Here is a 57,671-nt window from a genome sequence, read left to right as displayed (position 1 = left end):
ACAAAAACAGGCTTACGATACCGCGTATAACCATCGGCGTTAGTTGTTAACGGCGAACTGATTAAGGTAGCATTTTCCCGGTCTACTTCATAGCCGAGCGTTTCCAGCAGGTTGCATAGCTCATCATAGCAGCCATGTACGTCGCCGATGATATCGAATGGTCCGTGTTCGTCTTTTTTATTGTTGTAAAGCGGCGAGCGCGTAATTGTTTCCAGTGCGGCCACCTCGTCCGGTGAGCGCAATTCAAATACCTGGCGGAAGCCTTCTTCCCGCAGGTTGCGGAGCCCACGCTTCAGCTGACTAATTTGCTGCGGGATCACATGCCTGCCGAAATTGCGATCGCTGCGCAAGTCATTCCGTTCCTGGCATACTTCTTCCGGCATATTTAATATAATAGCCACCGGCAGCACGTGATACTCGCGTGCCAGCTGTACCCAGTGTTTGCGGGATTCAGGCTGTACGTTGGTAGCATCAATAACAGTGAGCAACCCCAACTTTAAACGCTTGGCGGCGATAAAGCGCACCAGCTCAAATGCATCAGCAGATACATTTTGGTTATTTTCATCATCGCTGATAAGCCCACGGCATACATCGGATGAAATAATTTCTGTCGGTTTAAAAAACTTGCGGGCAAACGTGGATTTACCAGCCCCGGAAGGGCCGATTAATAATACCAATGATAATTCCGGTATAGAGATATGTGATAATTTATTATTTCTTCGAGTCATAATATGCTTCTCTTATTCTAACCAACAGCCCTTCTGCCAGTGCCGGGTCTGGATGATCCGGAAGATCTGACGCCGCATAGAGCTGTTGCATGTGATCTAATTTTTGGGTAGCCATTTCCACCAGCGCATCGTAAGTGAATTCGCCATTGCGGATACGCAGGAGAAAATCGCGGTCGTGTCTGAATACACGTACTTCTTTATATTGAGCAATTTCTTCTGCCATGGTTAACAAACGAAAAGTATGCATCATGTGCTTACTGTCATAATCAGCGCCCAGCTCCTTATTATGACGGTACCGCTCCTGGTTACGAAGCGCTTCCCATTGATGATAAGCCGCGAAATCCTTACAGTACACCGTATAACCATCTTTATTAAACTGCATGATGGCCACTGGATCCGGTCCCATTGGAATGGCACTCAGTTGCACATCGTTGGCGTCTGCACCAGGAAAAACACCCCTGAAAGTAACGCCGGTATCAAACTGACTGGTGTGATACAACGCGTATACATCGCGGAAATGATGAATACGGGCGAGTCCGCAGTCTTCAGATTGTAACCCGTTTTCGTTTAGCCATTCCTGTAGCAACACACTCTGACCACCAACGATAACGTAACAAAACTCAAACACAGATTTCCTTTCGGCAGGATACGACTGGTTGATCTTCTTATTCAGTCCTTTGGCCTTTTTCATCTGTGTATTAGCGTAACCGGCAAATGTTTCCAGGCATAAGCGGGACAAAAAATCAGCCGGCTTTATCAGGTCCATCAAAGGATGCCGGTATAGCTGGTTGTCTGTACCGGTGCTTAACAGCTCCAGTATATTGGGGTTATTCTTCTCCAGTAATTCCAGGAAACGTTTTATTTCAAAATATACTTCATCGTTGCTTTGATTAGACACCTGCGGGGTGTAAGTCATTCCATACAACTCCTGTTGCGGTAATATGAAGATGCCTTTAATATCCCGGTCGGATGTGGGCAACTGCAGGTTATAAGCGCGGCTACCACTGATACACTCCAGCAGCATGCATTCCCGTTGGTGTTGTAATGTTTCAAAAGTCATAAGAAATATATTTCCGGAAAAGCACGTCTAACTCCGCGGTATTGTTCTTTACCGCAGGTATTTCCCTCGACATTTCCTTACATTGATCCAATACGCCAGCTATCCACTGATGCAATGCCGGTATGGGCGCAATAGTGGTTTGCTCATCTGCCTTTATTTTCACTTCCAATAAACGATCTATTTCGGATTGTATGGAGGCATCCGTAATTAAAGTTCGTAAGGTAGCAAACTCCATTGGCGGCACGCCTTTACCGGCCAGTATCCATTGACAGGCCAGCATTGGACGCAGCACATAGAAGTACTTCTTCACCTTTACCTGTGTTCCTTCCAGTTCGTTAGTAAACGTATTATAGGCCATTGACAGGTAGTGATGACAACCAGACCGCGGCGAAAAATACTTATCCATTAAGCCGGTTAATTCCTGCTTAAATTCCGTTACTTCCTGGTATACGATGGGCGATTGCAGCCATTCATACAAAGGAGCATTGGATTTTAAAAAGAGCTGCAGTCCTTTACGAATATCCCATCCGCTCAAATCCAATACGTCGTCTATTTCCGGCTCAATCACATCCGGCTGTTCCGTGATGCTCAGATAGGTGTCTTTATGCCGGGTGTAAATAAAACGGACGTCATAGTCGCTGTCCGGCGATGGAAAGCCCCAGGCACGGCTTCCGGATTCGCAGGCGTATAATATTTTTACCTGGTGAAATTGTTCCAGTTCTTTTATCTTCTTTAATATTTCTTCTCTCATAAATTATCTTTTAAACAGGGCCAGTTGGCTGGGACCTCCCAATACTTCATCTACTTCTCCCAAAGGTCTGTAGGTGACAATATAGCCAAATTGTTCGGCTATGCGGTTACCCCATTCCTCAAACTCCGCCCGGGTCCATTCAAAGCGGTGGTCTGAATGCCGGAAAGCACCCGCCTCCAATTTCTCGTACAATACGTTGTATTCTGCATTCACGGTGGTAATGATCACGTACTGTGGACGGGCATATTCAAACACCACCTTTTCCAGGGCCTGTAAACGCGGCAGGTCCAGGTGTTCGATCACTTCCACCAATACGCCGGCATCGAATCCCGACAAGCGTTTATCCCTATACGTTAGAGAGCCGTGAATGAGTTGTATCCTCGCTTTCTGTTGCTCCGGCAGGCGATCTATCTTTAATTTGGATTGGGCAATTTCCAGCGCATGATAGCTGACATCCATCCCCAGTATACGTTTAAAGGCGGATTTCTCCATGAGTAAACGAAGCAGCTTACCTTCGCCACAACCCATATCCGCTACAGCACTCACGCCAAGTTCCAGGAGCAGGTCGCGCACTGCTTGCAGGCGAACATCGTGCAACCGTACTTTTTCTTTGGGTTCTTTGACTTCCACGGGGAGTACATCATCCCTCATGATCAGGCCCAGGGCCTCTTTGGCCAGCGGCCCGATATTCCGGAGATAGCGACGGGTAATGAGTTCCTTACTGGGATGACTATCCAGCCACCCCTGCCCCTTTTCCATGAGTTTCTCTATTTCATGTCCCCCCACAAAATAATGCTTATCATTATCGCAAACCGGGATCAGGATATACAACTGGCTCAGGATGGTTTTCAGTGGCAATGTATGGCGCAGCGTCACATTAAAGTAGCGGCTCTGCCCCCATTCGGGAAACTGTTCATCAAGGATGTAAGACTGCACGGATACTTCATAGCCCAGTGGCTCAAAAAACTGCCGTAATAAATACTCTCCACCCTTTACCGGTAAAACGGATAACGTAACTTCAAAGGGCATGGCTTCATCCACCAGGTGGGGCTTGTCTTTGCAACGTCCATTCATTGCTGAAGAATATGCATGCGCAATGGCGGCACTCATAAAAGAGGAGGCCACATAAGGGCGGTCATTCACATACTGTTCCAGTGAAAAATCGTGGCCACTGCTACCGCGGCGAACCAGTTTTACCGGATCTATGTCCAGTAATAATGCGGCGGTACAGGATTGGTCTGTAGCTTCCGGATAAAAAATGTGTGCACTACCTGCTGTCAATTCTACTGTTTGTACTTTAGCGGGATGCTTGTGCAGAAGATAGCCAAGGTCAGTGGCGGGGTAACGTTTAGTCGTAATAGTTAATAACATCGGTCAACTGTGCTTCTTCACGGAAACACGATTTTTAATTAGCTATAAGCTGAAAGCGTAAAGCAAAAAGCTATTTAGCGATTGATAAGAGCAAATATAGCTTTCGAAGATATTATTTTTTATTGTATGCTGCAAATTGTGGTAGATAAAATTGCTGAAAAATTTATGCGGGGCGGCACAGGAAAGTCAATGCCACCTGTGGTGCAGAAGCGATGTTATTTTAATTTAAACAACAAAAGCCCATTTAATATTTAATATCTATCATGATTATCTCACAAAAAGTTTTGTTATTTAAATTAGTCTACTATATTTGTAGACTTTTATTCCCCACCTTAAAATTTTACAGGTTATGTCCACTAAGCCATTACATTTTGACACGCTCCAGGTACATGCCGGTTATCAACCGGAAGGCACTACACATGCAGCCGCCGTACCTATTTATCAAACCACTTCTTATACTTTCGACAGTGCAGAACATGCAGCAGATCTTTTTCAGCTGAAGCAGTTTGGTAATATCTACACCCGTATCATGAACCCCACTACGGATGTATTTGAAAAAAGAGTGGCTGCATTGGAAGGCGGTGTTGGCGCACTGGCAGTGGCTTCCGGGCAGGCAGCGCAATTTATTGCCTTGCATAATATCCTGTTGCCAGGCGATAACTTCGTCACGTCTTCTTACCTGTATGGAGGCACTTTTAACCAGTTTAAGGTAAGCTTCAAACGCATAGGTGTAGAAGCCCGCTTCGCGGATCTTGATAACCCGGCCAGCTTTGAAGCATTGATAGACGAAAATACCAAAGCCATATATGTGGAAACCATTGGTAATCCCGGGTTTGCCATTCCTGACTTTGAAAAAATAAGTGCCATTGCACGCAAACATGATCTTCCATTGGTGGTAGACAATACCTTCGGTGCAGCCGGCTACCTGGCCCGCCCACTGGAACATGGCGCCAACGTAGTAGTAGAAGCTGCTACCAAATGGATTGGTGGCCACGGTACCAGCATTGGTGGTATCATTGTAGATGGCGGCAACTACAATTGGGGCAACGGCAAGTTCAAACAATTCAGCGAACCAGATGAAGCTTACCACGGCATGAAATTCTGGGAAGTATTCGGGGATCATAGTCCATTCGGCAACATCGCTTACATAATCCGCGCACGTGTGGCCGGCTTACGTAGCTGGGGTCCGGCATTAGCGCCACAAAACTCCTTCCTGTTTATACAAGGACTGGAAACATTATCGCTGCGCGTACAACGCACCGTCGATAATGCACTGGCACTGGCCCAATGGCTGGAGCAACACCCACAGGTAGCCTCCGTGAACTATCCCGGACTGCCTGGTAATAAATATCATGCATTGGCACAGAAGTACCTGAAAAATGGCTTTGGCGGTGTATTAAGCTTCCAGATTAAAGGAGGAAAAGAAGCAGCGGACAAATTCGTACAGTCGTTGAAGTTAATTTATCACCTGGCAAATGTCGGCGATTCCAAAACGCTGATCATTCATCCGGCAACTACTACCCACCAGCAATTAAGTGAAGAAGAACAAAGGAAAGCGGGTGTAGCACCAGGCGTACTGCGTGTGTCACTGGGTATAGAACATATCAGCGATATCCAGGGCGATATGGCGCAAGCGTTTGAAGCGGTTAGCCACTAGCTTTTAGCTTTTAGCTTTTAGCAAAATGCAGCGGAGATATAAGTGTAAATATTATTTTACATTGCTAATATCTCCGCTGCATTTTGCTAAAAGCTAATAGCTAAAAGCTAATGACTAATACCCTGTATCAATATCCGTCGCACTCCCCGTTACCTCTTTGTCTCCTTTCCCCAGCTTAATTTTCACCTTTCCATCTTTTTCCGATACTGCCCGCAAATGGATTACAATGCCGCGGCGGCTACGACGGCGTTTTTCTTCTTTATCTGTGATATCTGCGTCCTTGGCAGGGTTACGGAGTGGAATGGCAAGGTTAATATCTGTACCTCCATCAATACCATATACCCCGTTTACATCAATATTAATGGCGCTGGACGCAATCTGCATAGGTGGAATCATGATTTTGTTGCCGGCCACCTGGAAGGTGTTACTCAGGTTTTCAAACATGATACTATCCAGGTGTCGTTTGCGAAATGCAAAATTACCGATATCTGCCAGCGGTCCAAAGTTAATCAGGGCACCATTCTTCAGGTTAAAGTTGATGGTACCGTATAAGGAATTCTTTGCCAGGGTACCGTTGTCGAGTATGTTTCCTTTCAAATTTACTTTGGCTGATACGTTCCCCTTCAGGTTATCCGATCTGAGGCCCGTACCAAAATTATTAAAGGCGTAAAAGAGCTGACTGATCTGTACATTACTTACAGTGGCATCCATCTTAAAATTGTTATTATTCCCCTGCTGCCGTACTATCCCGGCCATCTGTATACTACCTCCGGCATGTTGTAAGGCAATTTGTTTAAGGAGGATATCTTCATTGGTAAGCTCCAGGCCGGCTTTTACATTTTGGGCGGCAAATCGTTGATAGATGATCTTATCCAGTTGTACATTCATCTTTACATTGCTGGAAGCCAGCACCACATCCAGTTGCCGCGATACCCGTCCCATTTTGGCCCGCTGCTGACTTTTAGTTGGCTTCGACTTTTGCCGTACGCCCAGGAAGCTCTTGAATTCATTGAGATCGACCAGCTGGCTGCGGATATTCCAGATCAATTCTATTTTCTCCGGCGTTGTAAAGTACAGGTTCATCAGGTTTTTGATGGCGCCATCCATTTGCAGACTACTCTTTTCTGTTTGCACCTGTATGTTTTCCAACTGCAGGTCTTGCCCGGTGAAACGCAGCGTGGCGTTAGTATTGTGGAAAGATAAATTACGGGGCCCGTAAGTAAATGCCCCCTGCTTTATGGCCACTACTCCCTGCAACGAAGAAGGGGTATTATCGTCTTTCAATACCGGCCCTGTATAAAACAAGTCGGCACTTGCATTCCCGGATTTGAACAAAATAGGGCCGTCTGCCGCTGCGTCGTTGAGTGCAGTCAATGGGAAATCAGACCGGAAATGTCCGCGTAGCAATGGCTGCTTTAAATTCACTACCCTGATCGTATCTACTTTGATGGGAATACCCGCCAGTGTGGCATTTAACTGAAAAATATTGACAGCAGAGTTTTCGTCGGTATGTCCTTGCCCTGGCAACACTTCATTATTAAATCTACCGGTGAAATTACAATTGGTCCACTCTCCCATTGTTGTGACCAACACATTGTTCGTAGTTTTCCAGTTGATGACCACCTTTGGGGTGTCCCGGAATTTCATATGCCCGTTGAGGTTAGCCTCGGCATCCAGCGGTTTTGTGAGCGTGATGTTACTTAATTTGGTGCTGATATTGGGTGGTAGCCAGGTGGCGGCATCCTGCAATAATACCTGGTTGGCATTGATCTTTAACTGGAAAGGCGGCGGCTTTTCGCCAAATCCAAATTGTCCGGCAATCTGCACCGGATGCTCATCTATCCTGATTTCCTGGGAAGGAACAGTGAGAATTTTAGTATGCTTATTGAAGATGACCGACAGGTTCAATTGCATTTTCTTGTCTTTCAGATAGCTGCCTTTGTTGGTATTAAAGGCGAAGCTTTTAGACAGGATATCCGACAGCATGGTAAATTGTATGGTACTATCGGTCGATTTCATTTTCCCGTCCAGGCGGCTGATATCCAGGTAAAACAGCTTAAACTTTTGCTGGTTATCGATGATGAAACTCACATTCCGCAGGGTCAACTGTTCAATATTGGCATCTTTTGACGCTGTGTTTTTCTTTTTCTCCCCGTTTGGGTTTTGCAATACATAAGTATTGGAATACCCTGTGGTATCTGTGTAGAGATATATTTTACCATCCTGTAAGGTGATCTCATTTATGGCTACGTGCTTGCGTAGCAGTGATAACGTATTTACCCGTACGAAAATATAGTTAACGTCCAGCAGGGCGTGGTGGTGCTGTTGCCACAAGCTATCCTGCAATACCACTTTTTTGAGGCCGATAGAAACATTGGGGAAGCTTTTCCACACGGAAGGTTCCATGTCTTCAATAGTAATGGTACCATTCAGCCGGTCGTTGAGCTGTCCTGTAATTTGTTTGAGGAAGGTCGCTTTGTTGGCATGAATGTACCAGGTCATACCGAGGATTAACAACAACAGCAGGGTTATCAATACGCCGGAGGTAATAAGGGTGATCCTGAGCCATTTTCGCATACGGTAAAGGTTTAAATGGTATAACAGATGATCTGTTAAACAGTTCACCTATAAAACCATACGCGTGCCACAAATTTTCCCGGCTGTAAAAAAACGACGATTAAACGTGCAAAATGGCATGGGGGTTGGCTTCCGGCAGCAGGCAGGTACCTAAAGTAACACATCTCCCTATAGTATTACCTGCCTGCTGTAGATGATGATTAATGGGCAGCTTGTGGCGCTATCTTAGCAAACCGGGTACGTACTGCTTCCAGTTCTCCACGTTTCATTTTAGAGGTTTTTTCGAGCAGTCCTACGAAGTAATCTACCTCCTCTTTTTGTGCCGGACAACCTACATTCTGTAGTTTACCACTGGCATCAGCCACGCGGCTGTCTGCAATAAAAGAGCCGTCTGCATTAAGGATAACCCAGAAAGGAATCCCCTGCTGATCGCCATGATACTTTGCCAGTAACTCGGCGCCACCCGGATTTTCCAGTACTTTCTTCGGCCCGTTTTCCAATACTGTGATATGGCGGATTTCGTAGTTATCTGTGAAAGCTTTTTTAACAGATACATCATTCATCGCCGTATCCATTTTGTGACACCATCCGCACCAGGAAGCATGAAAGAGCACAAATACTTTTTTATGATTTTTGGTAGCCGCAGTACAGGCTTCTTTTACTACCTGTTCCGCTGCCGGAGGCGTTTTTGATTTCTGGGCTTTTGCTGAAAACGATAAAGCGGCAACGGTTAACGTCAATACTAAGGAACGCATGGGTAATTGGTTTTTGATCAATGAAATAAAAAAAATTAGCGAAGATGAAAGCAAAATTTACGCTTTCTTCTTCGCTAATTAAAAATATAATGAAGAACGGTATTAATCGTCCAGCTTCAATACTGCGAGGAATGCTTCCTGTGGTATTTCTACGTTACCGATCTGGCGCATACGTTTCTTACCTTCTTTCTGTTTCTCGAGGAGCTTACGTTTACGGGAGATGTCACCACCATAACATTTAGCGGTTACGTCTTTACGCATTGCACTGATGTTTTCACGTGCCACAATCTTAGCACCGATAGCGGCCTGGATGGCGATCAGGAATTGCTGACGTGGCAACAGTTCTTTCAGCTTCTCAGTGAGCTTACGGCCGAAGTCCTGCGCACGGCTTCTGTGAATCAGCGCACTTAACGCATCCACTTTATCGCTGTTGAGGAGGATGTCCATTTTCACGATATCACTGTCTCGGAAGCCAATCGGCGTATAGTCGAACGAAGCATAGCCACGGGTCTGGCTTTTCAGCTTATCATAGAAGTCGAATACGATTTCTGTAAGCGGAATTTCAAACATGAGTTCTACACGGGTGGTGGTGAGGTAGCTCTGGTTAAGGAGGTTACCACGTTTACCCAGGCAGAGGGTCATGATGTTACCGATATACTCAGGTTTGGTGATGATTTGTGCGCGGATGAAAGGCTCTTCGATTCTATCCAGTTTGGTTGGATCGGGCATTTCACTCGGGTTATTTACGGTGATAACGCCGTCCCGGGTGGTATGTGCAATGAAGCTTACGTTGGGAACGGTGGTGATCACAGTTTGATTAAATTCTCTTTCCAGCCTTTCCTGGATAATTTCCATGTGCAGCATGCCGAGGAATCCGCAACGGAAGCCGAAGCCCAATGCCTGTGAGGTTTCCAGCTCATAGGTCAGGGAGGCGTCATTCAGTTGCAGTTTATCCATACACTCACGCAACTCTTCGAAGTCCTCGGTGTTTACCGGATAAATACCCGCAAATACCATTGGTTTTACTTCCTGGAAGCCGTTGATTCCTTCTACGCAGGGGTTGTTGGATAAGGTGATGGTATCCCCTACTTTTACTTCTTTGGCGCTTTTGATACCGGTAATAATATATCCTACGTCGCCGGTGGTCACTTCTTTCTGAGGTGATAGCCCCAGTTTCAGGATGCCCACTTCATCAGCGAAGTATTCTTCCCCGGAGTTAACGAATTTAATTTTATCACCTTTCCTGATGGTACCGTTGAAAACGCGGAAGTAAGCGATGATACCGCGGAAAGAGTTGAATACGCTGTCGAAGATCAAAGCCTGCAAAGGTGCATCGTTGCTGCCTTTAGGCGCCGGGATACGGTGTACAATGCCTTCGAGGATATCTTCAATACCGATACCGGATTTACCGGATGCCAGCAGGATATCTTCTCCTTTAACGCCAATGAGTTCGATGATCTGGTCTTTTACTTCCTCGATCATGGCGCCCTGCATATCAATTTTGTTGATCACAGGAATAATTTCGAGGTCGTTCTCCAGTGCCAGGTACAGGTTGGAGATGGTTTGTGCCTGGATACCCTGGGCGGCGTCAACCAGCAACAGCGCACCTTCACAGGCGGCCAGTGCGCGGGATACCTCATAAGAGAAATCCACGTGACCGGGAGTATCAATCAGGTTAAAAATATATTGTTCCCCGTCCTTAGCGGTGTAGTTCATCTGGATAGCGTGGCTCTTGATGGTGATTCCTTTTTCACGCTCAAGATCCATGTCGTCCAGTACCTGCGCCTGCATATCACGGTCGGAGATAGTCTTTGTAAATTCCAGTAAACGGTCTGCCAGGGTACTTTTACCATGGTCAATATGGGCAATGATACAAAAATTGCGAATATTCTTCATATGATGTTTTGCTGTTCCTTAGGCCTGATGCAAATTTACTACACGAAACCTTTTCAGCCGGCAAAGGTATTGAAATTAGTTCATTAGTTAATGGGTTTAGTGATTATGTTTTGTTGTTTGGTTTTTAGGAAGATAGGAAGAAGACCAGTGGCTTTTTTTGATATATTAGGTTTTAATGCTCAACTTTATAGACATAAGAGAAAAATGAAGGCATGAACCTGTATTGTTAAATTTTAAATAAAGCGGAATATGGAACTCACTCAACAGTTTGAGCAAGCACTGGCAGACAGTAAAACATTGACGGAAAAACCTTCCAATGAGATTTTGCTGCAATTGTACAGTTTGTATAAACAAGGCAGCACCGGTGATGTGGATATTGATCCTCCGGCTAACCCATTTGATTTTGTAGCCAGAGCCAAATATGAAGCCTGGGCAGCGCTGAAAGGCACCAGTAAGGATGCGGCTATGCAGCAGTATATCGACCTGGTAAAAAAGCTGAAAGGATAAAGCAGAAAGCAAAAAGCTATTGCAGCGGGTGATCACTGCGGATATAAAACGCCTGGTTCACTCGCTGCAATAGCTTTTTGCTTTCTGCTTTCCGCTTTCTGCTTTCTATAAATTTCCCGTACTTTTGGCTTATTATGATACCATCCTACACGATAAGCGAAAAGTCTCAACATTACCTGGCGCTGGAAGAACAGTATGGTGCCCACAACTATCACCCGTTACCGGTTGTACTGGACCGGGGCGAAGGCGTTTTTTTATGGGATGTGGACGGCAAACGTTACTACGATTTTTTATCCGGATATTCTGCGGTGAATCAGGGACATTGCCATCCTAAAATCATTGCCACCCTGATTGCACAGGCGCAAAAGCTCACCCTGACCTCCCGTGCATTTCACAACGATTTACTGGGGGAATATGCGCAATACATTACCGCCTACTTCGGATACGATAAAGTATTACCGATGAACACCGGCGTGGAAGCGGTGGAAACAGCGCTGAAGCTGTGCCGGCACTGGGCTTATATGGTAAAAGGCATTCCGGAAAACAAAGCCAGAATTATTGTCTGCACCAATAACTTCCACGGACGTACGCTGAACGTAATTTCATTTAGCAGCGATCCTACTGCCCGTAATAACTTTGGTCCGTTTATGCCAGGTTATGAGGTAATTCCATACAATAGCTTAACCGCGCTGGAACAGGCGTTACAGGATAAAAACGTAGCTGGTTTCCTGGTAGAACCTATACAGGGAGAAGCAGGTGTGATGGTGCCGGATGAAGGCTACCTCGCCAAAGCGAAACAATATTGCCAGGATGCCAACGTATTATTTATTGCAGATGAAATCCAGACAGGACTTGCCCGTACCGGCAAAATGCTGGCCTGCGATCATGAAAATGTGCGTCCGGATATCCTCATTCTCGGGAAAGCCTTATCTGGCGGTACATTACCGGTAAGCGCCGTACTGGCAGATGATGAAATCATGCTCACCATTAAACCGGGTGAACATGGTTCTACTTATGGCGGCAACCCGCTGGCCTGTAAAGTAGCCATCACTTCCCTGCAAATACTGAAAGACGAGAAAATGGCGGAAAATGCAGCCGCGATGGGCTTATTGCTGCGCAAAGGCCTGCAGGACCTGCAATCTCCTTATATTACTACCATACGGGGTAAAGGATTACTGAATGCGATCATCATTAAGCATGAAGATCCGGAAGCCGCATGGGACCTGTGCTTAACGTTAAAAGAGAACGGCCTGCTGGCCAAGCCAACACACGGAGATAAAATACGATTTGCACCACCACTTACCATCAATGAAAGCCAGGTAGCTGAGTGCGTGCAGATCATCAAAAGAAGCCTGGAACAGGCTTTCAGCTAGTTTATTGTAGTATGATAGCATCCCAAAAAGCCATCCGGAGCTCCGGATGGAAAACAGACTTTTTAATCGGTTTTCCCGATGGGCTTTTCCTGTTGTTCTTTGCTACACAGGTGATCCAGGTATTTCCCATTGAAGTACAAAGCTTTTATACGCTGCATCTTTTCATCTGGGCGATAGGCGGTGTACTGGTAATGATTGGCGCTTTCCAGGCCAATAAAGGAGATGCACAACACGACAGTGCCCTGCTATCTGACAAGGAAAGATCCAAGCTGCAACGACTCGATATTAACGCAGGCACCATTGCCCAGATAGAACAGGAAATGGAGAAAGATGCCCAAACCTGGGAACAGATACTGGAGCAAGAAAAGGTAGTGGAAACTACGTTTAAGCGTTCCCGTGCGATACGGCATGCGCTGCTGACCGGCTTCTTTTTTTGGGTAGGTGGTGTGTTGTCTTTGGGCCCTTATTTTTCCAACGAAAATTTCCCCGCAGCGTCACAAACCAGTATCATGCTGGTTTTCCTGGGCTTAACAGCTTTTAGTTTTATTAAAGCCAGGATCACTGCCCAACGTCCTTTACCCATCGTATTGCGTTATTGGATCATGGGCGCCGGTGTGCTGGCAGGCGCATGGATACTGCACAAGACCGTCTTCTGAAAATAAAAAATGGTGTCAGGAATTTCCTGACACCATCTCAATAATATTCTCTTCTATTATCTGTCTCATTTAGGCGAACGTGTAAACAACACGCAGGCAAATGCCACCAAAGCAGCGCCCAGTGATACATACAACGCTATCCCCGGCTGAGGACACTCCCCTATCTCACAACGCGAATACAACAACATATTTCTAAATGTCCACGCTACCAGGAATCCTACAATAAACAGGTTAATCCGGGATACCCATTTATTCTTTATTACAAAAATAACGATCGCCAACACAGATAAAATGATACTCAACCGGCCCGGTTCTCCGTAATTGGAGCCTGTTCCATTCATACCAGTAAATGTCAAATGCCTGCTCTCTACATAAGACCATGGCAAAAATGTGCATGCAATTACCAGCAATACTGCCAGTATACCTATAATACCCGTCCTGGACATATTTTTCTATTTAGGGAGGCAAAGGTAAGCTTTTAACAATTAGCTTTTAGCTTTTAGCAAAATGCCGCGGAGACCAACATATAATGATCTTCACGGCATTTTGCTAAAAGCTAAAAGCTGATGGCTAAAAGCTTATTTCGCTCCCGGCTCACAATGTGTGCGCAGGTAATTGGTGTATAAAGTAGACAGGTGCTGGAACGTACCTGGTCCTTCAGAGATACTGTGCGTACGGTTTGGATACGCCATGAACTGGAACTGTTTATTGTATTTGATCAGTTCATTCAGTAACATTTCGGCATTCTGATAATGTACGTTGTCATCACCGGTACCATGGATGTACAGCAGGTTGCCTTTCAGATTACGCGCATAAGTGATTGGAGACCCTTTTACAAAGTCTTCGCGGTTTTCTTCCGGCAGCCCCATATAGCGCTCCTGGTAGATGTTATCATACGTAAGCTGGTTGCCTACTGCAGCAATCGCAATACCTGTTTTATAAATCTCCGGATACTGGAACATCAGGTTCAGGGTCATAGAACCACCTCCGCTCCAGCCCCATACTGCCGTACGTTCAGCATCTATGAAAGCATATTTCTGCATCAGCGCTTTTGCCGCCATGGCCTGATCTCTGGCGTTGATCAATCCTACTTTGCGGTAAACACATTTGCGCCATTTGCTGCCCTTTGGCAATGGCGTACCGCGGTTGTCCATACTCACATAGATGTAACCATCTGCAGCCATATCGCCATCATACAGGAAGTTGCGACCGGCGCCAATAGCATCCAGCGACGTAGCACCTGCAGGTTCACCATATACATAAAATACGACCGGATATTTTTTTGCCGGGTTGAAGTCGGCCGGCTTGCTCATCCAACCACTCATCGTAACCCCATCCACCGTAGTGACCTGGAAAAATTCCGGTTTATTAGGTGCATCAGCGGATTTGGTGATAGCGTTCAATACTGCGTTGCTGCTGCTTTTATGAGCTGGCAACTGTACACTTTCACTTACCGGGTAAGTATAGGCATTGCTGAATTCATGGAGCGCCCAGGCGCCATAAGGAGAAATTTTATACTCGTGGCTACCTGGCTCGTTGGCAGGAGTAATGCGTTCTGCCTTGCCACCTGTTAACGCTACCTTATACAAATATTGTTGGGTAGGGTTATCGGGAGAAGCTAAAAAATAGATGACGTTATTTGCTTCATCAATTTTAGCGATGCTGATTACATCATAGTTGCCTGGCGTGAGCAATGTAGCTTTTCCATCATCTGTATTAACATTATACAGGTGACGCCAGCCATCCTGTTCGCTTACCCAGATAAATGACTTGTTGCCTTTCAGGAAGTCCCATCCGGCAATGTTATCATCATCCCAGCGCGATTTCACATCTATCCAGGCGCTGTCTGATTCCTGGTAGAGCGTGCGTGTTTTACCCGTTGCAGCATCACACAACATTACATTGCTGTGGTTTTGTTTGCGGTTGAGTTGCTGGATGATAAGGGTATTTTTACCCGGTACCCATTCCATGCGGGGAATGTAGTGTTGCTGATTATCGCCGGGAACCTGCATCCAGGTTGTTTTAGCAGTTTGTACATCTGCTACGCCGATGCGGCAGGCAGAAGGGCTTTCACCGGCTTTCGGATATTCAACCGGAACAGTGAAGGAGTAGATAGAATCGGTGTTATCCATCATGAGGAAGTCGCGGATCTTGGTGGCATCAATCTGCCAGTAGGCGATGCTTTTACTGTCGGAGCTCCAGCGGAAGCCGTCGCGGCAGCCAAATTCCTCTTCATAAGCCCAGTCGAAAGTACCGTTAATAAAGCGGCGGGTACCATCTGTGGTGATAGGCGTTACAGCATCAGTTTGCAGGTCCTCCACAAAAATGTTATGCCCGCTTACATAGGCAGCCTTGGTTCCATCGGGGGAAAGCTTAGCGAACATCAGGGAAGAGGCAGGTTGTTGCTTGCCGAGCTGTTGCAATTTTCCGGAGGCGATATCCAGCACCCAGTAATCACCGCGGGTTTCATAGCGCCAAACTTTTTTTGAATTGGTGTAGAGCAGTATCTTTTTTTCATCTGCCGAAAAATAAAAATCCTTTAATGCAAGACCATGATAAGCGGCTGCAGGAATTTTCAACGAGGGAGCTTCGCCGGTTAAAGGGTTAGACTCAATACCTGAGGGAGTGGCCTTGTAGAACGACTTCCCGTCGAGGCTCCATCTCATACCTTTGCCTGGCTGGGCCTGCATAGGGAGATAGTAGCATACAATTAAAACGAGGACTAATGTAAGTTTCTTCATTATGTAAGAATAATGTGCAATGGTAGCCAAATTATAAAAGAAAAAAAATCAACAATATGAGAATGGTTATGTAGATGTGTCGGCGGTCAACTTCGGAAGATATTATATATTTTATTTTCTTTAGACAATGTGGATAAAAAAATCACCCTTTAGTTGGAATTTATGTATTTCTTTTTTTCTACTTTTATGTCAGAATTAATAATTAATTAATGAAAACCAACCGGTTAGCGAGAAAATAACCGGCCTGCTAAATCCTACAGAAAAACCATCAGTTATGATTCAGATAGCCTTATCTTATAAAAACCGTGAGTACCTGCCATTCGAAGACGGCCCACTGGCGCAGATTGCGGAAACTACCCGTAAATTACTGTCTGCTTTACTGGAAGATATTTATGACCTGGTGACCAAGGAAACCGGTCGTTTTCTTATCTACCTCGACCATCATCCGAAAATTGAAGTAGAAGGCTTTAGCCGTGATCTGAGTGATCAGATCGAGCGTACTTTACGCGGGGAACCTGCTTTTGATTACTAGAATTTTCATATGATGATTTAAAGTATCCTTATCTTCGACCGCAAATCAAGACAAGGAGAATGCAGCTGACCTTTATCCAGGGATTAGAATTATTAGGCACATTCGCATTTGCTGTTTCGGGCGCAACAGCAGCTATCAATAAATCATACGATGTTATTGGCTTACTGGCGCTGGCTTTTATTACAGCCATCGGCGGAGGAACTATACGCGATCTGTTGATCGGGGCTACGCCTGTAGCCTGGATGACAGATGAATTGAGCAACACTGCCATCATAGTAGCCGCTATTATTGCCGCCTTGTTTTTTTCTTATGTAAAAAAACTCAACCGCCTTCTCAGTACATTCGATGCTATTGGTTTAGGCCTGTTCACCATCACCGGTATCAACAAAGGTATCGCGGCGGGGTTACCTATGCCCGTATGTGTAGCATTAGGCGTTATTACCGGTACTTTCGGCGGGCTACTCCGTGACGTCATCTGTGGTGAACAACCCATTCTTTTTACGCGCGAAATATATGCCGCCGCCTCTATTGCTGGCGGTATTTTATACCTGCTGACCGGTCATTATACCGGTATCCCCGGAGACATTTCAAAAAGTATAGCCGTTGCCGTTATAGTAGCCATACGGCTCATCACCCTGAGAAACAACTGGCAGCTCCCCCGTTTACGAGCGTAGGAAACAATTACGGATGATGGATTTGTAATTCGTAATTAAAATTTATTATATTGCTGATATGATGGCATTATTTGATAATTACATTGCATTTGCAACAACGGTATTCATGGGATTACTGGCAATCGTGAATCCTATTTCTGCCATCCCCGTTTTTATGGAGCTGACCTCCAACATGGACAAAAAGGCAAAGCGCAATATAGCCACCAAATCGGTGCTCATTGCCTTTTGTATCATTCTTGTTTTTAGTGTGGCTGGTAAACTCATCTTCCATGTATTTGGGATTACATTGGCGGCCTTGCGCGTGACTGGTGGTATACTCGTTTTTGTGATTGGGTATGAAATGGTGCGCGGAGAAAAAGAAAGTAAATCAGAAAACCCCAAACTGGGAGCGCAGCCTGTAAAAGCGGATCAGGGTATCAGTGTTGCCATTACACCACTGGCTATGCCACTGCTGGCCGGACCAGGCGCCATCACCACCTCTATGAGTTATTCTGCCGCCAAAGATCTTACACACCTGGCTATTGTAATAGCTATTTATGCTTTTATATGTTATATCACCTATCTCCTCTTTATTGCAGGTGAACGCATTGTAAAAATAATCGGCACCAACGTCATGATGGTGATTACCAAAATGATGGGACTTATCCTCGCCGTTATCGGCGTTCAAATGCTGGCATTAGGCCTGCGTGAGCTTTTTAATTTTTAGCCTGCTTTTTTCAAAACAATTTTAAATCATTTCGTGTTATTATTCCAAGGCATGCCCGGGAGTAATACGCAGACGAATTAAGATAGCCATTTCCACATAGCGCGAAGCCGCTATGGTTGTAGACAGCAACAACATCTAACCACTACACCTTTTGACTCCGACAAAGGCGCGTATACCGCGATGCATAGCCATGCCCGCTTAAACTCTTTTTTTAGTTGAACAACAGGTAAATCCGTTATTGATTACTAGGTGGATGTTATTTGTTCTCTTTTTTTAATAAGAACATAAAAAAATCAATATAGACGGAACAGTTAGCAGAAAAGCCGTCCCGATTCTTCGGGACGGCCGCTTTTTTTATTGCTTCTTCTTGCGCCTGCCATTTTTAATATCCTGCCCATCGTATTCGTCTTCATCATACCCTTCCAATACATTATTCCGGTCATCATTCCGTTCTTTCTTTGCGCCGCCCTTAGCCGGCGCCAACGCTTCGTTCCTGCGTTTCGTCACTTTCTGTTCTCTTTTTTCGGTAGTGGTTTTTCTGACTGTCATATCATATGGTTTAGATAATCTTCATCAAAAAAATTGCCGGAATCAGGGAATCGCAACACCTTCTTTTATTTCATCGGTGGCATTGATGATCACCTGGTCGCCGGCATGCAACTGGCCGAATACTTCCGTAGAATCGTTGTGGTGATTTCCCTCCTGTATGTCCACCCATTTGGTGCGGTGATCCTTCACGGCCACTACATACTTCTTCTCCGTAGACATCACCACAGCACTGGAAGGCACCAGCATGGCCTGCGTAGAACCACTCAACGGCAGTAATACTTCTGTATACATACCGGCTTTGAGTATATGATGCGCATTTTCTACATCTATTTCCACGGCTTCAGAGCGATACTTGTCGTTTAACGTTCCTGCCTGCCGGGCAATGGTCCCTTCAAAATGCCGCCCGGGAATAGCGTTCACATCAAAGCTAACCACCGACTGTTGCGACAGCTGTGCGCTATACATTTCCGGTATCTGCAGTATCAGCCTCAAGTTGTCTTCCTGCTCCAACATGAGCATGGGTTTATCGTCCACCTTTGTATCCGGCCCTACCAAGGCGCCAGGATGAATATTGCGCTCCGTAATCACGCCATCAAATGGCGCCATAACGGTGAGGTAACTGCGGTTCACTTCCTGTGCACGGTAATTGGCCTGTTCACTGTTCATCAGCGCGCTATCAGCCAGCATGCGGGCTTTCGACAACTCCAGGTCATGCGCCGAAATAGTGCCCGGCTCCGCACTTACTGCCAGTGTACGCTCATAGTTATCCTTGCTGGAAGCAAACATCGCCGCGGCCTGCAAATACTTCGACTGTGCCGCATAGTATTGCTGCGTTACTTCAGGCGCTTCCAGCACCAGCAACACCTGTCCCTTCCTTACTTTGGAGCCCCGGTCTACCAGGATGCTTTTTACAAAGCCGTTAATCCGGGGATAAATGCTTACTTTCTGAAATGCCGCCAATGTGCCCGGCAGGCGGATATTGCCGGCCAACGGGCGTTGCACCACCGGTACCAGGGTATAATGACGATCAGAAGTAACTGCTTTCTTTTCCGGCATGGCGGCAGAATTACAGGCAGCCATTGCTGTAATGATACCCCATGCAAACAAATAATATTTATAGTGTTTCATACTTATAGTTTATTTTAAATCGTCCTGTTCAGACGGCATTAATGAAGGAGATTGATATCCAGCTTTACGCTGTACCAGCGCATACACCTGTGGCAATATCAGCAAAGCCGCCAACGTAGAGGCAATCAGGCCGCCGATAACAGCACGGCCCAAAGGTGCTGTCTGATCACCGGCTTCACCTAAGCCGCTGGCCATCGGAATCATTCCCGCCACCATGGCGAGGCTTGTCATCAGGATAGGGCGCAGGCGTATGCCTGCACTCACTACCGCTGCTTTAGCGGAATCGTGGTACTCCCCTCTCAGCTTTTCTGCATTGGTTACAATCAGGATCGCATTAGCTACCGAAACCCCGGTAGACATGATCATGCCCATGTACGATTGCAGGTTGAGCGTGGCACCTGTCAGCAACAGGGCCATCAACGCTCCTGCAATTACCGCGGGGATGGTAGTCAATACCACCAGCGATAATTTAAACGACTGGTAATTGGCTGCGAGTAAAAGAAAAATCACGACCACGGCTATCATCAGCCCGTTCTGTAAACTGCCTAATGTTTCTACCAACAGGCTGGAAGCGCCTTTTAGCTCTGTAATCAATCCTTTGGGTGGTGTACCGGTTTCCCGGATTGCTTTTTGAACCGCGGCGGTAGCAGCGGCGAGATCTTTGCCGGAAATGTTGGCACTAACGGTCACGAACCTACGTGGACCGGCGCGGTCAAATTCTCCCGGCATTTCCGTCGTGGTAAACGTGGCAACGTCCGCCAAAACCGGCCGTGGCTGGCCTTTTACCAATGGTATTTCTTTCAGGTCGTTGATGGCCGTCATGTTATACTCCGGCACCTGTACCTGCACCTGGTAGGTATAAGCTACTTTTTCATCCAGCCATTGATTCTTTTCTGTGAAGCGGCTGGACGAAGTAGACGCTGTTACTGAACGTGCCACTTCAAAAATATTCAATCCCATCTGCGCCAGTTTGAACCTGTCTATATGGATGCTGATCACCGGGAAATGCAAAGGCTGCGCAATCTGTACATCGCGCAGAAACGGCACATCTTTCAGATGGCCTACCAACTGCGCTGCATAGCCGGCTATTTGCTTCATGTCCTTACCGGCTACGCGTACCTCAATAGGCGTAGCAGCTCCCTGGCTCATGATTTTTTCTGTGAGATCTATAGGCTCAAAAGACAGGCGCATCTCCGGAATATCGGCCGTGATGCGCTTCCTGAGTTCATCTTTCAGCTTTTCAATATCTACTTTATAATTTTCCTCCAGGTTTACCTGCAATACTGCTTCATGAGTACCACTATTAAAAATATACAGGTTGCTGGTACCATAGCTGCTGGGGATCAGTCCCACATAAGCAGAGCTGATAGCCACCTGCCCATTTACAGTACTGTCTACAATCCGTAACACCTGGTGCAGCCCTTCCTCTGTACGCTCCAAACGGGTGCCGTCCGGCATCCGGAGGCGAAGCTGGAACTGACCTGCGTTCACGTGCGGCATCAGGTCTTTTCCGATCCACATATAACAACCACCGGCCAGCAGCAGCGAACCTAACAGGTATACGGTAACGGCTAAACGCGATCGCTTCATCCCTCCTTCCAGGATGCGTATGAAGCGCAGTTTAAACCGTTCAAAGCCAGTGGCCTTTTCCGGGTGCAGTTGTTCCTGTTTCAAATGATCATTTACTTCCGCCACTTCTGCTGCATCCAGCGCCTGCACTGCATGCGCGTGGTGCTGGTATTTATCTGCCTTCAACCACCAGTTAGCGATCACCGGCACCAGCGTTTGCGCAGCAAAAAAAGAGGCGATCATTGCAAAGCCAATCGATAATGACAATGGCAGGAACATCGCCCGCGGCACGCCCGTCATGATAAAGGAAGGCGCAAAAACAGCCAGGATACACATCAGTATTAACACCAGCGGAAATGCAATTTCCTCACAAGCATCGTAAATGGCCTTTCGTTTCGATTTCCCCATTTCCAGGTGCTGGTGAATATTTTCAATGGTCACCGTGGCCTGGTCCACCAGGATACCGATGGCCAGCGCCAATCCACTCAACGTCATGATATTGATAGTTTGCCCCGCAAGCTTTAATCCCATTATGGCACATAACACCGCCACCGGGATGGTAACTACCACTACCAGGCAACTGCGCAGATCGCGCAGGAACAGCAGTACCATCAAACCTGTTAACAGCGCACCAAGGGCACCTTCTGTAATCAGGCTTTTCACTGCGTTGATCACGAACACCGACTGGTCAAACTCGTAGGATACTTTTACATCATCCGGCAGCAGGCTTTGCATTTCCGGTATTTTCGACTTCAATGCCTTCACCACATCCCAGGTAGAGGCATCCGCTGTTTTTACCACCGGGATATACACCGAGCGTTTGCCATTTACCAGCGCATAATCCACTGTAACATCCGTGGCATCTGCTACCCTGGCCACGTCGCGGATAAACACGTTGTTGTTGCCGTTGGTAACAATCGGAATATCCCCAAAGTCGGTGACCTGTTTTTCCAGCGAATTAAGCGTCGTCACAAACATGGTATTATTGATCCGAATATTTCCGGAGGGAGTCATCACATTATTTTTTGCGATGGCTTCCACCACTTCATCCGCGCTTAAGTTGAAAGCGCGTAACTTTTGCGGATCCACATTCACCACTACGGAGCGGGAATTGGCACCAAATGGAGGCGGCGCCGACAAGCCCGGCACCGAAGCAAACATAGGCCTGATACGGGTAGCTGCGAGGTCATAGATTTCCTTCAGGGATTTATTCGGGCTGCTGAACACCAGTTCTCCCACCGGCAATGATGATGCATCGAAGCGCATTACCTGCGGCGGCAATGCACCGGGAGGAAAAAACTTCATGGCACGATTCACCTGCAAAGCCACCTGGGCAGCCGCTTCCGCCATATCCGTATTTTCATAAAAAGTGAGTTTCAATAACGTTAACCCCTGTATGTTTTTAGTAGTGATATTTTTTACACCATTTACATATAGAAACTGATCCTGCAATCGCGTGGCAAAAAAACCTTCCATCTGTTGAGGCGACATTCCCCCATAAGGCTCAATCACATAAATAGTAGGCAGGTTGAGCTTCGGAAATATGTCGATGGGTATGCTGAATATAGACAACAGTGAAAAAAGCAGCAGACCGCCGGTGATCACCACCACCGCGATAGGCTTTTTCAGTGCCGAAGAAACAAATGACATAGTAGTGCGTTTAGTTCAGATCAGGTAAAAATTGTGAGATAGTGTTGCCTGCATAGGCAGCACGAAACAGCGCTTTCCACGCGGCATCACGGGTTTGCACCAGGTCTGTTTCCGCACGGTTTAACACAAATAACGCCGTGGTTACATCAATGATGTTGGTCAGTCCTCCTTTATACAACGCCATTTTCTGCCGCGCAGCTGCCCGGGCTGCAGCCAGTTGCACCGGCAATTCCTGTAGCTTGCCTCTCGAAGCCTGAATATCTGACTCCGCCTGCTGTAATAAACCGTTGAGCGTAGTGCGCGTGGTTTCCAGCTGTTGTTCTGCCACTTCCGACTTGTACTGCTGCACCGCTACCTTTTCATGGGTGCGTTTAAGATCTGTGAGATTATAGGTAATTCCCAATCCCAGCAAATAGTTGTAGCGGCTGTACCCCATGCCACTCCACAGGTTTTTATCATACTGGTCATTAAACGATCCGCTGGAACCGCGCATCCATCCTGCTGCCATCAGGTTTACTTTAGGCAGTCGCGACTTGCGGATCACGTCTTCCGCAGCACGTTGCTGACGATACACAGCATTATAGTATTCCAGCATTGGATGTGTACCGATACTATCCGGGGTAGCCAAGCCCAGCAAAGGAAGCAGGCGGGCATTGTTCACCGTATCGGGTTGTATGAGCGTAGTGTCCAAGCCTGTGAAAGTGGATAGTTGAATACGTACCTGGTTATATCTATTGTTGATGTCCAGTAAATTCAACCGGGCCTTTGAGAGTTCGGCGGCGGCTACGGCGCTGTCCACTCCCGGTTTGAGGCCGTGTAAAACCGTAGCTGTAACGGCTCTCAGCATTTCTGCATTTCGTTGAATATTATCTGCCGCAATTTTCTGTAATGCCTGCAGCCGCAGCAATTCGAGGTAGTTTTCTATCACCAATACAGTTAACTGGTTGGCGGTATTATTCAGATCTGTTTGCTGGACTTTGAGTGCCTGTGCCGCTTCTTTCTGCTCGCTGTTATAAGCGCCAAAGTTGTATACTTCCCACGTCATGGCGGCCATGGCGATGTTACCGCTCATGAGGGCATTGTTATTTTCCGGCCGGATACCACCGGATGTGGAGGGTATCATGCCCATCGTAAAGTAGGATCCGTATATGCTGTTATCAGTACCCGCATCCAGCTGCTCGTGCAATTTTATAGCCGGGTACCAGTTATGTTTTACGTCTGCCAGGTTGGCCTGCCCGGCGTTTACCTGGGCCTGTCTGGCTTTAAGCGCCGGGTAATGCGCAAGGGTAAGCGCAATGGCCCGGTGCAGCGAAAAGCTATCCGCTGCAGATTGTGCGAACAAAGAAGTGAAGGGGAAAATACATAGCAACCACCAACACCACTTCTTCGCGATTGAATATGAGTTCATAAATCGCTGAAAAAAGAATGAAATAAAAAAAATGAAATAACGGGTTATCAGGCGGTGGGCGGGCCTCTCCAGCTTCTCAGCGATATAGGAATGCTGAGGTAAGGATTAAAATAAAATCCGGCGTGGATTTTATCTACATAAATAAAACGTGCGGTAATCTCTGATAATAAAGGCGGACAAACTTTTTCATGTCCATAGCTGTCGTTGATACCTACCGGGCGGCGTTTAAACCGGGTAATGGCGGTGTGGTAACGGGGTGCTTTTAGAGCCGCTTTAAACGCGGTGGCACTGGCTTCATGAATACTATTAACGGCTGTTTTTTGCACTGCCATCACCGGCCCCTGCGCTGCTGGCAGGATCATCACGGCGATCAGTACATAAAAAAAATGCCTTAATAATTTCATGTAGTATACAATTACGTATGTACTAAGGTATTCAATACCGGCTGGTATTGCAAGAATGGCGTCGTTATTTTAACCAAATTTTAATAACACTAAAAGAAGCAAACCAGGCATAGTTCTTCCATTTTCAGAAGTGCATTGGCCAGGCGATAATCCTGCATAGACAGGCAGGCAAAAGATTGGTATTCGTCCAGTGCAGGGCCTATAGCCGCTATTTTCAAGTCGTACATCGACAGTTGTTCATTTACGAAGTCCAGCATCTCCTTGGCAAAGTCTTCTGCTGCTATCATTTCGGCATAGGTGTCCGGATCCGGCGCTTCCAGTATTATACCAAGATTTAATAAGGGCGCCAGTTCATTGAGCACTGGAATACCAGTGGTCGCAAATTCCTGCCACTCAAACTCCACAACGTTTCCGTTAGCAGATAAGGCAGCATGCAGCTCTTCCCAAATGGTCATTACGTTAGGCGGCACTATTTCAGGCAACCCGCTGATCTGTTCTTCTGCGGCGTCTTCATTAAAGATGTCCAGGTAAAGCTGTGCCAGTGGCTCCCGGGCATTTCCCATGCCTTTCAATCTTTCCAGCGCCTTCAGCTCCTGTACAAGATTCGTCCAGCGAAGCATCAGCTCTTCCTCATCTTCCTCATTCATTTCATCAATAATCAGGACGGCTTTATCATGGAGTTTATAATTATCAAGACGGCTTTTCCGGATACTTAATCCCGGTGCGCCAAAGGAAAGTTCATAGGAGGCGTAGTTCAGAAAGGCCGTACCAATCAGTATCTTGTCTTTAAATATTTCGTGTACTACGCTTTCCTTGGTGTCTATATAGGAATAACCGTTTTCCTTTCCATAGGTTTGCGTTAACCAGGTAAAATCTTCACGTGAAATATCGGGCATTTGGATTGGCATAATTAATTCGGTAAGTAATGATCGTTGTTAAATTCAAGGCTATGCTGCGTTTTGAACGCATGCTGATTTTGGTGTTTTATTTACTACGTAAAAGTAAAAGATTTGGGGAGATGAAAGCAAATATTTCTGCTCTCATCTCCCCAAATTTATATCATTAAAATTAAATACTATCTATAGCCGGAATTTGAGGCCGGCGTTTACACCCAGCCCACCAATATTAATGTAAGACTTCAGATCATTGGATGGTTTGTTATCATCCTTATAAAAAACTTTTGTTCCCTGTTGATTGATGGGAGTATTGGAATTTTTGTCCAAAGTAGTTTGATATTCCGTATTTTTTTCTGCCGTGCTAAGATCACTCAGTGCACGTTTTCTGGTAGCTACCACTGTGCCACTGGCTACATTCACCACCGTGGTGGTTTCATCGTATTGGGTAATTTCTTTCTCTTTACTTCTTACCGGTACATTTCTATACTCCGCTTCTACAAAAACATCAAACCGGGAAGCTACCTGGAAAGATACTCCCAGCGCGCCCTGGAAGCCAACAGTAATATTGGGTTTAATTTCTTCTTTGCGGTGAATAACAGTAGACGCCTGCAAACCCGGCCCGGGAGAGCTTACCTGGCTGGCATCTGTTTCAATGTACAAACGACCCCACAACGGCACTACCACACCGAAGCGCACATATGGATTTACTTTTTCCATACCAGGACTGACCACCAGGCTGGGCGCAAAGTCAACTGCATTCACATAACCATGGGATTCCACATGCCCCAGTTCCTTTCCAGAACCCACCACAGTGGTGAGTTGCCGGGTCATCAGGTTTTTCTGACTATGGAAATAATTAAAAGTTCCTTCTACTGCCAGGTATTTATTGATGTTGTAGCCCACAGATAAACCTCCACGGAAACCTTGTCCATAGGAACCGGTGAGCACTTTACGACTGATGGTATCTAACGGATTAGGCCTGGCCGGGTTGTATTCCGTGTGCAAATCCTGTGGCGGATAAGGGCCAACATTCGGAAACTGTCCCGGTGATACACTAAAAAAATAACCACCGGCTACTTTTAAATACCATTTTGAATGAGCGGGATTGTGGGAATGAGACATGTCCTGGGCCTGGGTAGTAACAGCAACGGCCGTGAATAGGATAGCAGCACCAAACAGGTGTAGTTTTTTCATATGCAATGGTTTTGGTGTAACGAATTAATCTATTGAAAGTTAACAAATTATTACCAAATAACCATCACTTACACCCCATTCATTAAAACGCTTCTGCCAACGACAGGTATAATCCTTTTTGCCTGGATTCGCCATTCCGTTTTTCTCCTACGGCGTAGTCTATACGAATAGTGAGCCGGGCGCTTTCATCATAGAAATAACGGATGCCGGCGCCATAGCTGGGCTTAAACCCATCGAAATGAAAATCCCGGTTGGCAAAAACGGTACCTGTACCGGCAAAGGCTGCCAGGGCAAACTTAGGCTTGATATCCAAAAACCAGATATGGATACGCATCCTGGGATCTACGAGGTAACGATATTCTGCTTGTCCCGCCAGGTAGTTCTGGTTACGATATCTCCCGGTATAATATCCCCTCATAATCAGGTCATTACCCATTTCAGGCAATAAATAAAAAGGTAGTTCTTTTCCCTGCAGGCTATTAAAAATACCATTTAAACCAAGGGTACTTTTCCGGGAGATAGCAATAAAATGTGTGCCCTGCGCATCGATCTTAAAGAGCGGTTGTGTACTCAGGAAAGCAGGTGCATAGGCCAGGTTAAGCCTTAGCCACCAGCCGTACCGGGTATAATTCTGATTATCGCGGTTATCGAAAATACCGGTTAGCCCCAGGAAGGTGACATAGCCGCCATACTTATCTGTGAGCGGAGTGGTAGTATACACACCTTTATCATCACCGCTGCTATAAGTATCATGTTGATATTGAACCGAAGCACCCGCGTAGAAGTGGCCGCTGATGCGCCGCTCTCCTTCCAGTTGCACCCGGTAACGGATATTATCTACCAGTGAACGGGTATCATGATGCGTAGTATCGCCGATACCAAAAAAGTATAACGGATAATTCTGGTAGCGGAGATTGGTTTTAAAATGCCAGGTATTGGATCGCGTCCAGATATTGGTTTTAAGATCTATTTTAAATTGGTGCTCCGTTGTGATCGCCGGAATGAGATTAATGGACGAATTACGGGTAGCCGGATCCGGGTTCATATTGTCTGTGTAAAAAGAATATAACATAGCGGCGCCTATTTCCAATCCCTTCTCCTGGGAGTAGCCTAACACCGGGATTGGAAAAAAACTACGTCTCCGTACCGCCACACTATCGTATATGCCTTTGGGTGATGAAGCTTTATGGGAAATACTATCCTGTTGTGCCTGGGCGCCTGTTGCCAATAAAATCAATAAAGCGATGATATGGAGGTGTTTATACATAGGCTGCAAATGTAAAGAAATTAGCAAAGCGATCACCTCCCGCTTATATTAAGGTTTATCGGAATGCCCCAGGCTTTTCTCCGGGCTCACCAGGTCACGCACCAGCTGCTTCAGAAACTTAATCTCCGGGAAGTGCCCGGCCGTTTTACGATCAAATATTATTTCTTCGTTTAGCCGTATGGTAAAGGTTCCCCCTGTTTCGCTGGGACGCAGGGTCACTCCTCCCAATTCTTCCGTAAAAGTGGTCAGCAGTTCCTGGGCCATATAGGCGGATCTCAATAACCATCCGCATTTGGGGCAATATTCTATGGTGATAACCGGTTTCATGTACATGAATGTTTATAAGGGTAGCCGTTGGCAGACAAAAAAATAAAAAAATTCCCGAAAGATACAACCCTATTTGGTTTTATCCGGTATAACACTAAATACATTGGCCTTTTTATACCAACTTACTTTGAATCGTGGCACATTATCTTTAATTTTAACCTATATTAAGGTGGACCGCCCCCGAATCGCTCCACACTTGTCACTGCCAACACTATACACTATGCTGCCGGCCAGTCCTTTGAATAAATGTATATTAATCCCACTTTATTTTCTCTTGTTGTCGCCTGCGGTAGCAGCGCAGCAGCAGATCAATGATTCATTACTGTCATCGCTTCGTGCTCATCCTCAAAAAGATACTGTCAGAATCAACCTGTTGAACCAGGTTTCCAGAATGTATTTTACCAAAGACGCTTCCATGGCAGCCAGCTTCGGAGAAGAAGCCCTGTTGTTGAGCGACAGTCTTCACTATACTCCCGGGAAAATATGGGCGCTCCGCAACCTGGCGCTCGTAGAAAATACCAAAGGTCACCTGGATCAGCAAATGCAGCTGACCCTCAATGCCCTGAAGCTGGCGGAAGTACTCGGCGAACCTTATATGCTGGGCGTTTTAAATAATGATGTTGGCAATATTTTCACAGAACTAAACAGTCCACGGGATGCCCTTCCCTATCTGAAAAAATCGCTGGCGATCAAAATGAAGCGGAATGAAAAAGCGGAGATCGGAAAAACCATCAACAACATCGGATGTGCCTATATTGCCCTGAAAATGTACGATTCCGCTATGTACTACCTGCAACGGGCGGAGAAAATAAAACTGGAATTAAACGATCAGCGTGGCCTGGCATATACTTATGAAAACATGGGTATCATTGCGATGGTGACAGAAAGATACACAGACGCGCTGCGCTTTCACCAACTTTCTTCTTCCTATTATAAAGAAGCCGGCAATTTACCCGGTGTCGTCAAAGCCAACCTGAACCTCGCGGAAGTGCAAATCATGCTGGGGGATGTAAAAAACGCTGATAAAAACCTCGACAACGCCAAAGCCCTCAACGACAAACTCGGCAATGCCAAAAATGAACTGATCTATTATAAAATCCGGTATGAACTGGATTCTGCACGGAAAGATTATGCCGCGGCCTTCGCCGACTACAAAGCATACAGCAACCGGAACATCGACTTTTTCAACGCAGAAAAGGGACGTCAGATTTCCCGCTCGGAAGAAAAATATGAGGCAGAAAAAAAGCAACGGGAAAATGTGCTGCTTAAAAAAGAACAGCATATGCACCTGGCCACTATACAGCAACAACGGGTACTGGTATTATCCGCTGCTGCCCTGTTTCTGGCACTGCTACTGATCACGGTGATGGTATACCGCCTGTATAAACGGCAACAGGAATTATACCTGGAGCTGAATAACAAAAACCAGGAAGTATCTATGCAGAACCGTATTATCCTGGAACAAAATACTACCCTGGAAAATCTGAACCAGGTAAAAGATAAAATCTTCTCTGTCATCTCCCATGATCTACGCTCTCCGCTGGCCATTCTCGAGGGATTACTCTTCCTGTTGAAAGACGAAAAAATTGATGCCAGCCAGTTCCGGATGTATACCGATGAGTTGTGGAGAGATGTAAAAAATACGGCCTATATGATGGACAATATGTTGCAGTGGGCCAGCAACCAAATGAAAGGTATCGGCGTAAAACCGGATGATTTTGATCTTACCCTGTTACTCAGCCGGGAATTTGATTTGCTGCAAACCCTCGCCCGGCAAAAAGAAGTGAAGTTGTGGCATGAGTTGAATAAAAACATCATGGTATATGCAGACCCGGATATGATCCGGCTGGTATTGCGCAACCTGATCAACAATGCCATTAAATTCACGCCCGCTGGTGGCGAAGTGCAGATTACCGCGCAGGTGGGCAACGACATCGCGGAAATTACGGTGAAAGACAATGGTACCGGTATCCCACTGGAAAATCAACACCGCATCTTCTCTAATATTTATTACTCCACCACCGGTACCCAAAATGAAAAGGGCTGCGGTTTGGGGCTGCATTTATCGAAAGACTTTGTAGAGCGTAACCAGGGACAAATCTGGTTTAACAGCATGCCTGGCACCGGCAGCAGTTTCTCCTTTACCATTCCTCTCTCCGAGGATACGGAAATAAATCCGCGGGCTTATACCATGGTAGTACAGGATCACCCGGTAAATGGAGTCCGGGTGTTAAGGCGCTGATCAAAGCAATCCAAAAGCGGTAGTATGCTTAATTTCCGTCATTACAAAGGAGCTGTGTACCTGTCCGATATTCTCTACCGCCGCCAGTTTGCCGGTTAAAAAGTACTGATAGCTGCGCATATCATCTACCACCACTTTGAGCAGGTAATCGTATGTGCCGGCCACGTGATAGCATTCCATTACCTCCTCCATGCCGGCAATAGCCGTTTCAAATTTCTTTATCAGTGGCTGTGAATGCAGTCGCAGCGACACATTACAAAAGGCCATGAGTGCCTTCCCTACCTGCTCTGCATGCAACAGCGTAACATAGCTTTTTATAACCCCGCTCTTCTCTATTTTCTTTAACCGTTCATACGTAGGCGTAACGGACAACCCTATACGATGTGCAATTTCCTTGGTATTTAACCGCGCATCCTGCTGCAATACCTGCAAAATGCGACGGTCCGTGTTATCCAGTGTATCCATGGTAGTTATATTTTTCTTTACAGGAGTGACTATTTTGCTTTATACAGTTCTACAAAACTATCAAACAATCAAAACTAGTATATATTTTCTGTTAATCACACACATGAAGTTAAATTCAATTAGTATCCCCTAATTTAGCAGCATCATACACCTGTAATTAACGATTATGAAAGAGTACCGGTTAAACGCTACAGACATGGCGATGCTGGATGAACTGTTGACGCAGGTACAGTCCCGTACCAAAGATTTTCTGGGTTATCCTGTATCGAAAGATTTTGATTATAGTCCCCTGCTGCCTTTTCTGCAATACCCGCTCAACAACCTCGGGGATCCTTTTGTACCTTCTACCTACGCGGTAGGTACCAGGGAGATGGAAAAGCAGGTGGTATCTTTCTTTGCGAACCTGTTCCGTGCTCCCGAAGATGACTGGTGGGGTTATGTGACCAATGGCGGTTCCGAGGGCAATTTATATGGCTTATACCTGGCCCGGGAATTATACCCCAAAGGCATGGTATATTATTCAGAAGCCACGCACTATAGCGTACAAAAAAACCTGCATCTGCTGAATATGCCGGGCATTATTATCCGCACTTTGCCCAACGGGGAAATAGATTACGACGACCTGGAAAATACCATTCGTATGAACCGGCACTTACCGGTAATCATGCTGGCCAACATTGGTACCACTATGACAGAAGCCAGGGATGATGTGAAACGGATTAAAAGTATTCTTAAAAACCTGGCGATCAAGCATCACTATATTCACGCAGACGGCGCACTATCGGGGAGCTACAGCGCTTTCCTGGATCCCAGGCCTGCTTTCGACTTTGCAGATGGAGCAGACAGTATTGCTATCAGCGGGCATAAATTTATTGGCGCCCCCATTCCCTGTGGTGTGGTGACCGCGCGAAAATCAAACCGCGACAGAATCGCCCGGTCTGTTGCGTATATCGGTAGTATGGATACCACCATCACCGGTTCAAGAAACGGCCATAGTCCATTGTTCCTATGGTATGCTATCCAAACCCTGGGCATCGCCGGATTAAAAGAGCGGGCCCGGCATAGTTTAGCAACAGCCGCCTATGCAGTAGATCGTTTGAATGATATCGGCATTCCTGCATGGCGCAACCCCAATGCTATTACGGTAGTGTTTCCGGATCCACCCGGAAGCATTCGCCGTAAGTGGCAACTGGCCTCTGAAGGCGGGTATTCGCATATTATTTGTATGCCGAATGTAAGTAAGGAACAGGTGGATGAATTCATTACCACCCTCACCGCTGCTATGGCTGCAGTTTAGTCCTTTCCTTCGGCAATCGCCAGGATGGCGGTATTGAGGGCACGCCGGATCTGGCGTTCGGTTTCTTTATTGGACAATGGCATGACCAGTTGTACTTTAAACTGTACAAAGTCTTTCTTGATCTCTATGGTTTTCAGGGAAAAACTTTCCGGGGTAAAACTGCGGGAATATTCTGCCACACTACCTCTTAGCCGCTCTTCCAATTCACGGATAGTAAAAGGATGTTTATGATCCAGTTCAAACTCAACGGTCAGTTTTTTGATGTTTTGTTTGGACTGGTTCAATACTATCGTGGTAAAAACAACAGTGTTGGGAATAATCACCAGGTCATCATCATCGTTCAATAATACTAAATTGATGAGGGTAATATCCTTGATCCTTCCTTTGTACTCTCCTATACGCACCTGGTCGCCCAGCGACAGCTGATCGGAAAACATGATGATCAGCCCATTGATCATATTGGTAATATAGTCTTTCGTCAGGAGCGCAATTGCTGCCGCCACGATGGTGATGCTGGTAACAAACTGCAGGGGATTTACACCGAAGAAAAAAGTAATAGCCAGCAACAGGAAGATGGTATTAAGTACCGAGGTGATTCTGTTAATGCCCAGTACAAAGTTATCTTTTTCAATAGGTTTACTCTTGTTCCGGCGGGTGTACCACGACAAAATCACCAGCCATGCCAGGGAAATCACCAGGTTGGCGCCCAGGAAAAAAGAAAGTGCGTTGGTAAGTTTAAATAGCCATACAATTTTATCGTAAACGGCCGGGTGTTCAAGATTGAAATATACAATGCCCAGATACACCAGTAGTTTTACCAGGAAAAAAATCCGTTCCCTTCGATTGGCGTTTTTGTACGTTTTATCGGTTACCATCATAGCTATACTCGCTCGCTTTGTTGCGAAGGTACAACCACGATTTTAAAATTATGAAGCAAGCGGGAGTTATTTCATTTTATCCAGGATTTCTTCCCAGATAATACGGGCAATTTGCTCTGACTCCACGGTACGCAGGCTTCCTTCCGGTGTGTCTTTGTGATCGGTTGTAAAAGTGGCGGTATGGGGTTCGTATTCATCCAATACGTGTTCACTGACATCTGGGATCACCTGAAATGCTGTTTCCAAAGCGCTCCTGTCGATTGTGATAACCAAACCGTAAGGCTTACCTTTTATGATCACAGTAATGCTGTGCTTTTCCATACCTTATATGCTGCAAGGTATATACCATAAATAAAGACCGGTGCAGTGTACTGACCGGTCTTTATGAATATATTGTCATTATAAAAACGACGGGGATCAGGCCATTGCGGCTGATTTTTTACGGGCGGTTGACTTTCTTTTTGGAGCGGCTTTTTTAGTACTCGCCTTTTTGGCAGTTGTCTTTTTGGCTGTTGCTTTTTTCGCGGTAGATTTTTTAGCAGCCGTTCTTTTCGTGGTTGTTTTTTTAGCGGCAGTTTTCTTTGGAGCCGCTTTTTTTGCAGTTGATTTTTTGGTCGCTGCTTTTTTGGTAGTTGATTTTTTAGCAGCTGTTTTTTTGGGTGCTGCTTTTTTAGCAGTTGCTTTTTTAGCAGCTGCTTTTTTAGGAACCTTTGCTCCTTCTTCTCTTGCTTCGGATAATCCTATGGCGATAGCTTGCTTAGGATTCGTAACTTTCTTATTACTATTTCCACTTTTTAATTTACCCTCGTGCATTTCATGCATTGCTCTTTTGACTTTGCGCTGTGATTCATCTGAATACTTTGCCATAACAAAAAAATTTAGATGGGTTAAGGAAAAGAATAACATTATGGTGAAAACAAAATATAAGCCACGGAAAATGAAGGACTTCAGTGGGATAAAATGGGGAAAGCACCTCAAAAGTGTGTTAAAAATTCTATGGATTGTGGAATGTATTGCCCTATTCATTGATACATGTCGCCCTAAACCTGCAATAGTACGGAGTCCTTGCGGTGGCACATATCTTGATCGCTATTACAGACTCTTTTAACTACTATCACTATAAAACTTCAGGATTATGGAAGACACCAGATTTCAACATGCCATGCCAGTAGCCGCACATGCACCCGAAAAGAACTCAGAACAGAAAAGTAAGCATAGTAAACGCGGATTCGCTTCTATGGACCCTGAACAGCAACGTGCCATTTCGAGAGAAGGGGGAAAAGCTGCACATCAACAGGGAGTAGCTCACAAATTCACTTCTGAAGAAGCACGTGCAGCAGGTAAAAAAGGCGGCGAAGCAGTAAGTAAAAATCGCGAACACATGGCCGCCATAGGCCGTAAAGGTGGTACTAACCGCGGAAAAAAGAAAAATAACACAGAAAACGAAAGCAATAATAATGAGCAATAACCCAGGCGGGTTATTGCTTTTTTATTAGTGCAGCCGACACAGATCCATTCCTCCCCTGTAGTGCCTTATATAAGAATATCTTTCTTATATTTATCGCTTTTTAAACCTATGGTAGCAAAAAGGCGTTGGTGCTATTTCTTTCTCATTTTATTGAATATCCCTCTAGGGTTGGCCACCAGGTGGGCTCCCCAATATTTCCCGGAGTTAGTTCGCATTTATGGCGGTGATGTATTATCAGCCACCTGTATATTCTTTGGCATCAGGTTCCTCTACCCGGTTACCCCGCTATGGAAAATCGGTATCAGTAACTACCTGGTATGTATACTTATTGAAGTACAGCAGCTATACCAGGCTGATTGGGCTGTGAAATTCCGCAATACGCCTGCCGGTATTCTTCTGGGACATGGCTTCCTGTGGAGCGACTGTGTATGTTATGCCGTAGGTACCCTACTTGCGCTGGGTGTTGCCTGGCTGCTTGAAAAGATAATTTAAGTATATTTATCGGGTATCCTTTAATAATTCCCTTATGCTGATATTAACTAAAATAGGAATCGCACTGGTGATGATAGAACACCTGTACATCCTTTGGCTGGAAATGTTTGCCTGGACCTCGAAAGGCCCGGAAGTGTTCCGGCAGTTCCCTAAAGAACTCTTTCCTCCCACCAAATCACTGGCCGCCAACCAGGGCTTATATAACGGATTCCTTGCGGCGGGTCTTGCATGGACGTTCTTTATTACCGACCCTGTCTGGGCAGCGCGGGTGGCTATTTTCTTCTTGAGCTGCGTCATCGTAGCTGGCTTGTATGGCGCTCTTACCGCCGACAAAAAGATATTTTTCGTGCAGGCATTACCGGCACTCATTACGTTGTTATTGGTTTTGCTGGCTTAACCTGTTTTATGATTGAAGCCTCAGATATCCGGATCGGAAATTATGTAGCCTGGTTTGATTACAACATGGAGGAAGCAGCCTTTGTGGTGGAAGGTATTTTAGACGGGTATGTCTACAATTCAGGATTGCCACGCAGTAAACTTCCTTTTGACAAAATCAACCCGGTAATCCTGGACGTATACCTCCTATCCCGGTTTGGCTTTATTAAAGGAGATCCGGATCATGGAGAAGATGTGAATGTATATTCCCTGAGATACAACCGGCTGCATAGTGTACACGTACGTCACGAAAACGGGGTATTTCAGCCCCTTACCGATGCGGCGGAAGGCCTTGTGGCCTATGGCAGGCCCATTGTGCATGTTCACCAGCTCCAGAATCTTTTTCATGCCGTTACCCGCGACGAGCTTTCCCTGTTCGAATAGTTCCCGTTTTATTATATCGTTAACCCTGACTATGGCTGAAAATTTCTGCCAACCTTATGAGCATGATGTTTGTTGACCTATGAGTGATCTTTTTCACCTTTAAAAGACAGCTCCATGAGTACCAATACTGCGGTTATACCGAATCCTGCTGCACTGGATGAACTATGTATCAATACGCTGCGCTTTCTTTCTGTTGATGCCGTACAGAAAGCCGATAGCGGGCATCCCGGCCTGCCACTGGGCGCTGCTCCGATGGCCTATGCGCTTTGGTCCAGGTTTTTAAGACATAACCCTGCTGACCCTGACTGGTTTAACCGGGACCGTTTTATATTGTCTGCCGGCCATGGTTCTGCACTGCTATATAGTTTGCTGCACCTCACCGGGTACGATTTATCTATTGAAGAAATCAAACAATTCCGCCAATGGGGCAGTAAAACGCCAGGGCATCCCGAGCGCGGCCTGGCTCCTGGCGTGGAAGTTACTACCGGTCCATTGGGACAGGGATTTGCCAACGGCGTGGGTATTGCCATGGCAGAAGCTTACCTGGGTGCAAAGTATAACCGCCCAGGTGATGCAGTGATAGATCACTATACCTATGCACTGGTCAGTGATGGAGACCTGATGGAAGGAGTAGCTGCGGAAGCAGCTTCCCTGGCCGGACACCTGAGATTAGGTAAACTGATTTATTTATATGACGATAACCGCATTACCCTGGCTTCTGCTACACCGGTAACCTTCACCGAAGATCATGCGCTGCGGTTTCAGTCGTACGGATGGCACACGCAAAAAGTCGCTGACGGCAACGACCTCGACGCTATCGATCAGGCTATCCGTGCTGCGCAGGCGGTTACCGACCGGCCCTCCCTGATACTGGTGCGCACACATATTGGTTATGGCTCTCCCAACAAACAGGATACCACTGCCGCACATGGTTCTCCCCTGGGCCCGGAAGAGGTAAAGCTCACCAAAGAAAAGCTGGGATGGCCCACTACACCGGATTTCCTGGTACCACCAGAAGCAGCCGCTCATTTTCGTAGGGCCATTGATGTTGGTAAGCAGGCAAGCACTAAATGGGAAGAACAGATGATCATTTATGCGCAGAAATACCCTGAGCTGGCGAAAGAGCTGCGCGCAGTAATACACGGACATATCCCTGAAAACTGGGATAAAGATATTACAGCCTTCCCTGCCGATGCTAAAGGACTGGCTACCAGAGCCGCCTCCGGCAAAATCATGCAGGCATTTTTCCCGCACCTGCCCGGACTGATTGGAGGCTCTGCGGACCTCAACACCTCCACCAATACAGAATTAAAAGACGCTGGCAACTTTGAAAGTCCGCTAATGAAGGATGGCGACCTGCAGGGCGCCGCCGGCGGCGTATGGAGTTACGAAGGCAGAAATATACAGTATGGCGTACGTGAACATGCCATGGGTGCTATTTCCAATGGGCTGGCAGCTCATGGTGGCATCATCCCTTATTGCGCTACCTTTCTGACATTCTCGGATTATATGCGTCCGTCGATACGATTGGCGGCCTTATCGGAGCTGAAAGTAGTATACGTGTTTACCCACGACAGCATCGCGATGGGAGAAGATGGCCCCACGCATCAGCCGGTAGAACTGCTGGCCGCCTTGCGGGCCATTCCTGACCTGGTGGTCATTCGTCCGGGGGATGCCAATGAAACGATTGCAGCCTGGCAAATGGCAATATTGCTACCAGACAGGCCGGTAGCACTGATCCTTTCCAGGCAGGCAGTTCCAACAATAGATCGCAGTAAATATGCAGCGGCAAACGGGTTACGTTTCGGCGCCTATATTGTTTCAGAGGCACCTAACGGCGTTCCCGAACTGATTATCATCGCCACCGGCTCAGAGGTAGACCTGGCGTTGCAGGCACAGGAAAAATTAAAATCACGTATAGCCGTTCGCGTAGTATCCATGCCAAGCTGGGAATTATTTGACCTGCAACCGCCCGCTTACAGGGAACAAGTGTTACCGGCCGCCGTTACCGCACGGATATCGGTAGAAGCGGGCATCTCTATGGGCTGGCAACGTTACACCGGCGATAAGGGGATCAATATTTCGATAGATCGTTTTGGCGCCTCTGCACCGGGTCCGGTGTTGCTGCGTGAATTTGGGTTCACGGCTGATAACATTTGCGTACAGGCGCTGGCGTTATTAAATAAATAATCAGGGCCCATGAAAAAACTGGTGGTCTTTGATCTCGACGGTACCCTGGCACCCAGTAAATCCGCCATAGATGATGAAATGAGCGCATTGCTATATTCCCTGCTCCAGGTGGCCAGGGTGGCTATTATCTCAGGCGGAGCCTGGCCACAATTTGAAAAGCAGGTGCTGGCACATCTCCCCATTGGAGACCGCTTACAACAGCTGTCTGTTCTACCCACCTGCGGCACGCAGTTTTACGAATACGACAACGAATGGCGCCTGTTATATGCAGAGAATTTCACGGCAGCAGAAAAAGAAAAAATCGTTACCGCTTTAAGTAATGTAGTGGTGGAACTTGGCTACAAGCCGCAGCAGCTTTGGGGAGAACAAATAGAAGACCGGGGCAGCCAGATCACTTTTTCCGCATTGGGACAACAAGCACCACTGGCCGAAAAACAAAAATGGGATCCGGATTTTGCCAAACGGCAAAAGATGAAAGCCTTGCTGGCACAGCTCATCCCGGAATTTTCCGTAAACCTGGGTGGCACCACTTCTGTTGACATTACCAAACCTGGTATTGATAAGGCTTACGGTATTCATAAGCTAAAGGACATTTTACATATTGCCATCGCAGAAATGCTGTTTGCCGGCGATGCTATTTTTCCCGGCGGCAACGACTACCCAGCCCAGGAAGCCGGTGTAGATTGCATCCGGGTGCGTGACCCGGAAGAAACCAAGCGGGTAATTGCTACGATTGTAGCTTGTTATACTGATTTATGAGCGAGTAATTCGTTCACTAACTCCGTGATGCTAACTATACCAGTAGCAATCACTTCATCGCCCGCGCCATAATAAATATACAAGGCATCGCCGAATACAGCGGTGCCTGTAGGAAAACAAACATTATCTACATCTCCCCTAACCTCCCAAACCCGCTCTGGTACCAGTATAGGATGCGGAAGCCGGGCAATTTCCTTCATCGGATCGTTGAGGTCAAGTAAGGCCGCACAGCCCACATACACGTATCCATGCTTTGTTTCGTGTACACCGTGATAGATCAGCAACCAGCCATGCGCCGTTTCTACGGGCGGAGCGCCCGCACCCACATAGCTTACCTCGTGTGCATGTTTCGATGATAGTACAATATGATCTCCAAGATGCAGAAAATAATCCTCCCAGAAAGCGGGGGTCAATTCTGATAAATCATTCACCGCTACCAGTTGTACATCGGGCTTTATACGATGCAGGAAGTACAGTTTACCGTTGATTCTTCTCGGGAAAAAAACAACATCTTTGTCCCATAACCGGTGATTGAAGTCGTTGTAAACAGTGTATTTCTCATTGAGCGTAAAATTCGTTGAGGCGAGTTTTTTAAACCTCGGAAAATCCATCTGTGCCACAATCAGGCCCTTCTTTTCAAAATGAATACCATCAGTGGAAGTAGCCAGGGCCCCACATGCGTTAGCGCCATCCCAGGCGGTGTAAGTGAGATAATAAACATCATCAATCTTTACTACACGGGGATCTTCGAGCCCTTGGGCCTCGTAGTCGTGTTCCGGGAAAAGCAGGGGTTTAGTCCATCGTTCCGTGACGGTCAGCGGACCACTAAGCCGGCAAAAGCCTATACTGGAGTGGTTTCCCTTCTCCACGGCCCTGTAATAAAAAAGAATATCATCGCCTTTTCTGATGGTGGCAGGGTTTAACACGCCTTCATTTTCAAACTCCAGCGCAGTGGGTTTCAGCAGTTCCCCTTCTTTTTTGATCCGTATCATAGTTCCTGGTTTCCTTTTTGGGCAAATTGAGGATCGACTTCGTGTCAGATATTCAAATAACAACCTATAAAAGATAATATTTTTTTACCGGAACCGGGTATTCTTTTTCGGAGAAATGTAATACTATTCAAGTGTAGCCAGGAGCTTATCCACGTCAGGACCGCAGTCGACAGCAAACGAAAATCTTTTTGCTTGTAGCAAGGCTTCTTTCGCGGCAACAGGATTATTTTCTTTCAGGTATAAAAGCCCGAGGTTGCGATAAGCATGCGCATTCCCCTTATGTAAAGTGAGCGACTTCAATATGAATTCACGAGCGGTATCCAGCTGTTCCAGTTGCATCAGGGCATAACCTTTATTGTTATAGGCAAAGATGTTATATTCCTCATCGCCCAACCTGATAGCGCGATCCAGCATACTAATGGCCTGCTCATATTTTCCAGTATCCGCATAAAAAAATCCAAGGTTGCTGAGCAGATAACAGTCGTCCATATCGTGTGGTAATTGCCGACACAACGTTTCTGCCTCTTGCACGGCACCCATAAGGTAGAGGCAACTTACCATTGTTACCCTGATACGAATATTTTCGGGATCTAACAGCAACGCCTCTTTCAGGTGGGGATACGCCTTGTCGTATGCATGCTCCTTCATCCAGGCCTCTGCGTATAAAATAAGAGCTTCGCAGGCATCCGGACTGGCTTTTAATGCATACGTGCAATAATTCCGGCATAGCTTAAACTGATTATACCGGTAATAATAATCGGCTGCCAACAAATTTCTGTACGCTATTTTTTTTCTTGCGGATTTCCCGGAAAAGAAACGGGTAACGCCTTCCAGGAACGCATCTCTTTGTGAATCGCGGGCAGCACTATCTCTGCAAACTTTCAATGTATAAACTATCTCTTTCCCCGGTTCTTGTTTTATTTTTTGCTGCAAAGCATGTACATAGTCTTCAAAAATAAGCCCTACCCTTTCCAGTTGATTCCTGCAATTCCCCTTTACACTTAACATCACCAACATCAGATGTTCTGCTGTCAGGCCGCCCTGGGTATGGTAAAACCGTTGTTTTATTTTTAGTGCGCCCTTAATCATCCCTTCCAGTTGTATGGTAAGAGGAATATTTTCCAGGTTAGGAGTAGTATTTATTTCTGGCCAGGAATAGGCACTTAACCTTTGCTGTAGTACCTGCTTATCTTCTTCCGGAATGGGTAACAAAAAATCATTCCTACGCAGCAAGACCTGTAGTAACAAAATGCTGTCTATGTAATAAATTTTCTTGTCGATGCTAAAATTTCGCGCATCAAGCAATACCTCGTTCATCTGATCGGACATCGAAAGAACCATACCCTAAAATATTAAGATATAAAAATATATTATTTTAAGAATATCAACGGAAGATGTTAAACGCCGGGAGCCTGCTACTCTGCAGGCAGCGCCAGGATACTTTCGGGCATAAAAAAAGGACGAACCCGGTATAACCTTGTTCGTCCTTTTGTGACCTCATCTGGATTCAAACCAGAAACCTTTTGATTCGTAGTCAAATGCTCTATTCAGTTGAGCTATGAAGCCGTTTCCCCTTTCGGGATTGCAAATGTAGAATATTTTTTTATTCTAACAAATTATTTTTCAAGTTTTTATACCTGATAGCTTTTCTTCAGATTATTTTTTTAGATAGAAAATGCTGCAATTAATGCAGCATTTTCTATCTTTTTTGTGACCTCATCTGGATTCAAACCAGAAACCTTTTGATTCGTAGTCAAATGCTCTATTCAGTTGAGCTATGAAGCCATTTCCCCGTTTGGGATTGCAAATGTAGGATTTGTTTTAAATTAAACAAAAAAAATTTAAACTATTTTTCGTTTCACTATCGGCAACGGGTATACGTAATTAGACAAAAGGCTATTGGATACTTCATTTCAGCTAACGCCTGGGATCTGTGATTAATTCGTATATGCAATTACGTTAGTATCCATTCTGACCATTAAAACCACCTATATTTTAATGATAATATTTTTGCGGTACATCCACCCCACCGGCACCAGGATCACCAATACCAACAATATTGCAGCTCCCAGCGAGGCATGGTAAGGCGATAACCAGCTCACAAAAACCGTTTGATAAAACCATTCATGGAGATTGGTATCTTTCACCGGTATATAACCCAAAAGCTTCGGTACCAGGCCGGATAGTACAAAAGCTGTAATGGCATTGCGGCCAAACGCCACAAAGGGCGTCAGATAGCGTTGACGCTGCTGCACATCAATCAGCCAATAACAGGAAGCCAGCGACATGGTAGCAAGGCCACCGGTATATAATACAAAAGAGCTTGTCCACAGCGATTTATTAATGGGAAAAAACGAATCCCAGATCAGCGCCAGCAACACTGCTATGAAGCCATAGACAAACATCCAGGATACCTTCACGCCCGGCTCCCGGTCTTTACGCTGCAGCCAACTACCTGTCAGCATCCCAAATATACTTGTACCGATAGCCGGAATCGTACTGAGTATGCCCTCCGGATCCCAGGTTTTAGACCCCTTCCACAAATGAGCGGGAGTAAATACCAGGCGATCCAGCCACGCTCCCAGGTTCGTTTCCGGCTCCAGGTTGGCAGCCCCGATCCCCGGTACAGGAATACACGTCATAATAATCCAGTAGCCCAGTAATAGCGCAGTCCCTACCCAGATCTGTGTACGCCGGCTTGTTTTAATGAACAGTATTGCACAGATGCTAAACACCACCCCTATTCGTGGCAATACACCCGGAAACCGAAGGTGCGCAAAGTCGAACCTGGGAAAAAGGTTCAGCAACCAGCCCAGGGCTATAATAGTTGCCCCTCTCCGCAATGCCTGCCAGATAAGCGCTTTGTGCTGCATGGGATCCTCCTTCCGGCTGCCTAATGCATAGGAAACAGATACACCTACAATGAACAGAAAGAAGGGAAAGATCAGGTCGGTGGGTGTACAGCCATTCCATTTGGAATGCTCCAGTGGCGCGTATACATAGCTCCAACTGCCTGGGTTATTCACGAGTATCATGGCGGCGACTGTTACACCGCGAAAGAAATCAAGGGATAGTAATCGCTGCTTTACTGCTATCGGCATGTTCGTTTATTTTTTTTATTTCCGCTTCCGCCAGCGCGTGACAGCGGTTCCGGTGAATGGGTTATAATACAGGCGGAGCCTTTGCAAGAAGATAAATATAAAAAAAGAAAGGAGAGAAAGAAAGGATGTCTGCAAAATAAAAAGCCTCCAGGTAATACCTGGAGGCTTTTGTGACTCCGTCTGGATTCAAACCAGAAACCTTTTGATTCGTAGTCAAATGCTCTATTCAGTTGAGCTACGGAGCCGTTTCCCTGTTTGGGAGTGCAAATATGTAACAACTTTTTATTCCAGCCAAAAAAATTTTCACATCAAACTATCGTCCACGTATATACGTCTAATCAAAAAACCGGAAACCAGCGATACAAGGCTATTTAACGGATTTAAAAAAACTAAAAAGAAATATTTATCTTCCTGAAAAAATAGTCATGATTTTATATACCTCCCTAAAAAAGCCGCCTGCAACATCAGCTAATCTGCTACAGACCAACACAACAATACATAAACTATTTATATAATTCAATACTTCTATGGATAGTTTCTGATTGATATGTTGATTCCTGATTACCTTTAAGGCGGCAGTAAGCACAATATCCGCCGGACAATTTTTTCTTTTTTATACCTAATTATTTCGCATGACCACTGGTACCATCAGCAGGAACAATCCACAAAATGTAACGGATTATCCAAACAACAATACCTATTTCCTGGTATGGAATTTTAAAGACAGCCTTACCGCGGCGCAGATCAAACCTGTGTTCCAGAGGGTATGCGCGCTGGTGATCAACCTGAATAATTCCGCACTCGATCGTTTTCCCAACTCAAAAGCCAGCTGTGTAATGGGCATTGGCTACAATGCATGGCTGCAGCTGGGTTTACCAACACCCCTACCGGCCGAACTTAAAAACTTTGAGACGATTACAGGCGCCAAACATACGGCCATTGCCACGAAAGGCGACCTCCATTTTCACATTCGCTCCGACGTGCAAAGCTTTGCCTATGATATGGCTTCCGTAATTACCGATTTTATGAAAACGATAGCAGATTGTGTGGTGGAAGTGCAGGGCTTTCGCTATTGGGACAGCCGCTCGATCCTGGGTTTCGTAGATGGTACAGAAAATCCGCATGGAACAGACCGTGATTATTTTGCCGTGATTGATGAACAAGATCCTGTCTATAAAGGCGGCAGCTACCTGTTTGTGCAAAAGTATCTTCACAATCTCGATGCGTGGAAATCACTGCCGGTAGCTGAACAGGAGAAAGTAATCGGGCGCTCAAAGGAACTGGATATTGAAATGAGCGATGAGATAAAACCTAAGAACGCACATATTGCACTGGCAAATATTGGAGATGATTTCAAAGTAGTGCGGGATAATATGCCGTTTGGTAGTGTAACAACCAACGAAATGGGCACTTACTTTATCTGCTATGCCAGCACTTTTACAACGGTTGAAAAGATGCTTCGCAATATGTTTGTGGGCGATCCTGCAGGCAACTATGACCGTATTCTTGACTTTAGCACTGCAACTACAGGAAGCTTGTTTTTCGTGCCTTCTATGGACATGCTGGATGAATTTGCGGGGTAACCTAAAGAGAGAAGATGGTCCGTTTTTTTTAATAACTGTTTGGCATTTTGGAAAAAATAAATACCTTTACGATTCAACTTATAATGGCTCTGTAGCTCAATTGAATAGAGCATCTGACTACGGATCAGAAGGTTTCAGGTTTGAATCCTGACAGGGTCACAAAGCCGGCCAGACTATCGTCTGGCCGGCTTTTTTGTTGGATCTCCTCTGTTTTTTGCATCCAGGTTCGCAAAGGAATAAATTAAAGAGAATCATTATTTTTATGAAATGAGAATAGTTTTGTTAGCTGACATTCATGGAAATGCACTTGCTTTGGAAGCCGTGCTGGCTGATATTAAGCGCAAAGGTCACATAGATGGCTATTGGATTTTAGGCGATCTGGTAGCACTTGGTCCTGACCCTAACGGCGTGCTGGAACAACTTATGCGCCTTCCCGGGCTGCAAGTGATCCGGGGCAACACCGATCGTTATGTAGTGAGTGGAGACAGGCCTTCTCCAACTTTGGAAGAGGCTCGTGAAGATTCCAGGCTCCTGCCACCGCTTGTTGAAGTAGCAAATACATTTGCGTGGACACAGGGTATGGTGACTGCCAGCGGGTGGCTGCAATGGTTGAAGGATTTGCCTGTTGAACTAAGCATTTCTCTGCCGGATGGTTCCCGGTTTCTTGGTGTACATGCGTCTCCCGGGCGTGATGATGGTCCGGGTATCGCACCAGAAATGAAGGACAGCGACATACAGAAATTCTTCGGTAGCTGTGATGCCAATCTTGTATGTATGGGACATACGCATTTGCCAATGGAGAGGAGATGGAATGGGATTCACCTGGTAAATCCCGGTGCGGTTAGTCTGTCTCTCACCCCTAATCGTAATGCTTGCTATGCTATTTTAGAAGCTGCAAAGGAAGGCTACAGTATAAGCCATCATGAAGTCTCATTTGATCACCAACACGTTATTGATCAGTTGAATCAGCTCGGGCATCCGGGTCGTGCTTTCCTTATCAGACACCTGTCTGTCCGGTAAATCGATGATTTAAAAAATGTATCTCCGAACCAATTTGCTGCACTGTTTAACAACGTATCTGTGCAGGTAGACAATTGGTTAATTATAGAATTCAGATTGTCATGTATTTAGTTCGGTAGTCAACCTTAAGTCAGCCAGGAATTGGTTTGAAAAGGGTCCAATCCGGGTCACCAGGGCCTCCATCAGGGATGGAGGCTTTTTTTATTAATAGGAATCTTACTTTTACAGGGATTCATTAATTTTTAAGACGTGAAAATTCAACTCTGGAGCATCGGAAAAGAACATGATCCCTATATCAGGGACGGCATTGCTGTATTTCAAAAACGATTGCAGCATTACGTAGATTTTGAAGTAAAGCTGATCCCTACTGTAAAGCAGGCAGCCAGTTTATCAGTGCCTGAGCTGAAAAAACAGGAAGCAAAAATCATCCTGGATATGTTGCAACCCACTGACTTTTTGCTGGCGCTGGATGAAAAAGGAAAGATGATGACCACTGTACAATTTGCCGATTTCCTGCAACAGCGCAATAATGCAGGCACCAGGCAGCTGATCATACTGATAGGCGGCGCATTTGGTATTGACAGTACCGTATTGCAAAGGGCACAATTGCAAATGTCTCTATCCCCCCTCACCTTCCCGCATCAGTTGGTACGGCTGATCTTCACAGAACAGCTATACCGCGCCTATACTGTGTTAAACAGGGAGAAATATCATCACCAATAGTTATCTTCAGCATACCAATAACCCGTTTATATGACAATCACTATCAGCTTAATTATTATCATCATTACCGCCCTCATTTCTTTTATGGCGTTCCAGAATAACGACCAGTTGGAAAAGTTGATGATGCGCCCCTATATGGTAACACACTATCACCAGTACTACCGCTTCATCACTTCTGGTTTTGTACATGCCGATACCCCGCATCTGATCTTCAATATGCTGACCCTATGGTTCTTTGGTGAATTCATTGAAGGTGTTTTCGAGCAATTGTTTCAAAACAAACTGATGTATGTAGCTTACTATATACTGGGCATTATTGTGGCAGATATTCCTTCTTACATAAAAAACCGCAACAATCAGTATTATGCATCACTGGGGGCTTCCGGCGCTATTTCCGGTGTGGTATTTACTTCTATACTGATTGCACCGTGGCAGAAAATTTATGTATTTGCCGCCATCCCATTGCCGGCAGTTGTTTACGGGGTATTATTCCTGGCGGGATCTGCGTATATGTCGAGGAAAGGTGGCAGCAACGTCAATCACTCCGCGCACTTTTGGGGGGCTGTCTACGGCTTTGTGTTCCCGCTGATCTTCCATCCTGAGCTGGGAACGTATTTTATACAAACACTTTTACACCGGCAATAAGCAGGCGGATGGATTTAGTTACAGAAGATGTAACTAAATCCATCTGTTTATTTAGTAAAATCTATGCTCAATACCGCCTTTGTTTTAGAGGTTATTTTCACCCGGTCATCTATCCTCATCCCTACTATCCACACAATCCGTTTGTTAGATTCCAGTACCCATACATTTTCTTTTTGTGGCAATGACAGCTTCTGATCTATCAGGAAACGACTTACCTTTTTCTTTTTGGGCATTCCCAGCGGATAAAAATAATCGCCTTGTTTCCATTTGCGCAAAATCAACGGAAAGCTGATGGCTGCTGCATCCAGCCAGGCCGTTTCTGTAGCAGCAGGAATACCTGCGGTACCTCTCTCCTGTTGGCGCAGGTGTAATTGTCCGCCACCAAAATGAATGGTTGACTGCTCCGGCTCAATCACCACCAATGGTGCGGTAACAGTGGTCAGCGGCGTAATCAGTAACCACTGCCGGTTGCGGATAACACGATGGGTAGCGGTTTCCACGTAGCGGCCGGACTCACTTTCCAGCAACAGTAATACCTGTTGCGTTTGCGCGGAAGAGCAACCAAATTCACGAAACAATTCCCAGGCAATAGTTTGCAGGGGAATACTTTTTTGCAGTTTCAGTACCGGCACTTTCCAGGTATCATTCTCCTTAAAAAGCAGGCGCTTACGATGCTTGCCCATGGCTTCCTGGTAAAGGATTTCCGCTTCTTTCATCCGTTCAATGGTGGCAGCCATATTCTTTACAGCAGCCGGAAATGCTTCCTGTAAACGAGGAATAATCTGGTGGCGATAAAAATTACGTGTATACTTATCCGTTATATTTGAGCTGTCTTCCACATAGGCAATATTGTGCATGGCAGCGTAGGCTTCCAGCGTTTCTTTTTCGGTAAATAATAAAGGGCGGATCAGGTGTTCCTGCTTTGGCAATATGCCATGCAAACCGGCGATACCGGTACCTTTCGTAAAATTCATCAGGGCCGTTTCCACGCTATCCTGCATATGATGTGCCGTGGCAACAAAGGCGTAGCCGTGTTCTGCGCGTATTTGTTCCAGCCATTGGTAACGAAGTTCCCTCGCTGCTACCTGTATAGTAACGCGATTTTCTGTGACATAGGCTTGCGTATCAAATTGTATGGAGTGCAATGGCAGTTCCAGGTTGGCAGCCAGTTGTTGTACAAATGCTTCGTCCCGTTGGGATTCTGCCCCACGCAGTTGAAAATTGCAATGCGCGATACCTGCAGAGTAGCCGGCTTGTTTAAAAAGCCAGGCCATTACTACCGAGTCGAGGCCGCCGCTAACCGCCAGCAGGACTTTCTGGGCCGGATCAAACAATTGCTGCCGGGAAATATAATTGGAGAAATGAGTCACTAAATGTTGAGGCATCCCGTGTTGATTGGATTTAAAATATCAATAGGCCAGCTCTTCGTAGGCTGATTGCAGTTCGTTATAAGCATGTCTTTCATTGCCTGCTTTGGCCATCGCCATCCCGGTTTCATACACCTTCAGGGCGCCGGCGTTGTCGCCTGCCCTCTCCAGCAACTTACCCAGCTGATAGTAAGAGCCTACATAACCCGGCTCATTAGCCAGCAGCTCTTCAAATTGCTGCCGGGCAGCCGCGTCGTCATTGATTTTAATATATTCCAGTCCCAGTGCGTGCTTCAGGAAGCTGTCGTTGGGCGTAGCCAACAAAAGCTGCTTTATTTGTGCAATTCTATCCATACTGTTTTATTATTATCTTATTATACAATATGTCAATCGTTATACTGATTAAAATCATCTTCTCCCCCTGTGGTTGGCGTACTTTATTTAGATATATTTGCTATTACCGCATTTTTAAATAAAACAGTTTAAGGCCATGAAGATTTTAGTATGTATCAGCAAAACTCCGGACACGACTGCAAAAATAGCTTTCACGGACAACAACACGAAATTCAATGAGGCTGGTGTACAGTTTATCATTAATCCGTATGACGAATGGTATGCATTGGTGAGGGCGCTGGAGCTGAAAGAAACCATCGGAGCGGATGTACATCTTATTACCGTAGGCGGGGCAGATTGTGACCCTATTATACGTAAGGCCCTGGCACTGGGTGGCGATGAATCTTTCCGTGTAAATGCAGACAGTGCAGACAGCTATTATATTGCATCACAGATAGCAGCACATGCCCGGGACAAGCAATACGACATTATTTTTACCGGTAAGGAAACGATTGACTATAACGGCTCCGGCATTGGTGGTATGATCGCGGAACTGCTGGAATTGCCTTATGTATCTATTGCTGCAAAGTTTGATCTGAATGGTACGGTAGCTACTGTAAACAGGGAGATTGAAGGTGGAGAAGAAGTTTGTGAAGTATCTCTTCCGGTAGTGGTTTCCTGTCAGAAAGGAATGGCAGAAGCGCGTATTCCGAATATGCGTGGTATCATGGCTGCGAGAACCAAACCGTTGACTGTAGTAGAACCCGTAGCGGCAGATACGCTGACGGCTGTAGCAGGCTTTGAGCTGCCACCGGCTAAAGCAGGTGTAAAACTCATCAGTCCTGATAACGTAGCAGAACTGGTAAAACTGTTGCATGAAGAAGCCAAAGTGATCTAAGGGTAAACTATCTCTCCACAACTAATTAAATTATTCATGTCTATATTAATATTTGCCGATCAGGCACAGGGTAAAATCAAAAAAGCAGCGCTGGAAGCCATTACTTACGGTGCTAAAGTAGCAGAACAGCTGGGTACTACCGCCACGGCACTGGTATTAGGTCCGGTGGAAGCCAGTGAGCTGGCGGCTTTGGGCAACTATGGTGCGCAGAAAGTACTGCATGCAGCTGATGCCCGTTTACATGAAGTAGAAAGCATTGTATACACTAAAGTGATTGCAGAAGCAGCCGGTAAAGAAGGCAGCAAGGTGATCATCTTCCCTCATAATTTTGATGGCAAGGCCGTAGCACCAAGAGTAGCTGCCCGCCTGAAAGCCGGCCTGGTATCGGGTGCTGTTTCCTATCCGGATACCAGCAATGGTTTTGTGGTAAAGAAGAATGTGTTTTCCGGTAAAGCATTTGCCAACATCAACATTACCTCCGACATTAAAATCATTGCCATTTTACCTAACACGTTCCCTCCGGTGCAAGGCGCGGGAACTGCTACAGTGGAAGCTTTCACGCCAGCTATTAATGATGCTGACTTTAAGGTGAAGGTAGTAAAAACAGAAACGGTGAGTGGTGATATTCCTTTAACGGAAGCAGAGATCATTGTAAGTGGTGGCCGTGGTTTGAAAGGTCCTGAGAACTGGGGTATCCTGGAAGATCTGGCTAAAGCCCTGGGTGCAGCTACAGCGAGCTCCCGCCCGGTAGCTGATGCAGGCTGGCGTCCACACCATGAACATGTGGGTCAGACAGGCTTAACCGTGCGGCCTAATCTGTATGTGGCCATTGGTATTTCCGGTGCCATACAGCATCTGGCCGGTGTAAACGGTAGCAAGGTTATTGTAGTGATCAATAAAGATCCGGAAGCGCCTTTCTTCAAAGCAGCAGACTATGGTATTGTAGGTGATGCTTTTGAAGTGGTGCCCGCACTGACCCAGGCAGTGAAAAAATTTAAGGAAGGATAATCATCTTAGTTGCGAATTAAGAATTGCGAAGGGCTGGTGTAAACTTTAAGATCGTGTTGCACCCGTTGTTCGCAATTCTTAACTCGCAACTTGTATATTAGGCATTTATCATGATAGATTTTTTTTAGATAAGGAATATTTTTCTAACTTCACGGTCTTACAAACTATTCAGCGACAACGCAAGACAGATATGAGAAAAATAGAACTGGAAATAGTTGCTTTATCGCACAGCATTACGCAGACTCATTCATATGCCGTGGTACTGGGAGAAGTAAATGGGCTACGCCGTTTGCCTATTGTGATTGGAGGCTTTGAAGCGCAGGCGATTGCGGTAGCGCTTGAGAAAATGCAACCCAGCCGGCCTTTAACACACGACCTGATGAAGAACTTCATGAACGCCTTTAATGTAGAATTACAGGAGGTCGTGATCAGCAATTTACAGGAGGGCATTTTTTATTCCAAGCTTATCTGTTCCAATAACGATGAAACCATCGAGATTGATTCCCGTACATCTGATGCATTAGCGCTTGCGGTTCGTTTTGGCTGCCCTATTTACACGTTTGAGAATATTCTTAACAGTGCGGGTATCCTGCTGGATGATCCTGCCGGTAAGAAGAGTAACAAGCCGGTGACCCCTACCATTTCGGAGCATGAAAAAGGTGCAGAAGATGACCTCAAAGCCATGAATGTAGACGAATTAACTACACTGTTACAGGAAGTATTGGAGCAGGAAGATTATATCCGTGCCATCGCCATACGCGATGAGATTAACAGCCGCAAAAGCAAATAAATTACTTTCAGTAAAAGCGATGCAGCCGGCAGTGCCAAACTGTAGCTGTTGCTTTGCTATGCAATGAATGCTACATGATTGTATTTCCCAACTGTAAAATAAACCTGGGCCTGCATATTACCCGGAAACGCCCGGATGGTTTTCATGACCTGGAAACCATTTTTTATCCCCTGCCTGTATGTGATGCCCTGGAAGGGATTACACATGCTACGCTACAATTTGAAAGCAGTGGTATTGATATTCCCGGTGATACGGCTGACAATCTTTGCCTGAAGGCATTTCAGCTGTTACGGCAGGACTTTCCACAGGTGCAACCTTTACACATTCATCTGCATAAAAATATACCGATTGGTGCCGGCCTCGGTGGAGGATCTGCAGATGCAGCGTTTATGCTGCGGCTGATTAACCAGAAGTTTCAGCTTGGGTTGAGTACAGCGGCGTTGGTGGCTTATGCGGCGCAACTGGGGAGTGACTGCCCTTTCTTTATAGAGAATCAGCCGTGCTTTGCTACCGGGCGGGGCGAAATTATGACGCCTGTGAACCTGGATCTTTCCGGGTATTCGTTGCTGTTAGTACATCCGGGGATTCATGTAAATACGGGTTGGGCTTTTAAGCAGCTGACGCCGAAGCCCGGGGCCTGGTCTTTACCGGAAGTGATTCAGTTACCGGTAATGGAATGGAAAGATAAAATGACGAATGATTTTGAAGCGCCTGTATTTGCGGCGCATCCGGTGTTGGAGAAAATAAAAGCACAATTATATGAGGCGGGGGCTTTGTATGCTACGATGAGTGGTAGTGGCTCAGCACTGTTTGGTATCTTTCCTAAAAACAAAATAGCTGACATCTTGTGGGATGCCAGCTATCGGGTATTTACTATTAAGTAAGTCTTACTTTACAGAAGCTACCAGCGCTTTGAAAGTTTCTGGTTCATTCATAGCCAGATCAGCCAGAACTTTTCTGTTCAGGTCGATGTTTTTACCAGCTAATTTGTTCATAAACACAGAATAGGTCAACCCTTCTGCTCTAACAGCAGCGTTGATACGGGCGATCCACAGCTGACGGTAGTTTCTTTTCTTTAATTTACGACCAACATAGCTATAAGTGAGTCCTTTTTCAAGAACGTTTTTAGCTACGGTGTAAACATTTTTTCTTTTACCGTAGAAGCCTTTGGCTTGCTTTAAGATCCTTTTTCTCCGGGCTCTTGAAGCTACGGCATTAACTGAACGAGGCATTTGCTTTGTTTTTTCTCAGGTTATAAAATTCGATTCTTTTGACAGATACTAGCGCATTCCGAGCATTCTCTTAACCAGGTTAAGATTTGCTTCATGAACCAGTGTACTACCTCTTAAGCTACGTTTTCTTTTCGTAGATTTTTTAGTCAGTAAGTGGCTTTTGAAGGCCATGAACCGCTTAATCTGTCCGTTCCCACCAACCTTGAACGTTTTCTTGGCACGGGAATGTGTCTTTACTTTGGGCATCTTACATCAAATTTGGTCTGCAAAGGTATGAAATTAATTCAATAAAGCACAGTCTTGTATAAATAAATAAGTCCTGATCCCAAATGTGGATAACTTATTAATATTTTTTTACCCTTCCACAAGCCATTGACAATCAGTTTTCCTTTCGTTGTCCTTCCAACTTATCTGGCCCCTATTCATATTATAATAATTATCACTTTTTTTATTTTTCTATATTATTTATAATTTTAATTTTATTTTAATTGAATATTTTAACCATACCATGTATAAACACCTGACGCCTATGAAACCATTTTACACATTATCTACCCTGTGCCGGATATCCCTCCCCGGCTTTCTCTATCGATGTAAAGAGTTGAGCACCAATGGGACTGAGTAGACCGATCTACCAGCCCTGATACTTTTTTTACTTAACTGCTTGCACCTATGAAACGTCTATTAACCTTTTTATTCCTCCTACTGGGGCTGATCCTGCTGAATAAGCAGGCAGATGCGCAGACACCAACGCCGGTGGCGGATAAGCCATGGATGAACCTGCCGGATTCTGCCTGCCTTGGAAGCTTCGCCAGTACAAATGCCTTCCTGTGGCCCAATAACGGAAGCTATAAGCTGGCCGACTCGGTCAGTTGGTATATTACCGGAGGAACCTACAACATTCTGTACTCAACGGAACGATACCCCGATCTGACACCTAAGCTGATCGGGCAGAAACGTGAAACTGCTTATAATAAAAATGCCTTAACCATACAATTCAACAGTTTAGGTTTATATACTATAAAAGCAGACATCTATCGTAACGGTGTTATTCAATCTGTTACCAGAACAATCTATGTAAAGGACTGTTCAAAGGCAGTATGTCTTGGACAAAACACAGGTGTGGGTGACTTCCTCGAAGACTTTGGAAAATTTCCCGTAGGCGCCAATTACAGTGTAAGTAACCCCAATGTACCTACTGACGGTACCGGTTATAACTATATGGCTTATCCGCCAGGTAATTTTGGCGATAACAACTACATGGTATACTGGAATACACATATCAGAAACGAATGGGTAACTGCCACGAATCATACACCTAACACCGACCCCAAATATGTGGGTGGTATGCTGATCGCCAACTCAGCGATTGAGAAAAAAACCTTCTTTGTTAAAAAGGGCGTGCCTGTTTGCCCGGGCTCTATGTATAACTTCAGTGCCTGGTTTATGAACGTAAACGGCCTGGAAGTATTTAACTCCACCTGTGCCGCAGGTAACAGTGATGGTTACCACTACGCAGGGGTTACTTTCCAGATCGCTGATGCTGTTAGCGGAACCGTACTTGCCAGATTCAAAACTTATGACGTATCCATGAACCTGGATGGTCCCACATGGCAGGAATATGGAGGTGCATTTAAAACACCCGCTAACGTAACCAGTGTAACACTCTCCATTATAAATGACAAACTCGGTGATTGCGGAAACGACATCGCCATTGATGATATCAGTTTTAAATATTGTAGTCCCTATATTTATTCATTTATTGATGGAGTTTCCAAACCGCCTTTAAGGGCGGATTCGTTGTGTGAAGGCGCTCCTGTTACTATTAAAGCGGTATACAGCCCATTAGATTACTTCACCAACCCAACCTATCAATGGCAGTTTACCAAGGATACGCTTAACTGGCCAACTAATCCGGTTTTCCCGGCAGGTGTTACCGGCATCGACTCCTCTGTTCTTACCTTCCCGGTGGGAACACTGAAAGGAGATCCTAACCAGATTGTGGATTATTACTTCCGGGTAAACATCCTGGAAAAAAATAACCCCAGCAACTGTGCGGCCCCATCTCTATATACAAAAATCTCGGTTCTTCCTAAACCCAAGGTAACCGTTTCCTCGGGGAGGATATGTATCGGAGATTCCGTAATACTCACCGCAGCCGGCGGATATAGTACCTACGAATGGCAAACGGTTCCTATTGTCACCGGGCCGAAAATGACGGCCTACCCTACTGTGACCACTACTTTTGGAGCGATTGGTATTGCAGACTATGGATGGAACAGCGTTACAAAACAACCGCGACAATGTCGTGATACCGGTTATGCGAAAGTGATTGTAGACCAACAGCCCGTTGTTAAAATGACAGCCACTCCATTGGAAATATGTTTGGGTAAATCTATTACCCTTACAGAAACCAACAGTGGTGCCCCGGTTGACAGTCTGTCGTGGAAATGGAGTTATAATGGTACCACCATTGGTAACCTGAATGATGTAACGCTCACGCATACACCGATTGATACCGGCGCGAAAAAATATAAGGTGATGCTGACCAACCACACCTGTAGCGCCGCCGACTCTGTTACCATAAATGTAAGATCCCTGCCAAAAGCAGATATAGACACCATTTACAGGCAGTGTAATATAAATGACTTCAATATTAAAAGAAGTACACCTCCTGCAGATCAGCAAGGTAAATGGATATTTGATGGTCCTTCCAAACTGGCCGTCATCACAAATCCTACCAGTGCGCAAACAACTGTGACAGGTGTACAACCAGGTGATACGATTCGCCTTTTCTGGATCATCACCAACAAAGCACTGGCTGCCTGTACCGATACCAACCGTGTTACACTGATCAATACCAAACCGCTTACCCCTAGTGTGGCGGGAGCAGATATGGTACAGTGTGACATTTACACTTTCCAATTGAACGCCACCAAACCTGGTGTTGGTGAAAAAGGTAAGTGGACTTTAGGTGCAGGTACTACTGCTGCGGATGTAACACTGAATTATGATACCGCGTATAACGCTATTGCCACTATCAAGGGTGGCTATAAAACAGTGACCCTCATCTGGAGCATTTCCAATGGCGTATGTAGCGGATCTACTTCCTCTACAATTAAGCTAACGGTAAAAGCCGCTCCTACGGTGAATATCAATGCTCCTGCGGTATGTAATACGGTGGACTCATTTAAAGTAATGATTACGGGTAAAACAGGTAAGCTTCTCACTTATACACTGGATGTATTACCGTCTGCCCCTGTCAGCAGAAAAATGCCTGGCTTTAGTCAGATAACTGGTACCTGGCCAAGTCAAAATGCTACAGACTCCTTTAAAGTAAAATTACCTGCAAACACACCTGCCGGTAATTATGATTTTGTGCTGACTGCCAAGGAAGATACATTAGCAGGTTGCAGCAAAACTGTTACTTTCTCACTATCTGTAGAAAAACCATCCACCAGTCCGACTAAAATTACAGCATCTACCACGGCCATCTGTGTTAAAGGAAATGATACGCTGACGGTTGTAGGAGGATCACTGGGTGTTGATTCTACTGGTAAGCCTGCTACCTGGAAATGGTATACAGGTGGTTGCCCGGGCACACCTGGCAGCAAACGCGTTTACCCTACTTCTTCTTTAACAACAGACAGTTCAGTGGTGGTCTTTGCTAATGTAAGCACTACCACTACTTATTATGTAATGGCACCAAGCGCTGGTCCTTGCGGTAATACAGCCTGTGCTTCCGTAGTAGTAACCGTATATGCTCAACCGAACAAAGCCAATGCAGGTGCTGACCAATCTGCCTGCGAACTCAACACCGCGTTCCAGCTAAATGGTAATACCACGGGAGTACCTGGTGTTAACGGCGTATGGACAACATGGAATCCGAATGCCATTATCACTAACCCGAACCAGCCAAATGCTACCATAACAGTCCCTATAGGCGATACGGCTACTTTGTTCTGGACGATAGCCAATGGTCCTTGTATCACAACAACGGATACCATGTTTATCTCCAACTTCAAAAAGCCGGTAGCAGCAAATGCGGGTGCAGCACAAAACCATTGTAATGATTCTATCTTCACCCTTTCCGCAAATAATCCTACTGAATATGGTGCATATGGTGCATGGACCATTGTAGGTGGAAAACAATCATGGATCACTATTGCTGATACCACAGCATATAATACTAAAGTGACCCTGCTGGCTGGTCATACTGCTACACTGGTATGGACTATCACTAACGGTACTTGTCCAGCTACTACTTCCCAGGTGAAACTCACCAACTATGAAGTGCCTTCTACCGCAGTAGCGGGCCCTGATCAAAAACACTGTAATGACTCCATCTTCACCATGGCTGCTATCCAGCCAGCGCAAATGGGTGCTTACGGTGCATGGACCATCGTAGGTGGCAAACAATCATGGATCACTATTGCTGATACCACTTTATTCAATTCTAAAGTGACCTTGCTGGCTGGTCATACCGCTACACTGGTATGGACTGTTACCAACGGTACCTGTGCGGCTACTACTTCCCAGGTGAAACTCACCAACTATGAAGTGCCTTCTACCGCTGTAGCCGGCCCTGATCAAAAACACTGTAATGATTCCATCTTCACACTGGCCGCTAACAAACCGGCCCAGATGGGTGCTTACGGTGCATGGACCATTGTGGGTGGTAAACAATCATGGATCACTATTGCTGATACCACTTTATTCAATTCTAAAGTGACACTGCTGGCTGGTCATACCGCTACACTGGTATGGACCATTACCAATGGTACTTGTGCTGCTACCACTTCCCAGGTGAAACTCACCAACTATGAAGTGCCTTCTGCGGCAGTTGCCGGCGGTGACCAGAAACATTGTAATGATTCCATCTTTACCATGGCCGCTATCCAGCCTGCGCAAATGGGTGCTTACGGTGCATGGACCATCGTGGGTGGTAAACAATCATGGATCACTATTGCTGATACCACTTTATTCAATTCTA

Annotated in this window: 53 protein-coding genes and 4 tRNA genes (1 of these 57 only partly in view); 25 read left to right on the top strand and 32 right to left on the bottom strand. The window is 45.8% G+C overall.

Annotated features, from left to right (window positions below; translation table 11 throughout):
• The 4 genes in view from J7623_RS20725 to J7623_RS20710 are tightly spaced (at most 3 nt apart) and all read right to left on the bottom strand, a layout consistent with a single transcriptional unit that may run on beyond the window.
• Window positions 1-728 carry the 5' portion of a polynucleotide kinase-phosphatase gene (locus J7623_RS20725; RefSeq protein WP_291923963.1) on the bottom strand. Its footprint begins 1,876 nt before the window's first position, so 728 of the gene's 2,604 nt are visible here — the first part of the coding sequence; it begins with the start codon at window positions 726-728; its stop codon lies off the left edge, out of view.
• A complete protein-coding gene (locus J7623_RS20720) occupies window positions 712-1,788 on the bottom strand; it encodes a nucleotidyltransferase domain-containing protein (protein WP_291923961.1) in 1,077 nt (358 codons plus the stop codon). Before J7623_RS20720 ends, J7623_RS20725 begins: the two co-directional genes overlap by 17 nt.
• Window positions 1,778-2,539, bottom strand: coding sequence for a nucleotidyltransferase domain-containing protein (locus J7623_RS20715; RefSeq protein WP_291923959.1), 762 nt, complete (start codon window positions 2,537-2,539; stop codon window positions 1,778-1,780). Before J7623_RS20715 ends, J7623_RS20720 begins: the two co-directional genes overlap by 11 nt.
• 3 nt (window positions 2,540-2,542) lie before the next feature.
• Window positions 2,543-3,910, bottom strand: coding sequence for a 3' terminal RNA ribose 2'-O-methyltransferase Hen1 (locus J7623_RS20710; RefSeq protein ID WP_291923957.1), 1,368 nt, complete (start codon window positions 3,908-3,910; stop codon window positions 2,543-2,545).
• A gap of 349 nt (window positions 3,911-4,259) precedes the next feature.
• Between J7623_RS20710 and J7623_RS20705 the strand changes: the two genes are divergently transcribed.
• Window positions 4,260-5,567 (top strand): O-acetylhomoserine aminocarboxypropyltransferase/cysteine synthase family protein, encoded by a 1,308-nt coding sequence (locus J7623_RS20705; RefSeq protein ID WP_291923955.1) that lies wholly within the window; start codon window positions 4,260-4,262, stop codon window positions 5,565-5,567.
• Window positions 5,568-5,681: 114 nt separating this feature from the next.
• Here J7623_RS20705 and J7623_RS20700 read toward each other — a convergent pair whose 3' ends face one another.
• The 3 genes from J7623_RS20700 to lepA form a co-directional block, all read right to left on the bottom strand.
• Window positions 5,682-8,144: an AsmA-like C-terminal region-containing protein gene (locus J7623_RS20700; RefSeq protein WP_291923953.1), complete on the bottom strand. Its 2,463-nt coding sequence runs from the start codon at window positions 8,142-8,144 to the stop codon at window positions 5,682-5,684.
• 200 nt (window positions 8,145-8,344) lie between these two features.
• Window positions 8,345-8,899, bottom strand: coding sequence for a thioredoxin family protein (locus J7623_RS20695; protein ID WP_291923951.1), 555 nt, complete (start codon window positions 8,897-8,899; stop codon window positions 8,345-8,347).
• Between the two features lie 102 nt (window positions 8,900-9,001).
• A complete protein-coding gene (gene lepA, locus J7623_RS20690; RefSeq protein WP_291923949.1) occupies window positions 9,002-10,795 on the bottom strand; it encodes a translation elongation factor 4 in 1,794 nt (597 codons plus the stop codon).
• Window positions 10,796-11,044: 249 nt separating this feature from the next.
• On the opposite strand from lepA, the gene J7623_RS20685 reads away from it, so the two are divergent.
• The 3 genes from J7623_RS20685 (at window position 11,045) to J7623_RS20675 (ending at window position 13,331) form a co-directional block, all read left to right on the top strand.
• Window positions 11,045-11,302, top strand: coding sequence for an acyl-CoA-binding protein (locus tag J7623_RS20685; protein ID WP_291923947.1), 258 nt, complete (start codon window positions 11,045-11,047; stop codon window positions 11,300-11,302).
• Between the two features lie 134 nt (window positions 11,303-11,436).
• Window positions 11,437-12,675, top strand: coding sequence for an ornithine--oxo-acid transaminase (gene rocD / locus J7623_RS20680; RefSeq protein ID WP_291923946.1), 1,239 nt, complete (start codon window positions 11,437-11,439; stop codon window positions 12,673-12,675).
• Between the two features lie 11 nt (window positions 12,676-12,686).
• Window positions 12,687-13,331 (top strand): VIT1/CCC1 transporter family protein, encoded by a 645-nt coding sequence (locus tag J7623_RS20675; RefSeq protein ID WP_291923944.1) that lies wholly within the window; start codon window positions 12,687-12,689, stop codon window positions 13,329-13,331.
• Window positions 13,332-13,396: 65 nt separating this feature from the next.
• On the opposite strand, the gene J7623_RS20670 is transcribed toward J7623_RS20675, so the two are convergent.
• On the bottom strand, window positions 13,397-13,777 hold the full coding sequence (locus tag J7623_RS20670; RefSeq protein WP_291923943.1) for a hypothetical protein: 381 nt from the start codon (window positions 13,775-13,777) through the stop codon (window positions 13,397-13,399).
• Between the two features lie 132 nt (window positions 13,778-13,909).
• Entirely contained in the window at window positions 13,910-16,072 is a 2,163-nt protein-coding gene (locus J7623_RS20665; protein ID WP_291923940.1) for a S9 family peptidase, read from the bottom strand.
• A 274-nt stretch (window positions 16,073-16,346) separates the two neighbouring features.
• Between J7623_RS20665 and J7623_RS20660 the strand changes: the two genes are divergently transcribed.
• Genes J7623_RS20660 through J7623_RS20650 form a run of 3 tightly spaced genes read left to right on the top strand, consistent with a single transcriptional unit; the run spans window position 16,347 to window position 17,984 of the window.
• Window positions 16,347-16,604, top strand: a complete 258-nt coding sequence (locus J7623_RS20660) for a hypothetical protein (protein ID WP_291923939.1) — start codon at window positions 16,347-16,349, stop codon at window positions 16,602-16,604.
• A 59-nt stretch (window positions 16,605-16,663) separates the two neighbouring features.
• Window positions 16,664-17,278: a trimeric intracellular cation channel family protein gene (locus tag J7623_RS20655; protein ID WP_291923937.1), complete on the top strand. Its 615-nt coding sequence runs from the start codon at window positions 16,664-16,666 to the stop codon at window positions 17,276-17,278.
• A gap of 58 nt (window positions 17,279-17,336) precedes the next feature.
• Window positions 17,337-17,984: a MarC family protein gene (locus J7623_RS20650; protein WP_291923935.1), complete on the top strand. Its 648-nt coding sequence runs from the start codon at window positions 17,337-17,339 to the stop codon at window positions 17,982-17,984.
• 354 nt (window positions 17,985-18,338) lie between these two features.
• Here J7623_RS20650 and J7623_RS20645 read toward each other — a convergent pair whose 3' ends face one another.
• From J7623_RS20645 to J7623_RS20605, 9 genes are all read right to left on the bottom strand, one after another.
• The gene (locus tag J7623_RS20645; RefSeq protein WP_291923933.1) at window positions 18,339-18,533 is read right to left on the bottom strand and encodes a hypothetical protein; all 195 of its coding nucleotides are present in this window, start codon (window positions 18,531-18,533) and stop codon (window positions 18,339-18,341) included.
• A 42-nt stretch (window positions 18,534-18,575) separates the two neighbouring features.
• Window positions 18,576-19,661 (bottom strand): efflux RND transporter periplasmic adaptor subunit, encoded by a 1,086-nt coding sequence (locus J7623_RS20640; RefSeq protein WP_291923931.1) that lies wholly within the window; start codon window positions 19,659-19,661, stop codon window positions 18,576-18,578.
• A gap of 9 nt (window positions 19,662-19,670) precedes the next feature.
• Complete coding sequence (locus J7623_RS20635; RefSeq protein WP_291923929.1) at window positions 19,671-22,880, bottom strand: efflux RND transporter permease subunit; 3,210 nt, start codon at window positions 22,878-22,880, stop codon at window positions 19,671-19,673.
• A gap of 10 nt (window positions 22,881-22,890) precedes the next feature.
• Window positions 22,891-24,288, bottom strand: a complete 1,398-nt coding sequence (locus J7623_RS20630; RefSeq protein ID WP_291923927.1) for a TolC family protein — start codon at window positions 24,286-24,288, stop codon at window positions 22,891-22,893.
• A gap of 47 nt (window positions 24,289-24,335) precedes the next feature.
• Window positions 24,336-24,692, bottom strand: coding sequence for a hypothetical protein (locus tag J7623_RS20625; protein ID WP_291923925.1), 357 nt, complete (start codon window positions 24,690-24,692; stop codon window positions 24,336-24,338).
• An 89-nt stretch (window positions 24,693-24,781) separates the two neighbouring features.
• Window positions 24,782-25,588 (bottom strand): hypothetical protein, encoded by an 807-nt coding sequence (locus J7623_RS20620; protein ID WP_291923923.1) that lies wholly within the window; start codon window positions 25,586-25,588, stop codon window positions 24,782-24,784.
• Between the two features lie 183 nt (window positions 25,589-25,771).
• A complete protein-coding gene (locus J7623_RS20615) occupies window positions 25,772-26,782 on the bottom strand; it encodes an outer membrane beta-barrel protein (protein ID WP_291923921.1) in 1,011 nt (336 codons plus the stop codon).
• Window positions 26,783-26,864: 82 nt separating this feature from the next.
• Window positions 26,865-28,049, bottom strand: a complete 1,185-nt coding sequence (locus J7623_RS20610) for a hypothetical protein (RefSeq protein WP_291923920.1) — start codon at window positions 28,047-28,049, stop codon at window positions 26,865-26,867.
• A 48-nt stretch (window positions 28,050-28,097) separates the two neighbouring features.
• The gene (locus J7623_RS20605; RefSeq protein WP_291923919.1) at window positions 28,098-28,376 is read right to left on the bottom strand and encodes a SelT/SelW/SelH family protein; all 279 of its coding nucleotides are present in this window, start codon (window positions 28,374-28,376) and stop codon (window positions 28,098-28,100) included.
• Window positions 28,377-28,545: 169 nt separating this feature from the next.
• Here J7623_RS20605 and J7623_RS20600 point away from each other — a divergent pair, with 169 nt between their 5' ends.
• A complete protein-coding gene (locus J7623_RS20600; RefSeq protein WP_291923917.1) occupies window positions 28,546-30,618 on the top strand; it encodes a HAMP domain-containing sensor histidine kinase in 2,073 nt (690 codons plus the stop codon).
• Here the strand turns inward: J7623_RS20600 and J7623_RS20595 are convergent, their stop codons facing one another.
• Complete coding sequence (locus J7623_RS20595) at window positions 30,619-31,083, bottom strand: Lrp/AsnC family transcriptional regulator (RefSeq protein WP_291923916.1); 465 nt, start codon at window positions 31,081-31,083, stop codon at window positions 30,619-30,621. It abuts the gene before it with no gap.
• A gap of 166 nt (window positions 31,084-31,249) precedes the next feature.
• Between J7623_RS20595 and J7623_RS20590 the strand changes: the two genes are divergently transcribed.
• On the top strand, window positions 31,250-32,380 hold the full coding sequence (locus tag J7623_RS20590) for a histidine decarboxylase (RefSeq protein ID WP_291923914.1): 1,131 nt from the start codon (window positions 31,250-31,252) through the stop codon (window positions 32,378-32,380).
• Here J7623_RS20590 and J7623_RS20585 read toward each other — a convergent pair.
• From J7623_RS20585 to J7623_RS20575, 3 genes are all read right to left on the bottom strand, one after another.
• On the bottom strand, window positions 32,377-33,258 hold the full coding sequence (locus J7623_RS20585) for a mechanosensitive ion channel domain-containing protein (protein ID WP_291923912.1): 882 nt from the start codon (window positions 33,256-33,258) through the stop codon (window positions 32,377-32,379). The genes J7623_RS20590 and J7623_RS20585 overlap by 4 nt on opposite strands.
• A gap of 66 nt (window positions 33,259-33,324) precedes the next feature.
• Complete coding sequence (locus J7623_RS20580; RefSeq protein WP_291923910.1) at window positions 33,325-33,504, bottom strand: hypothetical protein; 180 nt, start codon at window positions 33,502-33,504, stop codon at window positions 33,325-33,327.
• Between the two features lie 171 nt (window positions 33,505-33,675).
• Complete coding sequence (locus J7623_RS20575; RefSeq protein WP_291923908.1) at window positions 33,676-34,125, bottom strand: DUF6496 domain-containing protein; 450 nt, start codon at window positions 34,123-34,125, stop codon at window positions 33,676-33,678.
• A gap of 268 nt (window positions 34,126-34,393) precedes the next feature.
• Between J7623_RS20575 and J7623_RS20570 the strand changes: the two genes are divergently transcribed.
• From J7623_RS20570 to J7623_RS20545, 6 genes are all read left to right on the top strand, one after another.
• Window positions 34,394-34,726: a KGG domain-containing protein gene (locus J7623_RS20570; RefSeq protein WP_291923907.1), complete on the top strand. Its 333-nt coding sequence runs from the start codon at window positions 34,394-34,396 to the stop codon at window positions 34,724-34,726.
• Between the two features lie 108 nt (window positions 34,727-34,834).
• On the top strand, window positions 34,835-35,218 hold the full coding sequence (locus J7623_RS20565) for a DUF2809 domain-containing protein (RefSeq protein WP_291923905.1): 384 nt from the start codon (window positions 34,835-34,837) through the stop codon (window positions 35,216-35,218).
• 34 nt (window positions 35,219-35,252) lie between these two features.
• Entirely contained in the window at window positions 35,253-35,615 is a 363-nt protein-coding gene (locus tag J7623_RS20560; RefSeq protein ID WP_291923904.1) for a DUF1304 domain-containing protein, read from the top strand.
• Between the two features lie 8 nt (window positions 35,616-35,623).
• Window positions 35,624-36,037, top strand: a complete 414-nt coding sequence (locus J7623_RS20555) for a hypothetical protein (protein ID WP_291923902.1) — start codon at window positions 35,624-35,626, stop codon at window positions 36,035-36,037.
• 114 nt (window positions 36,038-36,151) lie between these two features.
• Complete coding sequence (gene tkt / locus J7623_RS20550) at window positions 36,152-38,227, top strand: transketolase (protein ID WP_291923901.1); 2,076 nt, start codon at window positions 36,152-36,154, stop codon at window positions 38,225-38,227.
• A 9-nt stretch (window positions 38,228-38,236) separates the two neighbouring features.
• Window positions 38,237-38,986: an HAD-IIB family hydrolase gene (locus J7623_RS20545; RefSeq protein WP_291923899.1), complete on the top strand. Its 750-nt coding sequence runs from the start codon at window positions 38,237-38,239 to the stop codon at window positions 38,984-38,986.
• Here J7623_RS20545 and J7623_RS20540 read toward each other — a convergent pair.
• The 6 genes from J7623_RS20540 to J7623_RS20515 form a co-directional block, all read right to left on the bottom strand.
• Entirely contained in the window at window positions 38,971-39,978 is a 1,008-nt protein-coding gene (locus J7623_RS20540; protein WP_291923897.1) for a hypothetical protein, read from the bottom strand. The two genes, J7623_RS20545 and J7623_RS20540, sit on opposite strands and share 16 nt — an antisense overlap.
• 123 nt (window positions 39,979-40,101) lie before the next feature.
• A complete protein-coding gene (locus tag J7623_RS20535; protein ID WP_291923896.1) occupies window positions 40,102-41,319 on the bottom strand; it encodes a tetratricopeptide repeat protein in 1,218 nt (405 codons plus the stop codon).
• A gap of 151 nt (window positions 41,320-41,470) precedes the next feature.
• Window positions 41,471-41,544: transfer RNA gene (locus J7623_RS20530), tRNA-Arg, on the bottom strand.
• A 145-nt stretch (window positions 41,545-41,689) separates the two neighbouring features.
• Window positions 41,690-41,763 (bottom strand) — tRNA-Arg (locus tag J7623_RS20525).
• A gap of 203 nt (window positions 41,764-41,966) precedes the next feature.
• Window positions 41,967-43,079 carry a heparan-alpha-glucosaminide N-acetyltransferase domain-containing protein gene (locus J7623_RS20520; protein ID WP_291923894.1) on the bottom strand — a complete coding sequence of 371 codons (1,113 nt, stop codon included), beginning with the start codon at window positions 43,077-43,079 and terminating at the stop codon, window positions 41,967-41,969.
• Window positions 43,080-43,250: 171 nt separating this feature from the next.
• A tRNA-Arg gene (locus tag J7623_RS20515) sits at window positions 43,251-43,324 on the bottom strand.
• 387 nt (window positions 43,325-43,711) lie between these two features.
• Between J7623_RS20515 and J7623_RS20510 the strand changes: the two genes are divergently transcribed.
• From J7623_RS20510 to J7623_RS20490, 5 genes are all read left to right on the top strand, one after another.
• Window positions 43,712-44,662, top strand: coding sequence for a Dyp-type peroxidase (locus J7623_RS20510; protein ID WP_291923892.1), 951 nt, complete (start codon window positions 43,712-43,714; stop codon window positions 44,660-44,662).
• 85 nt (window positions 44,663-44,747) lie between these two features.
• Window positions 44,748-44,821 (top strand) — tRNA-Arg (locus J7623_RS20505).
• A gap of 108 nt (window positions 44,822-44,929) precedes the next feature.
• A complete protein-coding gene (locus J7623_RS20500; protein WP_291923890.1) occupies window positions 44,930-45,682 on the top strand; it encodes a metallophosphoesterase family protein in 753 nt (250 codons plus the stop codon).
• Window positions 45,683-45,931: 249 nt separating this feature from the next.
• Complete coding sequence (locus tag J7623_RS20495; RefSeq protein WP_291923888.1) at window positions 45,932-46,405, top strand: 23S rRNA (pseudouridine(1915)-N(3))-methyltransferase RlmH; 474 nt, start codon at window positions 45,932-45,934, stop codon at window positions 46,403-46,405.
• 30 nt (window positions 46,406-46,435) lie between these two features.
• Window positions 46,436-47,050, top strand: coding sequence for a rhomboid family intramembrane serine protease (locus J7623_RS20490; protein WP_291923886.1), 615 nt, complete (start codon window positions 46,436-46,438; stop codon window positions 47,048-47,050).
• A 47-nt stretch (window positions 47,051-47,097) separates the two neighbouring features.
• Here the strand turns inward: J7623_RS20490 and tilS are convergent, their stop codons facing one another.
• Window positions 47,098-48,435, bottom strand: coding sequence for a tRNA lysidine(34) synthetase TilS (tilS, locus tag J7623_RS20485; protein WP_291923885.1), 1,338 nt, complete (start codon window positions 48,433-48,435; stop codon window positions 47,098-47,100).
• Window positions 48,436-48,459: 24 nt separating this feature from the next.
• Window positions 48,460-48,771 (bottom strand): tetratricopeptide repeat protein, encoded by a 312-nt coding sequence (locus J7623_RS20480; protein ID WP_291923884.1) that lies wholly within the window; start codon window positions 48,769-48,771, stop codon window positions 48,460-48,462.
• A gap of 136 nt (window positions 48,772-48,907) precedes the next feature.
• Here J7623_RS20480 and J7623_RS20475 point away from each other — a divergent pair, with 136 nt between their 5' ends.
• From J7623_RS20475 to J7623_RS20460, 4 genes are all read left to right on the top strand, one after another.
• Window positions 48,908-49,648, top strand: coding sequence for an electron transfer flavoprotein subunit beta/FixA family protein (locus J7623_RS20475; RefSeq protein WP_291923882.1), 741 nt, complete (start codon window positions 48,908-48,910; stop codon window positions 49,646-49,648).
• A gap of 36 nt (window positions 49,649-49,684) precedes the next feature.
• Window positions 49,685-50,656, top strand: a complete 972-nt coding sequence (locus J7623_RS20470; protein WP_291923880.1) for an electron transfer flavoprotein subunit alpha/FixB family protein — start codon at window positions 49,685-49,687, stop codon at window positions 50,654-50,656.
• Between the two features lie 190 nt (window positions 50,657-50,846).
• On the top strand, window positions 50,847-51,446 hold the full coding sequence (locus J7623_RS20465) for a bifunctional nuclease domain-containing protein (protein ID WP_291923878.1): 600 nt from the start codon (window positions 50,847-50,849) through the stop codon (window positions 51,444-51,446).
• Window positions 51,447-51,520: 74 nt separating this feature from the next.
• The gene (locus tag J7623_RS20460; protein WP_291923876.1) at window positions 51,521-52,330 is read left to right on the top strand and encodes a 4-(cytidine 5'-diphospho)-2-C-methyl-D-erythritol kinase; all 810 of its coding nucleotides are present in this window, start codon (window positions 51,521-51,523) and stop codon (window positions 52,328-52,330) included.
• Between the two features lie 3 nt (window positions 52,331-52,333).
• Here J7623_RS20460 and rplT read toward each other — a convergent pair whose 3' ends face one another.
• Together rplT and rpmI are read right to left on the bottom strand one after the other, a co-directional pair.
• A complete protein-coding gene (gene rplT, locus J7623_RS20455) occupies window positions 52,334-52,678 on the bottom strand; it encodes a 50S ribosomal protein L20 (RefSeq protein WP_078673350.1) in 345 nt (114 codons plus the stop codon).
• 48 nt (window positions 52,679-52,726) lie between these two features.
• Window positions 52,727-52,924, bottom strand: a complete 198-nt coding sequence (gene rpmI, locus J7623_RS20450; RefSeq protein ID WP_079471802.1) for a 50S ribosomal protein L35 — start codon at window positions 52,922-52,924, stop codon at window positions 52,727-52,729.
• A gap of 426 nt (window positions 52,925-53,350) precedes the next feature.
• Between rpmI and J7623_RS20445 the strand changes: the two genes are divergently transcribed.
• A partial coding sequence (locus tag J7623_RS20445; RefSeq protein WP_291923859.1) for a hypothetical protein occupies window positions 53,351-57,671 on the top strand: 4,321 nt, incomplete at its 3' end.

This window comes from Chitinophaga sp., from assembly GCF_017745275.1.
Taxonomy (GTDB): domain Bacteria; phylum Bacteroidota; class Bacteroidia; order Chitinophagales; family Chitinophagaceae; genus Chitinophaga.
The sequence above is the reverse complement of the archived record's forward strand: the minus strand, read 5'-3'. Positions and strand labels throughout refer to the sequence as shown.

Coding starts and splice junctions, on each gene's coding strand:
- J7623_RS20540 (WP_291923897.1), bottom strand. CDS start 39,978: ATGATACGGATCAAAAAAGAAGGGGAACTGCTGAAACCCACTGCGCTG.
- J7623_RS20630 (WP_291923927.1), bottom strand. CDS start 24,288: ATGAACTCATATTCAATCGCGAAGAAGTGGTGTTGGTGGTTGCTATGT.
- J7623_RS20670 (WP_291923943.1), bottom strand. CDS start 13,777: ATGTCCAGGACGGGTATTATAGGTATACTGGCAGTATTGCTGGTAATT.
- J7623_RS20625 (WP_291923925.1), bottom strand. CDS start 24,692: ATGAAATTATTAAGGCATTTTTTTTATGTACTGATCGCCGTGATGATC.
- J7623_RS20585 (WP_291923912.1), bottom strand. CDS start 33,258: ATGATGGTAACCGATAAAACGTACAAAAACGCCAATCGAAGGGAACGG.
- J7623_RS20635 (WP_291923929.1), bottom strand. CDS start 22,880: ATGTCATTTGTTTCTTCGGCACTGAAAAAGCCTATCGCGGTGGTGGTG.
- J7623_RS20685 (WP_291923947.1), top strand. CDS start 11,045: ATGGAACTCACTCAACAGTTTGAGCAAGCACTGGCAGACAGTAAAACA.
- tilS (WP_291923885.1), bottom strand. CDS start 48,435: ATGCCTCAACATTTAGTGACTCATTTCTCCAATTATATTTCCCGGCAG.
- J7623_RS20655 (WP_291923937.1), top strand. CDS start 16,664: ATGCAGCTGACCTTTATCCAGGGATTAGAATTATTAGGCACATTCGCA.
- J7623_RS20500 (WP_291923890.1), top strand. CDS start 44,930: ATGAGAATAGTTTTGTTAGCTGACATTCATGGAAATGCACTTGCTTTG.
- rpmI (WP_079471802.1), bottom strand. CDS start 52,924: ATGCCCAAAGTAAAGACACATTCCCGTGCCAAGAAAACGTTCAAGGTT.
- J7623_RS20565 (WP_291923905.1), top strand. CDS start 34,835: ATGGTAGCAAAAAGGCGTTGGTGCTATTTCTTTCTCATTTTATTGAAT.
- J7623_RS20595 (WP_291923916.1), bottom strand. CDS start 31,083: ATGGATACACTGGATAACACGGACCGTCGCATTTTGCAGGTATTGCAG.
- J7623_RS20570 (WP_291923907.1), top strand. CDS start 34,394: ATGGAAGACACCAGATTTCAACATGCCATGCCAGTAGCCGCACATGCA.
- tkt (WP_291923901.1), top strand. CDS start 36,152: ATGAGTACCAATACTGCGGTTATACCGAATCCTGCTGCACTGGATGAA.
- J7623_RS20640 (WP_291923931.1), bottom strand. CDS start 19,661: ATGAAACACTATAAATATTATTTGTTTGCATGGGGTATCATTACAGCA.
- J7623_RS20535 (WP_291923896.1), bottom strand. CDS start 41,319: ATGGTTCTTTCGATGTCCGATCAGATGAACGAGGTATTGCTTGATGCG.
- J7623_RS20610 (WP_291923920.1), bottom strand. CDS start 28,049: ATGTATAAACACCTCCATATCATCGCTTTATTGATTTTATTGGCAACA.
- J7623_RS20465 (WP_291923878.1), top strand. CDS start 50,847: ATGAGAAAAATAGAACTGGAAATAGTTGCTTTATCGCACAGCATTACG.
- J7623_RS20590 (WP_291923914.1), top strand. CDS start 31,250: ATGAAAGAGTACCGGTTAAACGCTACAGACATGGCGATGCTGGATGAA.
- J7623_RS20510 (WP_291923892.1), top strand. CDS start 43,712: ATGACCACTGGTACCATCAGCAGGAACAATCCACAAAATGTAACGGAT.
- J7623_RS20470 (WP_291923880.1), top strand. CDS start 49,685: ATGTCTATATTAATATTTGCCGATCAGGCACAGGGTAAAATCAAAAAA.
- J7623_RS20605 (WP_291923919.1), bottom strand. CDS start 28,376: ATGAAACCGGTTATCACCATAGAATATTGCCCCAAATGCGGATGGTTA.
- J7623_RS20675 (WP_291923944.1), top strand. CDS start 12,687: ATGATAGCATCCCAAAAAGCCATCCGGAGCTCCGGATGGAAAACAGAC.
- J7623_RS20480 (WP_291923884.1), bottom strand. CDS start 48,771: ATGGATAGAATTGCACAAATAAAGCAGCTTTTGTTGGCTACGCCCAAC.
- J7623_RS20720 (WP_291923961.1), bottom strand. CDS start 1,788: ATGACTTTTGAAACATTACAACACCAACGGGAATGCATGCTGCTGGAG.
- rplT (WP_078673350.1), bottom strand. CDS start 52,678: ATGCCTCGTTCAGTTAATGCCGTAGCTTCAAGAGCCCGGAGAAAAAGG.
- J7623_RS20615 (WP_291923921.1), bottom strand. CDS start 26,782: ATGAAAAAACTACACCTGTTTGGTGCTGCTATCCTATTCACGGCCGTT.
- lepA (WP_291923949.1), bottom strand. CDS start 10,795: ATGAAGAATATTCGCAATTTTTGTATCATTGCCCATATTGACCATGGT.
- J7623_RS20560 (WP_291923904.1), top strand. CDS start 35,253: ATGCTGATATTAACTAAAATAGGAATCGCACTGGTGATGATAGAACAC.
- J7623_RS20575 (WP_291923908.1), bottom strand. CDS start 34,125: ATGGCAAAGTATTCAGATGAATCACAGCGCAAAGTCAAAAGAGCAATG.
- J7623_RS20645 (WP_291923933.1), bottom strand. CDS start 18,533: ATGACAGTCAGAAAAACCACTACCGAAAAAAGAGAACAGAAAGTGACG.
- J7623_RS20555 (WP_291923902.1), top strand. CDS start 35,624: ATGATTGAAGCCTCAGATATCCGGATCGGAAATTATGTAGCCTGGTTT.
- J7623_RS20650 (WP_291923935.1), top strand. CDS start 17,337: ATGATGGCATTATTTGATAATTACATTGCATTTGCAACAACGGTATTC.
- J7623_RS20660 (WP_291923939.1), top strand. CDS start 16,347: ATGATTCAGATAGCCTTATCTTATAAAAACCGTGAGTACCTGCCATTC.
- J7623_RS20700 (WP_291923953.1), bottom strand. CDS start 8,144: ATGCGAAAATGGCTCAGGATCACCCTTATTACCTCCGGCGTATTGATA.
- J7623_RS20490 (WP_291923886.1), top strand. CDS start 46,436: ATGACAATCACTATCAGCTTAATTATTATCATCATTACCGCCCTCATT.
- J7623_RS20665 (WP_291923940.1), bottom strand. CDS start 16,072: ATGAAGAAACTTACATTAGTCCTCGTTTTAATTGTATGCTACTATCTC.
- J7623_RS20710 (WP_291923957.1), bottom strand. CDS start 3,910: ATGTTATTAACTATTACGACTAAACGTTACCCCGCCACTGACCTTGGC.
- J7623_RS20475 (WP_291923882.1), top strand. CDS start 48,908: ATGAAGATTTTAGTATGTATCAGCAAAACTCCGGACACGACTGCAAAA.
- J7623_RS20695 (WP_291923951.1), bottom strand. CDS start 8,899: ATGCGTTCCTTAGTATTGACGTTAACCGTTGCCGCTTTATCGTTTTCA.
- rocD (WP_291923946.1), top strand. CDS start 11,437: ATGATACCATCCTACACGATAAGCGAAAAGTCTCAACATTACCTGGCG.
- J7623_RS20715 (WP_291923959.1), bottom strand. CDS start 2,539: ATGAGAGAAGAAATATTAAAGAAGATAAAAGAACTGGAACAATTTCAC.
- J7623_RS20520 (WP_291923894.1), bottom strand. CDS start 43,079: ATGCCGATAGCAGTAAAGCAGCGATTACTATCCCTTGATTTCTTTCGC.
- J7623_RS20460 (WP_291923876.1), top strand. CDS start 51,521: ATGATTGTATTTCCCAACTGTAAAATAAACCTGGGCCTGCATATTACC.
- J7623_RS20705 (WP_291923955.1), top strand. CDS start 4,260: ATGTCCACTAAGCCATTACATTTTGACACGCTCCAGGTACATGCCGGT.
- J7623_RS20620 (WP_291923923.1), bottom strand. CDS start 25,588: ATGCCCGATATTTCACGTGAAGATTTTACCTGGTTAACGCAAACCTAT.
- J7623_RS20545 (WP_291923899.1), top strand. CDS start 38,237: ATGAAAAAACTGGTGGTCTTTGATCTCGACGGTACCCTGGCACCCAGT.